Origin of the sequence: Zunongwangia sp., assembly GCF_048269745.1 — a bacterium.
Lineage (GTDB): Bacteria > Bacteroidota > Bacteroidia > Flavobacteriales > Flavobacteriaceae > Zunongwangia.
In genome coordinates this window covers 230687-288357 of record NZ_JBLXIB010000003.1, presented here as the reverse complement: position 1 = coordinate 288357, position 57671 = coordinate 230687, and the positions used below count along the sequence as shown (strand labels likewise).

General features: G+C 34.5%; 38 protein-coding genes (2 of these 38 running past the window's edge). 24 read left to right on the top strand and 14 right to left on the bottom strand.

Annotated elements, in window-relative coordinates:
- The 17 genes from ACN0WI_RS06030 to ACN0WI_RS05950 all read left to right on the top strand — a co-directional run.
- Positions 1–2828: the 3' portion of a hybrid sensor histidine kinase/response regulator transcription factor gene (locus ACN0WI_RS06030; RefSeq protein ID WP_417885749.1), read on the top strand. 1243 nt of this gene lie to the left of the window's left edge; only the last 2828 of its 4071 coding nucleotides appear in the window; its start codon lies off the left edge, out of view; it ends in the stop codon at positions 2826–2828.
- 1229 nt (positions 2829–4057) lie between these two features.
- On the top strand, positions 4058–7084 hold the full coding sequence (locus ACN0WI_RS06025; protein WP_417885748.1) for a SusC/RagA family TonB-linked outer membrane protein: 3027 nt from the start codon (positions 4058–4060) through the stop codon (positions 7082–7084).
- Between the two features lie 11 nt (positions 7085–7095).
- Complete coding sequence (locus ACN0WI_RS06020) at positions 7096–8562, top strand: RagB/SusD family nutrient uptake outer membrane protein (RefSeq protein ID WP_417885747.1); 1467 nt, start codon at positions 7096–7098, stop codon at positions 8560–8562.
- 417 nt (positions 8563–8979) lie between these two features.
- Positions 8980–11448 carry a glycosyl hydrolase family 95 catalytic domain-containing protein gene (locus ACN0WI_RS06015; protein ID WP_417885746.1) on the top strand — a complete coding sequence of 823 codons (2469 nt, stop codon included), beginning with the start codon at positions 8980–8982 and terminating at the stop codon, positions 11446–11448.
- Positions 11432–14047 (top strand): xylan 1,4-beta-xylosidase, encoded by a 2616-nt coding sequence (xyl3A, locus tag ACN0WI_RS06010; protein WP_417885745.1) that lies wholly within the window; start codon positions 11432–11434, stop codon positions 14045–14047. The genes ACN0WI_RS06015 and xyl3A overlap by 17 nt, the downstream gene beginning before the upstream one ends.
- 1 nt (position 14048) lies before the next feature.
- Positions 14049–16736, top strand: a complete 2688-nt coding sequence (locus tag ACN0WI_RS06005) for an alpha/beta hydrolase-fold protein (RefSeq protein ID WP_417885744.1) — start codon at positions 14049–14051, stop codon at positions 16734–16736.
- Positions 16737–16746: 10 nt separating this feature from the next.
- The gene (locus ACN0WI_RS06000; protein WP_417885743.1) at positions 16747–17859 is read left to right on the top strand and encodes an alpha/beta hydrolase-fold protein; all 1113 of its coding nucleotides are present in this window, start codon (positions 16747–16749) and stop codon (positions 17857–17859) included.
- Between the two features lie 5 nt (positions 17860–17864).
- Positions 17865–19031 carry an alpha/beta hydrolase-fold protein gene (locus ACN0WI_RS05995; protein ID WP_417885742.1) on the top strand — a complete coding sequence of 389 codons (1167 nt, stop codon included), beginning with the start codon at positions 17865–17867 and terminating at the stop codon, positions 19029–19031.
- A gap of 47 nt (positions 19032–19078) precedes the next feature.
- The gene (locus ACN0WI_RS05990) at positions 19079–20827 is read left to right on the top strand and encodes a glycoside hydrolase family 43 protein (protein WP_417885741.1); all 1749 of its coding nucleotides are present in this window, start codon (positions 19079–19081) and stop codon (positions 20825–20827) included.
- 21 nt (positions 20828–20848) lie between these two features.
- Positions 20849–22162, top strand: a complete 1314-nt coding sequence (locus ACN0WI_RS05985; protein WP_417885740.1) for a glycoside hydrolase family 43 protein — start codon at positions 20849–20851, stop codon at positions 22160–22162.
- An 11-nt stretch (positions 22163–22173) separates the two neighbouring features.
- Complete coding sequence (locus ACN0WI_RS05980; protein ID WP_417885738.1) at positions 22174–24108, top strand: glycoside hydrolase family 97 catalytic domain-containing protein; 1935 nt, start codon at positions 22174–22176, stop codon at positions 24106–24108.
- 7 nt (positions 24109–24115) lie between these two features.
- A complete protein-coding gene (locus ACN0WI_RS05975; RefSeq protein ID WP_417885737.1) occupies positions 24116–25477 on the top strand; it encodes a glycoside hydrolase family 43 protein in 1362 nt (453 codons plus the stop codon).
- A 15-nt stretch (positions 25478–25492) separates the two neighbouring features.
- Complete coding sequence (locus ACN0WI_RS05970; protein WP_417885736.1) at positions 25493–27427, top strand: glycoside hydrolase family 97 catalytic domain-containing protein; 1935 nt, start codon at positions 25493–25495, stop codon at positions 27425–27427.
- A 180-nt stretch (positions 27428–27607) separates the two neighbouring features.
- Positions 27608–30001, top strand: coding sequence for a beta-L-arabinofuranosidase domain-containing protein (locus tag ACN0WI_RS05965; protein ID WP_417885735.1), 2394 nt, complete (start codon positions 27608–27610; stop codon positions 29999–30001).
- A gap of 122 nt (positions 30002–30123) precedes the next feature.
- The gene (locus tag ACN0WI_RS05960; RefSeq protein WP_417885734.1) at positions 30124–31680 is read left to right on the top strand and encodes a glycoside hydrolase 43 family protein; all 1557 of its coding nucleotides are present in this window, start codon (positions 30124–30126) and stop codon (positions 31678–31680) included.
- A 21-nt stretch (positions 31681–31701) separates the two neighbouring features.
- Complete coding sequence (locus ACN0WI_RS05955; protein WP_417885733.1) at positions 31702–34260, top strand: glycoside hydrolase family 9 protein; 2559 nt, start codon at positions 31702–31704, stop codon at positions 34258–34260.
- Positions 34261–34271: 11 nt separating this feature from the next.
- Positions 34272–35606, top strand: coding sequence for a family 43 glycosylhydrolase (locus tag ACN0WI_RS05950; protein WP_417885732.1), 1335 nt, complete (start codon positions 34272–34274; stop codon positions 35604–35606).
- A 160-nt stretch (positions 35607–35766) separates the two neighbouring features.
- On the opposite strand, the gene ACN0WI_RS05945 is transcribed toward ACN0WI_RS05950, so the two are convergent.
- The 11 genes from ACN0WI_RS05945 to ACN0WI_RS05895 all read right to left on the bottom strand — a co-directional run bounded on the left by ACN0WI_RS05945 (position 35767) and on the right by ACN0WI_RS05895 (position 47164).
- Entirely contained in the window at positions 35767–35943 is a 177-nt protein-coding gene (locus ACN0WI_RS05945; protein ID WP_417885731.1) for a histone H1, read from the bottom strand.
- A 265-nt stretch (positions 35944–36208) separates the two neighbouring features.
- On the bottom strand, positions 36209–37033 hold the full coding sequence (locus ACN0WI_RS05940; RefSeq protein WP_417885730.1) for a hypothetical protein: 825 nt from the start codon (positions 37031–37033) through the stop codon (positions 36209–36211).
- A gap of 44 nt (positions 37034–37077) precedes the next feature.
- Complete coding sequence (locus ACN0WI_RS05935; RefSeq protein ID WP_417885729.1) at positions 37078–38286, bottom strand: multidrug effflux MFS transporter; 1209 nt, start codon at positions 38284–38286, stop codon at positions 37078–37080.
- A gap of 169 nt (positions 38287–38455) precedes the next feature.
- Positions 38456–41827, bottom strand: a complete 3372-nt coding sequence (secA, locus tag ACN0WI_RS05930; RefSeq protein ID WP_417885728.1) for a preprotein translocase subunit SecA — start codon at positions 41825–41827, stop codon at positions 38456–38458.
- A 93-nt stretch (positions 41828–41920) separates the two neighbouring features.
- Complete coding sequence (locus ACN0WI_RS05925; protein WP_008272287.1) at positions 41921–42142, bottom strand: DUF2795 domain-containing protein; 222 nt, start codon at positions 42140–42142, stop codon at positions 41921–41923.
- Positions 42143–42282: 140 nt separating this feature from the next.
- A complete protein-coding gene (locus ACN0WI_RS05920) occupies positions 42283–42855 on the bottom strand; it encodes a cob(I)yrinic acid a,c-diamide adenosyltransferase (protein ID WP_417885727.1) in 573 nt (190 codons plus the stop codon).
- A 312-nt stretch (positions 42856–43167) separates the two neighbouring features.
- Positions 43168–43875: an ABC transporter ATP-binding protein gene (locus ACN0WI_RS05915; RefSeq protein WP_417885726.1), complete on the bottom strand. Its 708-nt coding sequence runs from the start codon at positions 43873–43875 to the stop codon at positions 43168–43170.
- A 45-nt stretch (positions 43876–43920) separates the two neighbouring features.
- Positions 43921–44691, bottom strand: coding sequence for an O-methyltransferase (locus tag ACN0WI_RS05910; RefSeq protein ID WP_417885725.1), 771 nt, complete (start codon positions 44689–44691; stop codon positions 43921–43923).
- A gap of 84 nt (positions 44692–44775) precedes the next feature.
- Positions 44776–44928 carry an SsrA-binding protein gene (locus tag ACN0WI_RS05905; RefSeq protein ID WP_417885724.1) on the bottom strand — a complete coding sequence of 51 codons (153 nt, stop codon included), beginning with the start codon at positions 44926–44928 and terminating at the stop codon, positions 44776–44778.
- An 80-nt stretch (positions 44929–45008) separates the two neighbouring features.
- Entirely contained in the window at positions 45009–46748 is a 1740-nt protein-coding gene (locus tag ACN0WI_RS05900; RefSeq protein ID WP_417885723.1) for a M56 family metallopeptidase, read from the bottom strand.
- A gap of 50 nt (positions 46749–46798) precedes the next feature.
- A complete protein-coding gene (locus ACN0WI_RS05895) occupies positions 46799–47164 on the bottom strand; it encodes a BlaI/MecI/CopY family transcriptional regulator (protein ID WP_417885722.1) in 366 nt (121 codons plus the stop codon).
- A gap of 148 nt (positions 47165–47312) precedes the next feature.
- Here ACN0WI_RS05895 and ACN0WI_RS05890 point away from each other — a divergent pair, with 148 nt between their 5' ends.
- Positions 47313–48260: a calcium/sodium antiporter gene (locus ACN0WI_RS05890; RefSeq protein WP_417885721.1), complete on the top strand. Its 948-nt coding sequence runs from the start codon at positions 47313–47315 to the stop codon at positions 48258–48260.
- 158 nt (positions 48261–48418) lie between these two features.
- Here ACN0WI_RS05890 and ACN0WI_RS05885 read toward each other — a convergent pair whose 3' ends face one another.
- On the bottom strand, positions 48419–49429 hold the full coding sequence (locus tag ACN0WI_RS05885) for a glutamine synthetase beta-grasp domain-containing protein (RefSeq protein ID WP_417885720.1): 1011 nt from the start codon (positions 49427–49429) through the stop codon (positions 48419–48421).
- Positions 49430–49650: 221 nt separating this feature from the next.
- On the opposite strand from ACN0WI_RS05885, the gene ACN0WI_RS05880 reads away from it, so the two are divergent.
- The 6 genes from ACN0WI_RS05880 (at position 49651) to ACN0WI_RS05855 (ending at position 56798) form a co-directional block, all read left to right on the top strand.
- Positions 49651–51837, top strand: coding sequence for a glutamine synthetase III (locus ACN0WI_RS05880; RefSeq protein ID WP_417885719.1), 2187 nt, complete (start codon positions 49651–49653; stop codon positions 51835–51837).
- A gap of 105 nt (positions 51838–51942) precedes the next feature.
- Positions 51943–53124, top strand: coding sequence for an AIR synthase related protein (locus ACN0WI_RS05875; RefSeq protein WP_417885718.1), 1182 nt, complete (start codon positions 51943–51945; stop codon positions 53122–53124).
- Positions 53125–53321: 197 nt separating this feature from the next.
- Complete coding sequence (locus tag ACN0WI_RS05870; RefSeq protein ID WP_417885717.1) at positions 53322–53894, top strand: hypothetical protein; 573 nt, start codon at positions 53322–53324, stop codon at positions 53892–53894.
- Positions 53895–54029: 135 nt separating this feature from the next.
- Entirely contained in the window at positions 54030–55106 is a 1077-nt protein-coding gene (prfA, locus tag ACN0WI_RS05865) for a peptide chain release factor 1 (protein ID WP_417885716.1), read from the top strand.
- Between the two features lie 77 nt (positions 55107–55183).
- Positions 55184–56005: an orotidine-5'-phosphate decarboxylase gene (pyrF, locus tag ACN0WI_RS05860; RefSeq protein ID WP_417885715.1), complete on the top strand. Its 822-nt coding sequence runs from the start codon at positions 55184–55186 to the stop codon at positions 56003–56005.
- 4 nt (positions 56006–56009) lie between these two features.
- Positions 56010–56798 carry an ABC transporter substrate-binding protein gene (locus ACN0WI_RS05855; RefSeq protein WP_417885714.1) on the top strand — a complete coding sequence of 263 codons (789 nt, stop codon included), beginning with the start codon at positions 56010–56012 and terminating at the stop codon, positions 56796–56798.
- Here the strand turns inward: ACN0WI_RS05855 and ACN0WI_RS05850 are convergent.
- The gene (locus ACN0WI_RS05850) at positions 56759–56959 is read right to left on the bottom strand and encodes a Lacal_2735 family protein (protein WP_417885713.1); all 201 of its coding nucleotides are present in this window, start codon (positions 56957–56959) and stop codon (positions 56759–56761) included. The two genes, ACN0WI_RS05855 and ACN0WI_RS05850, sit on opposite strands and share 40 nt — an antisense overlap.
- A gap of 131 nt (positions 56960–57090) precedes the next feature.
- Positions 57091–57671 carry the 3' portion of a DUF4197 domain-containing protein gene (locus tag ACN0WI_RS05845; protein WP_417885712.1) on the bottom strand. Its footprint extends 124 nt past the window's final position, so 581 of the gene's 705 nt are visible here — the last part of the coding sequence; the start codon falls outside the window, past its right edge — the gene reads right to left on this strand; it ends in the stop codon at positions 57091–57093.

Genomic DNA, 57671 nt, shown 5'->3' with positions numbered 1-57671 from the left:
AAAATCAGGTTTGGGTGGGGACATACCTAAAAGGTCTCGCAAAATTAAATCGAGAAACCAAGAAACTTAAATTTATAAATGATTTAGAAAATGAGGAAGGCAAAAGGGTTGAGCGTATCTATAGCATCGTAGAAGATGAACAGAAAAACTTATGGATTGGTTCTTTAGGGTATGGCCTTTTTAAATATAATTTTGATAAAAAAACATTTGAAAACTATAACGTTTTAGCTAATAAGCAATCTGAAAGAATTCGAAATAGATGGATTAATTGCCTTTTATATTCTGATACTAAAAAGCTTTATATAGGAACGTATGATGGACTTACTACTTTTGACATCCAAAGAAATACCTTTAAAAGTGAAGAAGTTGGAGGTCATATTTTGCGAAATAAAATCATTTACAATCTTTTTGAAGATGAAAGTGATAATTTATGGATAGGAACCTCTGAAGGATTATATTTTAAGCCCAAAAACGATACGATTACAAAAGTTTACAATACTTCAGATGGTTTACCCAGTAATGTAATCTGTGCCATAGAACAAGATCTGGATAAGAATTTATGGATTAGCACGAATCACGGAATAGCTAAGCTAGAAAGAAATACCGGAGAGTTTAAAAACTACTATTTTAGAGACGGACTTCTAGGAAATGAGTTTAATAAAAATGCCTCATTTCTTGATAAAGAGGGAAAATTATACTTCGGAAATACCAACGGTATTACTTATTTTCAGCCTTCTGAAATAGAAGCATCAGGTAACGAACTTGACTTAAGGATTACCGGATTTTATATTCAGGATCAACCTATAAAAAAGGGAATGAGATCTGGTAAATATTCCGTTATAAATAAACCGATAATAGAAGCAGATACTATTGAGCTTAATTATAGGGATAATGATTTTAGTATTGAGTTTTCTTCTTTTACTTTTCGCCATCAGGAATGGATTACCTATGCTTACGCCTTAAATTCGGAAAGATGGATAAAGCTACGTCCCGGGATAAATACTGTTACTTTTAATAATTTAGAGCCGGGTAATTACACTTTTAGAGTAAAGGCAAAAGATATTGACGATTATTCGAGTGAAAAAGAATTAACGATAATTATTCATTCTCCATGGTATCTTTCCAACTTGGCAAAAATTGGTTATTTTTTACTTTTTATAGGGCTTACTTATGTAATTATTCAGATCATTAAAAATAGGCAGAGCACTAAGAAAAAGTTGTTGGAGCACAAGCATTCTGAGCAGATTAACGAAGCAAAACTGCAATTTTTAACCAATATATCACATGATTTAAAAACGCCAATTACTTTAATTATAAACCCTTTAAATAGATTGATTAAGACCGATGTAAGTGAAGATAGGCAAAAGCTATATAAAGTGATGGAACGAAACTCTGAAAGAATGCTCCATCTTTTAAATCAGCTTATTAATGCTCGTAAATTTGATCAAGGGCAAATTGTATTGAAATTCAGGAAAACCGAGATTATTAGTTTTATTAAAAATATCGTAGCCTTATTTGAAGATCAGATAGAAAGCAGACGTATTGATTTTGAAATTCTGCATAATGAAGAAGAAATATATGCTTATATCGATCCAAGACATTTCGACAAGGTCATTCAAAACCTGGTTTCTAATGCCATAAAATTTAGTCCGCACGGGGGAAACGTACAGTTGAAGATTTCTACAAATGATCAGTGGAATAGTTTTAAAATCTCGATTAAAGATAATGGCATAGGTATAAAAGAAAAGGATATAAAGAATATTTTTAACCGGTTTTATCGAATTTCAGGAGATAATCAAAGACAATTTGAAGGTACGGGAATAGGATTGCATCTAACAAAATCTATAGCAGAACTTCATCATGGTACGGTAAGTGCAAAAAATAATACAGACCAGCCGGGTTGCACTTTTGTAATTACAGCTCCCCTAGGGAAAGATCATTTAAATGCAGATGATATTGTTTCAGAATCGCAATTAATTACAGAAAACGCTTCACATACTGAACGTATTTCTTATATCGGAACTGAAGAAGATATAGAAGACTCAACTTCTAAAAAGGAAATACATACCCTGTTTATTGTTGATGATGATGCAGAGATTAGAAATTATATTGCTTCGGAATTAAAAAGCTCTTATAATATTAAAACATTCACCAGTGCGAAAACGGCTTTTCCTGAAGTAGCTAAAAATCCACCAGATTTAATAATTAGTGATGTCGTAATGCCCGAAATGGATGGTATTTCATTTACCAGAAAAATTAAGAAGAATATTTATATAAATCATATTCCAGTTATTATCTTAACCGGTAAAACAGATAAAGAAACCAATATTGAAGGCTTAGATATTGGTGTAGATGCATATATCAATAAGCCGTTTAATATTGAAATTCTAAGGAAAACAGTAAAAAACTTAATTAAAAACAGAGCTTTACTTAAAAATAGCTATACAGGGAATCAATTACAGGAAGATAAGATTAAGAAAATAGAATTGAAATCTGGAGACCAGGCACTCTTGGAAAAATTTATGAAGGTAGTAAATAAAAACATAAGCAATTCAGAGTTAAATGTAGAGATGCTAGCTGGGGAGCTGGGGATTAGCCGTGTTCATTTATACCGAAAATTAAAACAACTTACTAACCAATCTGCTGGGGAATTGATTACAAATATCAGGCTTAAGCAGGCGGCAAATTTAATTGTTTCGAGTACTACAAATATTTCTGAAGTTGCCTACGCTGTAGGTTTTACCAGCACATCAAAATTTTCTACAAAGTTTAAGGATTTGTACGGGATGACTCCAAGTAATTATCGTAAAAAACATTTACCGGTTTAGTTGAGGATAAAGAATCAATTTTCGATATTTTTAGGTAGATTTTTTTCAATTTTAAGAGGAAGATAAATAGAACTTCTGAAGATATTTTTAGTTTTGATAATTATTACAATCGTACTAATCTATAAAATGATAGGAATAACGGAAATATGCTTTTCATGTAAATGGGGTTATTATTTATAGAACCTAGCCTTAAATTTAATACTGTTTTTTATAAAAACTCTGAAACAGAGTTATCGTGGCAATTAAATTGCCTTTTTGACTTATTTGATTTTATAAAAGAATAAATGGTTTTGAAGTTTATTTTATTTATGTTTTTATAAAAAATAAAATTTGTGCTTATTTTTAGTTTACCTGTAACTGCTTTCTACTTTGTTACAATAAGTTTTATTGGTAAGCTAATAATTAATGGTGTGTTCCAAACTGATCTGTCATTCAGATTAATACAAACGGGACATTTATTATCGAAATCTCTGATTACTTTTAATTTCATCTTGTGTTTAATAAACAAAATGATTTGCTTTAATAATTTCGACTATTCTGAGGCTTTATATTAAAGCCTATTTATTCATTAAGTGTTTAAATCATCATATCGATTACTCAACTTATTTTTTTAATCTATGAATAAACTAAGTTTAAGTATACATTCTGATGGAACAGATGTATGTTGTCAATAAAATTATTCATTTTTATTTTAAATATCTGGGATATCTTCTCAATCAAGTATAAGTGTTGATTATTGTGGCTATAAATCCATATTCTTTTTTAAGATATTTTTTTTGGGATGGTTTTAGTTGTTTCTTTAAAATGACTATTTAATTTAGCCTTTAAGATCAAGGGAAGTTAAGTAAGAAAAACATTCAAATTTCTACAAATTTGAGTTAAATATACTGCCTTTTTTATAATTTAATGCTATTGATTTTTATTTCAATTCTAAATATAACAGGTTGGAGTTACTTCCCATAATTACTAAAATTATGGCTAGTAAAAGTATCACTTTAACTTTCAGTCAGATATAACGTATTAATTCTAGAATTGATTCGTAGCAAACTGCTTTTTTATCTAATTATTGTAAAAGGTGTTGATAAAATAAGAAATGTAAAAAAAATAGGTATTTATCTTGATAAAATCATTAATAAGAATTAAACTTGTAGTCCAGTTTACTATTATCAGATTTTTTTATAAAAAATCTCTATCGATTTCGTGAATTCAAATAATTTAAAATTTTTATTATGGGAAAATTTTTATTCAAATTTAATTTTCTGGTTCTATTACTTTTTTCTTGGGGTGTGTGTTCTGCACAACAGGAAGAAATAACTGTGTCAGGAATCGTAAAGGATAATACCGGTCCGTTACCTGGTGTAAATGTTATTGTTAAGGGGACATCAATTGGTGTTACTACCGATTTTGATGGTCGCTATGTGCTAGAAAACGTACCTAGTGAATCTATTTTGGTGTTTAGTTATCTCAGTTTTAAGACACAAGAGATAGCTTTGAATTCTAGAACAGAAATTAATGTTACTATGGAGCCTGATACGCAATCGTTAGATGACGTGATTGTCGTAGGTTATGGTACTCAAAGTCGTTCTGAAGTAACAGGTGCTATTTCATCAATTGATTCGGATGAGATCGCTAGTGTTCCTGTAGCAACTGCAGATCAGGCTTTACAGGGGAGAGCCCCAGGAGTAACCGTTGTAAATAGTGGCGCGCCAGGTAATTCTCCTTCAATTCTTATTAGAGGCTTGGGAACGCCTAATAATAATAACCCTTTATATGTTATTGATGGTATTATTTCTTCAGGTATGGGAGATTTAAATCCTAATGATATTGAAAATATTCAGGTTTTAAAGGATGCTGCTACAACAGCGGTATATGGTTCCAAAGGTTCTAATGGTGTGGTGTTGATTACTACCAAAAAAGGTAAAGGAACTCAAAAAGCAAAACTAAGCTTTGATGCATATTCGGGGGTTAATTTTGTAACTTCTCGTTACGACGTATTAAACACGCAACAATATATTCAATATTTGGGAGAAATAGGTGCTACACCTGCTAGAGTTTCAGATCCTCAATACGCAGATTTTATCAATAATGATACAGACTGGCAAGATGAAATTTTTAGAGCCGGACTTATGCAGAGCTATAATTTAGCGCTTTCTGGAGGGAACGAGAATAGTAACTATCGGTTTTCTGGAGGTTATCTAGATCAGGAAGGAGCTATTATTGAAACAGGATATGAAAGATTCAATTTTAGAGCTAACAGTAATTTTACTTTTGGTAATTTAACAATAGGAGAAACAATGGGTGTTTCTTTTGATGAACAGAACCCAGAACGAGATAGTGGAGGGCGATCCATTATAGAGCATGCTATTAAAATGGCTCCCTATTTATCTGTCTATAATCCAGAGAATGTAGGAGGTTTTCAAGGGCCTAATAGTTCTCTTGATGGACAGGATGCAGAAAATCCGGTAAGGGTTCAAACTATAGGAAGTGTCGCTAACAGATCTGTAAATATAATAGGAAGTCTTTTCGCAGAATATAAATTTTTTGATAAAATTACCTTTAAATCTCAGGTGGGGTTAGATTATAGTAACTTTAAGAATACGAGTTTCATTCCCTCATATAGTGATGATGATAAAAATGCCACAAATGTTAGTCCATATGCACAGATAACTAAAAATACAGGGATATATCAATCATTAACTTATACCAATAGTTTGACATATAAGGACACTTTTTTGGAAAATCATAATATTGAATTTCTTTTATTATCAGAGCAACAAACGATAAAAAATGAGTCTATTAATGCGAGTAGTAGAAATTATATTTCCGATAATTTAGACCAATTATCCACAAAAGAAGCTGGTCTTGGTTCAAGTTCTTCAGAATACGTACGCATCGGTTATTTAGGTCGATTAAATTATAATTATGATAAAAAATATTTGCTAGCATTCTCCTTAAGAAGGGATGGATCTTCTAGATTCGGAAAAAATAATAGATGGGGGTGGTTTAGTTCTGTATCTGGAGGATGGAACCTAGGAAAAGAAAGTTTTATGGAAGGCTCTATATTCAATAACTTAAAACTTCGAGGGAGCTGGGGGACTACTGGAAATGACAATATTGGGGATTATAGATATAGTTCTAATTTATTAGTCAATTTTATTTATCCGATAGGGGGTGAACCGGTTCAGGGAACTACTTCGAATGGTTTGGGTAATGCAGATTTGAAATGGGAAGAAACCGAGATGAGAAATATAGGTTTGGATGTTGGAATTAATAATAATCAATTTACACTTTCTTTAGAATATTATAATAATAAAAGTGATGATTTACTAATTGATCGCCCATTACCTTACTCTTTAGGTTATAATGATCCGGTCATTACTGATAATATTGGATCTATGAAAACTCATGGTGTAGAGGCCAATTTAGGGTATAGTGATTATGAAGGCGATTTTACATGGTCTGCTAATTTTAATATTGGAGCTAGTAAAAATGAAGTGATATCCGTTGGTGACTCTCCAATAGAAAAAGCAAATGTTGAAGGACAAAATGTCTCAAGAATATCAGTAGGAGAGCCACTATTTTATTTTTATGGATACAAAACCAACGGAATATATCAAACACAAGAGGAAGTAGATGAGGTATTAACAAATCCAGGTGATATCCAACCTGGAGATATACGTTATGTTGATCTAAATAAGGACGGTCAAATAAACCAAGATGATAAAATGAAAATAGGAAATCCTTATCCGGATTTTACATTTGGTTTTAATTTTAGCGCCAATTATAAAAACTTTGATTTGAATTTATTTGTAAATGGTTCTGTAGGTAATGATGTGTATAATACTAACATTTTTGATCTAGAAGGAATGAGAAGGCCTTTTAATGCTGGTACTAAGGTGTTAAACAGATGGACTGGACCAGGAACTTCCAATTCCATACCTAGAGCATTAGGAGCAAATACAAATACCTCTGCTTCCGATAGATATGTTGAAGACGGTTCGTACACTAGATTAAGAAATTTAGTAATAGGATATTCCTTTCCTTCAGAATTTTTTAATGATACGTTCTCAAAATTCAGAGTGTATTTAAGTGGACAAAATTTATTAACCTTAACAGATTATTCCGGACTTGATCCAGAAATTGGGCAAATTTCACTGAATAATGGGGCAGCAAGAGGTAATGAAGAGGTTGGTATAGACAGAGGAAATTATCCTCAACCAAAATCTGTTCAAATTGGCCTTCAAGTTGCATTTTAAAAATTAAAGTTATGACGAAAATATATAAAATTACAGCAATTTTTATTTCTGTTTTGTTTTGGATCTCTTGTGATACAGACCAATTAGAGCAGACTGATCAGACTAGACTCTCTCCGGAAACATTTTTTAAGAAAGAAGAACAGGTGGTGTCATCGGTGAATGCAGTATATGCCGGGTTGCAGACAATAGGTTCATATAGTAGAAATTATTACTATATGATGGATAATATGGGACATGATAATACTGCTAACATACAGCAAGAAGCTAATAAAGTTATATTCCTGAATTTTTCTTTTGATGCTGCTTCAGAATTGATTGAAGAATTCTGGGACAGCGAATTTAGAGGAGTCAATAAGGCTAATTTTGTAATAGGTAATGCTGATAAAATTAATGAAATTCCAAATTCCATTTTAAGTCAGGAAAAGAAAGATAAATATATAGGCGAAGCAAAATTTCTTCGTGCGTTATATTATTTCAATCTAGTAACAAGGTTTGGAGATGTGCCATTAATTACTACTGTTCCAGAAGATGGTCAAGGGCTTCCGAGAACTGATTCTGAAGAAGTCTATGCACAGATTATAACTGATTTAAAAGACGCTTCTCAGAGTTTATTACCTGTAGAAGAAAAAGAAAAAGGAAGAGCTACTAGTGGTGCAGCTTATGCGCTTCTAGGGAAGGTTTATTTGTATCAAGAGAATTATGCAGAGGCTATGAAGGCTTTTGATAATGTTTATGGAAAATATGCATTGACTGAAAATTATTTTGATAATTTTAAAGAAGAAACAGAACATAACTCTGAATCTATTTTTGCGGTGGAATATGACGAGTCTATGCAAAACGATGCTTTTTGGAATTCTACAGTAAATGCACAAGGAGGTAATGAATCTAGTTTGAGAGGTCAGTCTTATGGTTTGTTTGATTGGTTTAATGCATATCCATCAGATGAATTGAGAGCCGAATTTGAAGAAAATGATCCGCGTTTTGATGAAAGCTTCTATACTGTGGGAGATACTTATGCCGGTGGTCTTATTGAGGAAATCCCACTAGATAGACCTGCAGCCTGGAGAAAATATCAGAATTATTATCAAAGAAAAAATGAGAATACACAATCTGGTATCAATATGAATGTAATTCGATATGCTGATGTACTATTGATGATGGCAGAAGCTAGTAATGAGTTAGGAAATCAGAATAAAGCAATTGGATATATTAATGAGGTACGAGCTCGTGTTGATATGCCATTATTAGAAAATGGACTTAGTAAGGATGAAGTGTTTAAAGCTATAGTCCATGAGCGAAGAGTAGAATTGGCTGGAGAACAAGTTCGTTTTCCTGATTTGGTAAGATGGGGGCTTGCAGAACAAGAATTAGGCAAATATGGCTATCAGGAAGGTATACATAATCTTTTTCCTATTCCCGTAGTAGAATTAAATACAAATGAAAATATAAATAGTGGGGATCAAAACCCTGGATATTAATGAAAAATAGAACTTGATTTAATATTCGAGATATAAACCATAAATAGGCAGCTTCTTACAAGTTAAGGTTGAGAAGCTGCTTATTTCAATTTCTAAATAGATACTTCTATTGGAAATGACAAGTCAATTATTTAGTAGTAAGACAATTTACTGAACAGATTTTAGCAATGTAACCTATTTGAAAGTTTTTGTTACATATAAAGAAAGCTACCTACTATATATTCGAGTAAATTGCTTTATTAATTTTTAAAGAATGTTGCCATACATTTCTGCGTGTAATAGATTAAAAACTAAAAAATAAAATCAAATTATGGATTTTTAGTTTTTAGGATAAAGCCAATGTATAAAAAACGATTTTTTTAATACACCAATTTTAATTCAATACTATTATTGAAGAGTCTAGGCTTAATAAAAAAAATGAATAGATTTTATCACTTTTTAATTACTTTAATTGTCCTGGGAACAGGAAAAAGCTATTGCTTTCAAGACACTTTAATGACTTTAAGGTATAATGAACCTGCCGAAGTTTGGGAAGAAGCTTTGCCAATCGGAAATGGTCGTCTAGGAGCAATGATTTATGGCAGAATAGCAACTGAAACCATTCAATTAAATGAAGAGACTGTTTGGGCTGGTGAACCCGGAAATAATGTTGTTGCTCTAAGTGAAGATCATTTGCAGGAGATAAGGCAAGCTATTTTTAAAGAAGAATATCAAAAAGCCCAACAACTAGCAGATAAATATCTCTCACAAAAAGATAACAATAACGGAATGAGCTACCAGACGGTAGGTGATTTAATTCTGAATTTTCCTAATTCTGATCATTTTAGAGAATATCATCGAGAATTAGATATTAGTAAAGCTCTTAGTACAGTTACTTATAAAATAGGAGGTGTTGAATATAAACGCCGTATCATTTCTTCTTTTACAGATGATGTAATTATGGTAGAGCTTACTGCAAGTGAACCTGGAAGTATCTCTTTTGAAATGGGCTTAAAAAGTCCACAAAAAAAACATGCTATTACGATTAATAATGAAGCCGTGTGGCTTTCAGGTACTTCATCAGATCAAGAAAGTAAAAAAGGGAAAGTGAAATTTCTTGCAATTGCAAAGCCGAAAATCGAAGGAGGAAAGATTGTAGCTACAGATAGCAGTTTAAAAATAAGTAAAGCCAACCGTGTCGTAATTTACATTTCTATAGCCACCAATTTTAAAAATTATAAAGATCTTTCTGAAAATGAAGAAAATAAGGCTATTGGATTGTTGAAATCGGCTTATAAAAAAGGATTTGATAAGTCTTTAGAAACTCATATTGCAGAGTATCAGAAATATTTTAATAAGGTTCAATTGGATTTAGGAACTTCTGAAGCTATAAAGAAGCCCACCAATATTCGTTTGGAGGAATTCAATGAAACTAATGATCCCCAGCTTATAGCACTATACTTTCAATTTGGCCGCTATCTTTTAATTTCCAGTTCTATGCCGGGAACGCAACCTGCCAACCTTCAGGGAATTTGGAATAAAGAAATAAATGCACCTTGGGATAGTAAATACACTGTAAATATAAATACGGAAATGAATTACTGGCCTGCCGAGGTAACTAATCTTTCCGAAATGCATAAACCCCTTTTCGGTTTAATTAAAGATATTTCTGAAACAGGGAAAGAATCAGCACAAAAAACCTATCATGCTCGAGGTTGGAATATGCATCATAATACGGATATATGGAGAATTACCGGAGTGGTGGATGGCCCTTTTTTTGGTCTTTGGCCACATGGAGGTGGATGGCTTAGTCAGCATCTATGGCAGCATTATTTATTTACTGGCGACACGGAATTTTTAAAAGAAGTATACCCAATACTAAAAGGTGCTGCGCTATTTTACAAGGATATTCTTCAGCAGGAACCTAATAATAAATGGATGGTAGTAAATCCTTCTAATTCTCCTGAAAATGGACACCCTGGCGGTTCAAGTCTGGCAGCAGGTACTACTATGGGAAACCAGATTGTGAACGATGTTTTTTCAAATATAATAGAGGCCTCTTCAATTTTACAAAAAGACACTAGTCTTGCAGATACTCTAAAAAATATTATTCCTAAACTAGCACCAATGCAAATTGGTAGTTGGGGACAATTGCAGGAATGGATGAAAGATTGGGATCGCCAAGATGACAAACATCGGCACGTTTCTCATTTATACGGACTTTTTCCTTCTAATCTTATATCTCCTTATCGCACTCCAAAATTATTTGCTGCCGCTAAAAATTCTTTGTTGGCTCGTGGTGATGAATCTACCGGATGGTCAATGGGCTGGAAGGTGAATTTATGGGCGCGACTTTTAGACGGAGACCATGCGCTAGCACTTATCCATGATCAGTTAACGCCAAGTAGACAAGCGGGACACGGTGAAAAAGGAGGTACTTATCCTAACCTTTTTGATGCTCATCCGCCGTTTCAGATCGATGGAAATTTTGGTTGTACCGCAGGAATTGCTGAAATGCTGTTGCAAAGTCAGGATGGCGCGATTCATATTTTGCCTGCACTTCCTTCTACATGGAATAAGGGAGAAGTAAAAGGCTTAAAAACCAGAGGGGATTTTGAAGTAGATATCACTTGGGACAAGAATAAACCAATTACGATTAATATTGCCTCAGCAATTGGAGGAAACTGTAGATTGCGATCATATTATCCGCTTTCAGGCGATGGATTGCAAAAGGCTTCCGGTGTGAATCCAAATCCACTTTTTAAACTTCCTCATACTAAAGAGCCGGTAATCTCTTCAGAAGCAAATATAAAAGCACCTGAATTAAAACCTGTATATGAATACGATCTGGCAACAAAAGCAGGAAAAGAATATATCATAAAACTAGCGAATGATGAACAATATTAGCCTAAAAAACAGCCTTGTTTTTATAGTTTTTACGTTTTTTGGATTGCTGGGTATTGCACAGCAAAAGCCATATCAAAATCCTAATTTAAGCCCTGAAGAACGTGCTGAAGATTTAGTGAACAGGCTAACATTAGAAGAGAAAGCCTCTCTAATGTTTGATGTTTCTGAAGCAATTCCACGATTAGGAATTAAAAAATTTAACTGGTGGAGTGAAGCTTTACACGGTTTTGCGAATAATGATGATGTAACTGTCTTTCCGGAGCCGGTAGGTATGGCAGCATCTTTTGATGATGATTTGGTGTACAAGATTTTTGATGCTACTTCAGATGAAGTACGTGCTAAATATCATGAGGCATTACGCAATGGAGAAGAGAATAAGCGTTTTTTAAGTCTCTCTGTATGGACACCTAATATCAATATTTTTAGAGATCCGCGATGGGGACGTGGACAGGAAACTTATGGAGAAGATCCATATCTTACTTCTAGAATGGGAGTACAGGTAGTGAAAGGACTTCAGGGGCCTGAAGATGCGAAATACAAGAAATTACTGGCTTGTGCCAAACATTACGCAGTTCATTCTGGCCCAGAATGGAGCCGTCACGAACTCAATTTAAATAATATATCACAAAGAGATCTTTGGGAAACTTACCTTCCGGCTTTTAAAGTATTGGTGCAGGATGCCAATGTGCGACAGGTAATGTGTGCTTATCAGCGTTTGGATGATGAACCTTGTTGTGGTAGTGACCGGTTGCTTCAGCAGATCTTAAGAGAAAAATGGGGTTTTGAACACCTTGTGGTTTCAGATTGCGGTGCAATACAGGATTTTTATACCTCGCATAATGTATCATCAGATGCTGTGCATGCTGCAGCAAAAGCTGTTTTAGCTGGTACAGATGTAGAGTGCCAGTGGGATAATCATAATTATAAATTATTGCCAGAAGCCGTAGAGAAAGGTCTGGTAAAAGAAGAAGACATCGATAGGAGTGTAAAGAGAGTCTTGATTGGCCGTTTTGAACTTGGTGAAATGGATCCCGATGAGATTGTTCCTTATGCTCAGATTCCTGCATCGGTGATTAATAATGAAGAACATCGGCAGTTGGCTTTAAAAATGGCCCGGGAGTCAATGACATTACTTCAGAATAAGAGTAATGTTCTTCCACTTAGTAAAGGCAAGGATAAAATTGCGGTTATAGGGCCAAACGCAGATGATGAACCGATGCTTTGGGGAAATTATAACGGTACTCCAGTGAGAACAATAAGCATTCTTGATGGAATTGCTTCTAAAATTGGTGAAAATAGTATTGTATATGATAAAGCCTGTGATCTGGTTGAAGATAAGGTGACACAAAGTTATTTCTCTAAAATTTCCGCTGATGGCAAACCTGGATTTAAGGCGACCTATTGGAATACTCCAGATTATAGCGGAGAAGTAGTAGCTACCCAACAAATTGTAAATCCCATAAAGCTTACTACTGCGGGGCAGCACGAATTTGCTTCTGGAGTAAAACTTGAAGGCTTTTCTGGGAAATTTGAAACTGAATATGTTCCTGAAAAAGATCAGGAAATTACTTTTAACTTCGGAGCTACAGGCCATTTCGAACTTTTTGTAAATGGCGAATCACTACGTAGCTATAATAACTGGCGCACATTACCTTCTAAAATTCCATATAAGGTTGAAAAAGGCAAAAAGTATAAAATCGAAATTCATTATGCCCAGCTTAATAACTGGCAGGCGAATTTAGAATTTAATTTTGGAAAAGAAATTCCTGTAAACTATAAGAATCTTCTTAAAAAACTAGAGGGGATAGAAACCGTAATTTTTGTTGGTGGTCTTTCTACAAAATTGGAAGGAGAAGAAATGCCTGTTTCTTATCCCGGATTTAAAGGAGGTGACCGTACAGATATAGCCCTTCCTTCAGTACAAAGAAACTGCTTAAAGGCATTAAAAGATGCTGGCAAAAAGGTCATTTTCGTAAATAATTCAGGTTCAGCGATTGGTCTGGTACCAGAAACAACGTCCTGTGATGCTATTTTACAGGCATGGTACGGAGGAGAATCTGGTGGGCAGGCGGTAGCCGATGTATTATTTGGCGATTATAATCCTTCTGGGAAATTACCAATAACATTCTATAAAGACACTACCCAACTTCCGGACTTTGAAGATTATTCCATGGATGGCCGAACCTACAGGTTTATGAAAGAAAAACCGCTTTTCCCATTTGGACATGGCCTTAGTTATACCAGTTTCAAAATTGGTAAAGCTGAGCTAGAAAAAAATGAAATTAATGCTTCTGCATCGGTTAGTATTACCATTCCCGTTAGTAATGAAGGAGAAAAAGAAGGTGTAGAAATTGTGCAGGTATATGTTCATAAAAAAGGACTTGAAGAAGGACCTATTAAAACTTTAAAAGGATTTAAGAGGGTAAATCTTAAGCCAAATGAAACGAAAAATGTAACGATTAATCTGGCTTCAAATTCTTTTGAATTTTATGATAAGAAAGCAAGAGCCATGAAAGTAATGCCGGGCAACTATGAGATTTTCTATGGAAATTCTTCAGATCCTAACCAACTAAAAAAAACGGAATTAAAAATCCATTAATATGAAAACCAGAATACTTTTAATTTTTTCTATACTGTTTTTGGCATTCAGCGCCAGAGCACAGGATCCTAATTTTCATATTTACCTGGCTTTTGGCCAGTCTAATATGGAAGGACATGCAAAAATTGAACCTCAGGATACGGTAGCTATTAGTGAACGTTTCAAGGTTTTATCAGCAGTAGACTGCCCAGATCTAGATCGTGAAAAAGGGGAGTGGTATACCGCCAAACCACCGCTGTGCAGGTGTAATACTGGGTTGACTCCCACAGATTATTTTGGTAGGGAGATGGTAGAAAATCTGCCAGATAGTATTAAAGTTGGAGTGATAAATGTTGCTGTTGGCGGTTGTAAAATCGAGCTTTTTGATAAGGAAAATTACCAGTCATATGTAGATTCGGCGCCGGGCTGGCTAAAGAATATGGTTAAGGAATACGATGGAAATCCTTACAAGAGACTTGTTGAAATGGGAAAAATTGCTCAAAAGAGCGGTGTAATTAAGGGAATCCTACTCCATCAGGGTGAATCAAATACAGGGGATGAAGAATGGCCTTCGAAAGTGAAGGATGTGTATAACAATCTTATTAAAGATTTGAAGCTTAATCCTAAAAAAACTCCTTTACTGGCCGGTGAGATGGTTAGTAAGGAAGAGGGAGGTTCTTGTGCCAGCATGAATACTATCATTGCTAAGCTTCCAGAAGTTCTACCTAACGCTTATGTGGTTTCTTCTGAAGGCTGCACTGCCGTAAACGACCATCTACATTTTACGGCTGAGGGTTATCGAAAGTTAGGTAGACGTTATGCTGAAAAGATGCTTGATGCACAAGAATTTGAAAGGCTAGAAAGAGAAGCTCCTAAAGGTTTTGATCAGAAAAGAGAAAATATCGCTCATGGAAGCATTGACAGCATCAGTTATAAATCGAAAACGGTAGGAACAAATCGAGAAGCGCTGATTTATTTGCCACCAAATTATTCGAAAAATAAGAAATATCCTGTGCTTTATCTTTTACATGGGATCGGAGGCGATAAAAAGGAATGGCTACGTGGCGGAAATCCACAGGTTATTCTAGATAATTTATATGCTGACGGAAAAGCTGAACCTATGATAGTCGTGATGCCTAATGGAAGGGCTATGAAAGATGATCGTCCTGTAGGAAATATTTTTGATAGTACTAAAGTAGCAGCATTTGCCAATTTTGAAAAGGATCTTCTAAAAGATCTAATTCCTTATATAGAAAAGAATTTCCCTGTTAAGAAAAATCGCGAAAACCGTGCAATAGCTGGTCTTTCCATGGGTGGAGGACAAACTTTAAATTTTGGGCTCGGCAATCTGGATATTTTTGCATGGGTAGGAGCTTTTTCATCGGCACCAAATACTAAAACACCAAAGGAACTGGTTCCAGATCCCGAAAAAGCCCGAGAGAAATTAAATCTGTTATGGATTTCCTGTGGAGATGCCGATAACTTATTGCCATTCAGCGAGCGAACTCATGAGTATCTAGTGAAAAACGATGTCCCTCATATTTATTATATAGAACCTGGAGTACATGATTTTAAAGTTTGGAAAAACGGACTTTATATGTTTGCTAAAATGATATTTAAGCCGGTAGATAAATCAAAATTTAACGATTACAGTCTGTTAGGAAAACCCGCTTCAACCAATATAGGCAACGCTCAATATCCTCAGATTTTACCTAATGGCCGGGCAGTTTTCCAGTTTAATGCTCCTGAAGCAAGATACGTAAAAGTAGATTTGGGACGTAAGTATGATATGGATAAGAATAAAGACGGAATCTGGGAAGTTATTACAGATTCACTTAGTGAAGGCTTTCATTATTATTCAATTCTTATAGATGATGTTCCTGTGGCCGATCCCAATAGCGAAACTTTTTATGGAATGGGAAGAATGGCTAGCGGTATTGAAGTTCCTTTTAAGAACGATGATTATTATGCTCTAAAAGATGTTCCTCATGGAGATATAAGAAAGGAACAGTATTTCTCTCCGGTGTTAAATAACTGGAGAACATTTTATGTTTATACCCCACCGGGATATGAAGAAAATACGGATAAAGAATATCCTGCTCTTTATTTATATCATGGTGGTGGAGAGGATGAACGTGGATGGGCTCAACAGGGAAAAGCAAATCTTATCCTCGATAATCTAATTGCGGAAGGTAAAGCAAAACCTATGCTGATTATAATGCCAGATGGGAACATGCCAGTTGCTGCATTTGATGAGAACGGATTAAAAATGTTTGAAAATGAATTGCTTAAAGGGGTGATTCCTTATGTTCAAAACAAATATCGTGCTGCCAACGATTCAGCAAGCAGAGCACTTGCCGGTTTGTCAATGGGTGGTATACAGACACTTTACGCGGGTATTCCTAACACCGATCATTTTTCCTCTCTTGGGGTTTTCAGTTCGGGGTGGATTGGAAAAGATAATAAGATTGCAGAGGCACAATATGAATTTATGAAAGAGAATAAAGATAAAATTAATCAGAATCTCGATCACTTCTATATTTCTCAGGGAGGGAAAGAAGACATTGCTTATGATAATGGAAAAAGAATGATGTCAAAATTCGATGAAATGAATATAGATTTTACCTATAGCGAATATCCTGGCGGGCATGCCTGGCCAGTATGGAGACACGATTTATATACGTTTGCTCCTTTATTATTCAGCAACTAATAAACAAATTATGAAACATCAAATTTTAGTTTTTCTAATCACGCTGCTTTGTTATTCCGGGTTTTCTCAGAATCAGCAGCAGGAAATCAAAGAAGATTTTAAGCCTTCTTCCAAAAATCAGCCGGGGCAAGAATATCCTCAGGTAAATTCACAGGGTTATGCCCGTTTCAGAATTGTAGCTCCCGCAGCCGATAGTGTTCGGGTTAGCCTGGGATTAGGTGGACAAGGAGGTACCAAACTTGAAAAAAATGAAGAGGGAGTTTGGATGGGAACTACTGCGGGACCTATGGATGAAGGTTTCCATTATTATCACGTAGATGTAGATGGGGGGACTTTTAACGATCCGGGAGCAAAGAATTACTACGGCTCGGTTCGTTGGGAAAGTGGTATCGAAATTCCGGCACACGACCAGGAATTTTACGCTTTAAAAAACGTTCCTCACGGAAATGTTCAGCAAATTATTTTTCCTTCGCCAAGTACAAAAACTTCCCGTCGTGCTTTTGTATATACTCCTCCGGGATATTATGAAAATAAAGATAAGAACTACCCTGTTTTATACCTACAACATGGTTGGGGTGAAGATGAGACGGCGTGGAGTAATCAGGGGCATGCCAATCTTATAATGGACAATCTTATTGCTGAAGGGAAAACAGAACCTTTCCTAATCGTAATGACGTACGGAATGACCAATGAAATTAAATGGGGCGGCTTAAAAGACTTCGATATTAAACATTTTCAGACTGTTCTGGTTGATGAACTTATTCCTTATGTAGATGAAAATTTTAGAACCATAGCTGATGAAGAACATCGCGCAATGGCAGGTCTTTCAATGGGCGGTATGGAAACCAAAATGATTACTTTGAACGAACCTGATGTATTTTCTCGTTATGCCCTTTTAAGTGGGGGAACGTATACTCCTGAAGATTTACAAAATCATAAAGATGTAAAACTTGTTTTTATAAGCTGCGGAAGTAAAGAACGTCCTGAGGCAGTTAAAAAATCTGTAGAAGATCTTAAAGTTGCCGGTTTTAATGCGGTTAGCTATATTTCTGAAGGTACTGCGCATGAATTTCAAACCTGGCGACGCAGTCTGCATAAACTAGCTCCTTTATTATTCAATTAAAAGATATGAACCGAATTCAGCTTCTAATAATTGTTTTTATTATTGGTTTCTATTTGCCATTTTCAGCGCAAACCGATGATAAGGTAAAGGAAGATTTTCAGTCCTCATTGGTAAATCAGCAGGGAAAAGAATTTCCGAAGGTAAATTCTGAAGGTCGTGTAAGAGTTCGTATAGAAGCTCCACAGGCTAGTAATGTACAACTTGATATTGGCGGAGTGAAATATGACCTCAAAAAGAATGATGGAGGAATTTGGATAGGAGAATCGGCTCCCCAGGATGAAGGCTTTCATTATTACCAGCTAAATATAGACGGAGCATCGGTTCCAGATCCCGGTTCAAAATATTATTATGGTGCTGGACGATGGGGTAGTGGTATTGAAATTCCGGCTCAGGATCAGGAATTTTATGAGATGAAAGATGTTCCGCATGGCAGTATTACAGAGAATATTTATTTTTCTGAAATCACTCAGGATTGGCGCCGAAATTTTGTTTATCTGCCACCGGGATATTTCGAAAATTGTGAAGAGTACTACCCGGTACTTTATCTACAGCACGGGAGTTTTGAAGATGAAACTGGATGGGCTTCCCAGGGATATGCCAATCTGATTCTAGACAACCTTATAGCTTCAGGCAAAGCCAAAAAGATGATTGTGGTTATGGATAATGGCTATGCTTACAAACCGGAAGCAATGCAAAATGCTCAGGATGGACGTCCAAAATCTGCTTTTGAAGAAGTGCTTATTGAGGAGGTTATTCCCAATATTGATAAAAAATTCAGAACAAAAGCTAGTAGAGCATATCGCGCCATTGCCGGATTATCCATGGGTGCCAATCAGACTATGCGAATCATAATGAACAATTTAAACCTGTTTTCTTATTACGGTGGATTTAGCGGAACGTCCAATTATCCCGGGAATGAAAAAATTGATACCAAGACATTTCTGAATGGTGCTTTTGAAGATTCCGATAAGGTAAATGAAAAGCTGAAAGTACTCTGGCTTGGACTTGGAACTAAAGAGCCTGAAGTGTTTTTGAAAACCGTTGGTGATTTTAAGGAGATGGCCGAAAATAAAGGTATCAGCTATACTTTTTATGAGTCACCGAAAACGGCACATGAGTGGCTTACCTGGCGCAGATGCTTGTATCAGTATGCACAATTATTATTTGAATAAGAGAAAACTAAATAGAAAGTATATAATTAAAACAAGAACCCTAGAGAATGAAAAGACCAATTAAACCTACAATTTACAAGTATAGCCCAGTGTTTCTTTTAATGATTCTGCTGCTGTTCTCATTTTCAAATAATAAAAATGATAATGAACCCAAACCCAAAAGAGCAACTAACGAACCGGTTTTTCTTAGCGCCACATACAAAGGCGAGGATGAGGTTTATAAGAAATACCCACTAAAAGATGGAGAATTCTATAATCCGATACTTCAGGGAACCTATCCTGATCCTGCCATTACCCGAAAAGGAGATGATTATTATATGGTTTGTTCCTCTTTTGCGATGTTTCCAGGTGTGCCTATTTTCCATTCCAAAGACTTGGTAAATTGGACACAGATTGGACATGTGTTAGACAGAACTTCTCAGCTAGACGTGCACAATACAGGAATAAGTCAGGGAGTTTATGCTCCGGGAATTACTTACAATGAAAATAACGATACTTTTTACATGATTACTACTGCATTTGCTGGTGGTTTGGGGAATATTGTCGTAAAAACTAAGGATCCTATGAAAGGTTGGAGTGAACCTTATAAATTAAAGTTTGATGGGATCGATCCTTCTATATTCTTTGATGATAACGGAAAAGCCTATGTGGTGCATAACGATGCGCCAGAAGAAGCACTTTATCAGGGACACCGGGTGATTAAAATCTGGGAATACGATGTGGAGAAGGATCAGATAATTGAAGGAACCGATAAGGTCATCGTAAATGGTGGAGTAGATTTAGCGGATCAACCTATCTGGATCGAAGCACCGCATGTTTATAAAAAAGACGGACTGTATTATTTAATGTGTGCTGAAGGTGGTACAGGTGGTTGGCATAGCGAGGTGATTTTTGTAAGTGACAATCCAAAAGGTCCTTATGAGCCTGCACCAAGCAATCCTATTTTAACCCAGCGTTATTTTCCTAAAGACAGAGAAAATATGGTAGACTGGGCGGGGCATGCCGATTTGGTAAAAGGTCCTAATGATAAATATTATGGTGTTTTTCTAGCCATTCGTCCAAACGAGGCCGGGCAGGTAACAACAGGAAGGGAAACCTTTATTTTACCTGTTGACTGGTCTGGGAAATTCCCTGTTTTTGAAAACGGACTGGTGCCAATAGAGCCAAAACTCAAAATGCCAGAAGGAGTGGAAAACAATACTGGTAAAGATGGATTTTTCCCTAACGGAAACTTTACTTTTACAGATGATTTTCAGGCAGATACTTTGGATTACCGATGGATTGGACTTAGAGGCCCGAGAGAGGATTTTATGAAAAAGACTAAAAATGGACTCCAAATTAAGCCTTTTGAAACTGATATTAATGAACTAGCGCCAACTTCTACATTATTCTATCGCCAGATGCATAAGGATTTTACCTTTATGACTGAGATGAAATACAAGCCTAAATCTTCTGAAGATATGGCGGGAATCACCTGTTACCAGAATGAGCGTTTTAATTATGCTTTTGGAATTACCCGAAAAGATAAGGACTATTACTTGCTTTTGGAAAGAACTGAAAATGGGAAATCTAAAATCGTAGCGAGTAAGAAAATTGATTTGGAAAAACCTATTTCACTTAAAGTACAGGCTCATGGAGATCAATATGAATTTAGCTATGCGCTTGATGGAGAAAATTATGAAAATCTTGGTGGTAAAGTTTCAGGAGATATTCTCTCTACAAATGTAGCTGGAGGTTTTACTGGTGCAATGGTTGGTCTATATGCAACCTCGTCTAATGATGCAATCCCTAATTAATCATATTAAAAATTTAATATTTTGAGAAATTTAAATAAAGCTGTAGCTGTATTAACCATAATTATTGGTTTTACAGCTACAGCTCAAAAACCAATTATTCAAACCAAGTATACTGCAGATCCAGCACCAATGGTATATAATGATACTATATTCCTCTACACTTCACATGATGAGGATGATGCGGAAGGTTTTAAAATGCTGGACTGGCTGCTGTATACATCTACCGATATGGTAAACTGGACAGAGCATGGTGCGGTGGCTTCTCTAAAGGATTTTAGTTGGGCTCCTCAGGATAATGGTGCCTGGGCCGTGCAGTGTATTGAAAGAAACGGTAAATTTTATTTGTATTGCCCAATGCACGGAAGTGGTATCGGAGTTTTGGTTTCAGATAGTCCCTATGGACCATTTAAGGATCCACTGGGCAAACGCTTGATTGATACAGACCATATTTGGAATGATATAGATCCTTCTCCTTTTATCGATGACGATGGGCAGGCTTATCTATATTGGGGAAATCCTGATGTGTATTATGTGAAATTGAATGAAGATATGACCTCAGTTGAAGGAGAAGTTGTGAAAATTGATTCGAAACCTGATAACTATCAGGAAGGTCCTTGGGTATGGAAACATGATAATCATTATTATCTAGGCTATGCTTCTACCTGCTGTCCTGAAGGTTTAGGATATGCTATGAGCGACTCGCCTGAAGGTCCTTGGGAATATAAAGGAATGATCATGGACGCAACAGAGAAAACCAGAGGAAATCATCCGGGAATAATTGAATACAAAGGAAAGTCGTATGCTTTTGGTCATAGTTATGATATTTTAAAAAGTAAAACTTCGACTTTTTATGAAAGACGTTCCGTTGATGCAGACCAGCTTGTTTATAATGAGGATGGAACCATAAAAACTATCCCTTACTGGAATGATAAAGGTCCTGAACAAATTGAAAGCCTAAATCCATTCCATAGAACAGAAGCTGAAACCATTGCCTGGAGCGAAGGTGTAAAAACCAACAAAACTCAGGATAAGATATATGTAACCGCGATTGAAGATGGAGATTATATAATGGTTCAGGGTGCAGATTTTAAAAATGGAGCAACTAAATTCAAGGTTTTTGCTCAGCCAATTTCAGGAGGAACTATTGAGATTCGACTAGATGGAACAGAAGGGCAACTTATAGGTAGCTCTAATATTGAAAAAGAAGTAGGAAATGCCTACAAATTTTATACTTCTAAAGTAGAAAAAGTGCCGGGAGTCCACGATATCTACTTTGTTTTTAAAGGAGGTGATGGCGAGCTATTCAATCTAGATTACTGGGAATTTCAAAAATAAAAATCAAGATTATGAAAATATTCAGCCTGATATGCTGCATGCTTTTAACGGTTTCAATTATTGCTCAGGAAGAAGCATCTGTTAGCAGTCCAGACGGCAAGTTGGAAGTTTCGGTCAAGGTCGAAAACGGAAAACCCTTTTACAGTGTTACTTATAATGAAAAAGACATGTTAGAAAATTCTCCGCTAGGACTCGTGACTAATGAGGGGGATTTTACTTCAAAGATTAAATTGCTAGAGTTTTCAAAAGGTACTACTAGTTTAGAATATAACATAAAGAAGATTAAGCAATCACATGTTTCTTACAAGGCTAATACGCTTACAGTTTCTTTTGCTAATGCTGAAGAAAAGGAAATATCTGTTGTTTTTCAGGTAAGCGATAATGATATAGCCTTTAGGTATGAATTGCCTAAATGGGGAGATACTCGGGCTTGCGTGGTTGAAAAAGAGCTAACTGGATATAATTTTCCCGCAGCAAGTACTTCATTTTTGTCTCCTATGATGCAACCTATGGGAGGTTTTGCCAGAACTGCACCTAGCTACGAGAGTGGTTATTCCGCAGATGCGCAGCTTGAAAGCAATACTTCAGGAACGGGGTATGTTTTTCCAAGCCTTTTTAAAATTGGAGAAAACGGATGGGTTTTACTTTCAGAAACTGGAGTCGGTAGCTTTTATAATGCTTCGCATTTAAGCAGTTTTAAAGATGGAATTTATACTGTAGCATATCCAGATTCGGCACAAAATAATGGTTTTGGTAGTGTTGGTGCTCAAATTGGACTACCGGGACATACGCCTTGGAGAACTATTACGCTTGGGGAAAGTCTTAAGCCTATTGTGGAAACTACTATTCCTTTTGATGTGGTAGATCAGCTTTATGAGCCTTCTCAGGATTATAAATACGGAAAAGGAACCTGGAGTTGGATCGTTTGGCAAGATAACAGTATGAATTATGAAGATCAGGTTAAATATATTGATCTTGCTGCTGCAATGGATTTTGAGTATATTCTTATTGATGCCTGGTGGGATGAAAGAATAGGTTATGAGAAGATGGAAGAACTTATCGATTATGCAGAGTCTAAAGGAGTTTATGTTTTCCTCTGGTATAATTCCAACGGAGTTGCTAACGATGCATTTATGACTCCGCTTAATAAAATGAATACTTCTATAGCCCGAAAAAAAGAAATGAAATGGCTAAAAGAAGCTGGCGTTAAAGGATTGAAAGTAGACTTTTTTGGAGGTGACAAACAGGAAACTATGAAGCTTTATGAAAACATACTTTCTGATGCTAATGATTATGGATTAATGGTTATTTTTCACGGAGCAACACTCCCAAGAGGATGGGAAAAAATGTATCCTAATTTTGTAGGAAGTGAAGCTGTTCTAGCTTCAGAAATGCTCATTTTTTCTCAAGATACAAGAAATAAGGAGGCTTTTTATGCTTCCATGCATCCTTTTAGCCGAAATGCTGTTGCTAGTATGGAATTTGGCGGAATATTGTTGAATAAATATCTCAATAAAGGCAACAAGGAAGGTCAGGAACGGTTAACTACTGATGCTTTCCAACTGGCTACTGGAGTTTTATTTCAGAATCCTGTACAAATGTTTGCATTAACTCCAAATAATTTGGAAGATGTTCCTGAATTTGAACTTGATTTCCTAAGGGAGTTGCCAACTACCTGGGATGAGACGGTATTTATTGATGGGTATCCGGGAAAATTTTCGGTTCTGGCAAGGAGGCATGATCAAAATTGGTATGTGGCCGGAGTTAATGCTGAAAAAAGCGTGAAAAAACTAAAACTGGAACTTCCCATGCTTGCTGGAAAGACAGTGACCCTGTTTTCCGACGATAAGAAAAAAGAAACCTATTCCAAAGAAATTAAAATCCCTTCTAGCGGAAAGATTTCCGTAAATATTCAGCCAAATGGCGGATTTGTAATTAAAAATTAATCAATTTATGAGGTGGTCATTTAATGTATTGATGCTGTGTAGTGTTTTGGGAACTTCATTCCTGAATGCACAAAATCCCATTATTCAAACTTCTTATACGGCAGATCCTGCACCAATGGTGCACGATGATAAATTGTATTTGTATACCAGTCACGATGAGGATAATTCAACATGGTTTACTATGGACGACTGGCGATTGTACACGACTGATGATATGGTAAACTGGACCGATCACGGAGCAGTTTTGGAATACACAGATTTTGATTGGGCCCTCAAGAATGCCTGGGCACCGGCCGCCATAGAACGTGATGGTAAATTTTACATTTATGTACCTATAACAGACCGTAGCAATCAAAATGGGATTGGAGTGGCAGTGAGCGACAGTCCTTATGGACCATTTATTGATCCTTTAGGGAAGCCTTTGGTTTCCGAAAGTAATGCAGATATCGACCCAGCGGTTTTTATTGATGATGATGGTCAAGCCTATATGTTTTGGGGGAATCCTGAGTGTTATTTTGTAAAGCTCAATGAAGACATGATCTCTACAAAAGGGGATATTCAAAAAATTCCAAACACTATTGAAGCTTTTGGTAAAAGGAAAGGCGAAAAGAACGAGCGCCGACCTACTACCTATGAGGAAGGTCCTTGGGTTTATAAACGTAATGATATTTATTATCTGTTTTTTGCAGCTGGTCCGATACCTGAACATATTGGATATTCTACCAGTAAAAGTATAACTGGTCCCTGGAAGTATCAGGGTGAATTGATGCCTACGGAAGGCGGTAGTTTTACAAATCATCCCGGGATTGTAGATTATAAAGGCAAAACTTATTTCTTTTATCATAATGCTGGTTTGCCGGGTGGTAGCGGATTTACACGTTCAGTTTGTGTGCAGGAATTAAAATTTAATAGTGACGGTACCATAGAACAGATGAATATGACTAGTGGAATAAAGGAGTCTTTAAAAAAACTAAATCCGTATCGCAAAACAGAAGCTGAAACCATTGCCTGGTCTGAAGGTTTTAAAGCACAATCAAATGATGTGGTGGGGAACTTTGTAACCGCGATGAAAGACGGGGCTTATATTCAGGTAAAAGCAGTAGATTTTGGAAAAACCTCTCCAAAATCCGTTACCGCCAGAATTGGAAGTGTTCATAATAACAATGTTTCTATGGAAATTCGAACAGATTCCAAAGATGGTAAGCTTTTAGCCACTTTAGATGTTCCTTTAACCGGTGGGAATGATCGCTGGAAATTGGTTACTGCTGAAGTAGAAGAACTAACCGGCGTACATGATTTGTTTTTTGTAGTAAAGGGTAAAGCTCCAACACAGCTTATGTTTTTCGATTACTGGATGTTTTCAAAATAAGTATAATTCATCGTTATGAAAGAACTTTTCTATACACTGGTTTTTTTAATATTTTTTAACCGGATTGCGGCGCAGGAGATAGTGGTTTCTTCACCTAATGAACTTATTAAGGTAGAATTACATCAACCTGATGAGGCCGATGAAAACTGGTATTTTAAAGTTTTTTATAATGAATCTTCTTCGGAAGAAGCCTTAATTCCTAAAATTGAACTGGGGCTTGCAAGAAACGATGGAAATTTCTCTTCCAATCTTAAACTTCGGAAAAGCAGCGAGATAAAAAGTATTGCTGAAACCTATAATCTTGTTCATGGCAAGAGATCCTCAACAAGCAATGCTGCCAGAGAAGTCACATTTTATTTCCGCAATGATAGCGGTAAAAAAATGAATACCGTACTTAGAGTTTATAATGATGGAGTAGCTTTTCGTTATGAATTTCCTGATAAAGAAGGGAATTTCAGTATGGATAATGAGTTTACAGCCTATTCGATACCTGTAGAAGCAACGCGTTGGTTGGAGAAATGGAATCCTGCTAACGAGGGATTATATCAGCAAATGCAGGGAGATAGTTTACAGGGGGAATGGGGATATCCAGCGCTTTTTCATGATCGTGATACCATAGGCTGGTATCTTATCCATGAAGCTAATCTTAATCGCACTTACGCGGGTACAAAACTCAGTAATACAAAAGATATCAACACCTATAATCTGGTATTTCCAAATCCAGGTGATGGTCGCGGTACAGGAAAATCGAAACCAGATATCAGTACGCCATGGCAATCACCTTGGCGCATTATAATAATCGGTAATTTGGCTAGAGTGACTGAATCAACGCTGGTTACCGATGTGTCTGATCCTGTTAAACTGAAAGATACCGACTGGATTGAACCTGGTTTGGTTTCCTGGAATTACTGGTCTAGTAACCATGGGACTAAAGACTATCAAATCGTAAAAAAATTTTCTGATTTGGCCGAAAAAATGGGGTGGAAATATACGCTTTTGGATTGGGAATGGGATGCTATGGGGAATGGGGGAAATCTGGAGGATGCCACAGCTTATATCAATAAATTAGGAGTTAAACCACTTATCTGGTATAATTCGGGTGGCGATCATACTTGGGTTCCCGCTACACCGAAAGACCGAATGCTTACGCATGAAAATCGCGTACAAGAATTTACCAAACTTAATGAACTGGACATCGCCGGAATAAAAGTTGATTTTTTTGAAAGTGAAAAGCAAAATATGATCAATTACTATCTTGATATTGTAGAAGATGCCGCCGATTTTAATTTATTGGTTTATTTTCATGGTAGTCTGGTACCAAGGGGGTGGAGCAGAACGTATCCAAATTTGATGACTTATGAAGCTGTTCGTGGTGCGGAATGGTACAATAATGTTCCCACGTTTACTATGAATGCCCCACAGCATAATACTATTTTACCATTTACTAGGAATGTGGTAGGACCAATGGATTATACTCCGGTAACTTTTACCAATTCGCAATATCCGCATGTTACTTCTTATGGGCATGAGCTGGCTCTGGGGATATTGTTCGAGTCTGGATTACAGCATTTAGCAGATAGGCCAGAGGGGTATTATTCCCTTCCAGAAGAGGTGATTGTTATTTTGAAGAAACTACCTGCAGCTTGGGATGACACTAAATTTATCTATGGTTATCCGGGAAAAAATGCAGCGCTGGCAAGGCGTAAAGAACAAAGCTGGTATATGGCAGGCATTAGTTCAGAGCTTCGGGAAACCGAAAAGACGATTGCTTTGGAATTTTTAAAAACTGGAATTGAATATCAGCTAAAGCTGGTTCAGGATGGGGAGCATGACAAAGCATTTAAAATCAGTGATGGAAAAGTGACTTCGGAGGATATATTAAAAGTAAAACTTTTGAGAAGAGGAGGATTTATAGCCGTATTTGAACCAATAAAATCACTTACAAAATGATATTAAAAGGCTAATTATATTTTACGACCCTGGGTTTATTCGATAATAGAGTTAAATGCTCAGGGGGTTGCGCTTAGGTAGTTTTGGATTTAGGAATTTTAAATGAAGGATATTGAAAATTGTTTTGCTCTTTGATAATGATCTTAGGGAGGTGGATTGCGAATAATTAAAGATTTAAATATGATCGTCATAAAAAAAATAAAGGCAGTAATTCTTTTCGGTGTATTTGGTTTCAGTTTTTTAAAAGTGAGTGCACAGGAAAAACTATACACCAATGAATTTCCGCTGGAGAATGTCACTCTCCTCGATGGCAAATTCAAGAATGCCCGTGATCTTAATATGTCGGTTTTACTAGAATATGATGTAGACCGTTTGCTTGCGCCTTACCGAAAAGAAGCCGGTCTGGAACCAAGAAAACCCTCTTATCCCAATTGGGAAGGACTAGATGGTCATATTGGCGGTCATTATCTTTCAGCTCTTGCTATGAATTATGCAGCTACCGATAATCAGGAATTTTTAGCGCGAATGAATTATATGCTGAAAGAACTACGGGAATGCCAACTCGCTAATACAAAAAAACATCCGGAATGGGGTGTAGGCTATGTAGGTGGTTTTCCTAATAGTGCAGCATTATGGTCTTCCTTTAAAAAAGGAAATTTTGAGAAGTATAATTCTGCCTGGGCTCCTTTCTACAATTTACATAAAATGTATGCTGGTTTAAGAGATGCCTGGCTTTATGCGGATAGTGAGGAAGCTAAAGAAATGTTTCTTGATTTTTGTGACTGGGGTATAACACTTACTGAAGATCTTTCTCATGAGCAAATGCAATCTGTGCTGAACATGGAACATGGTGGTATGCCTGAAGTTTATGCCGATGCCTATCAAATAACCGGGGAGAAGAAATATCTGGAAGCCGCTAAAAGGTATTCTCATGAGCAGGTACTTAATCCTTTGTCTAAGGGCATCGATAACTTAGATAACAAACATGCGAATACACAAATACCAAAATTTGTAGGATTTGAGCGTATTGCTGAGATGGATGGAGATGAAAAATTTGCTAAAGCCGGAAGTTATTTTTGGGAAACGGTTACTAGAAACCGTAGCCTAGCATTTGGTGGCAACAGCAGAAAAGAACATTTTCCCAGTAAATCGGCCAGTATTGATTACATAAACGAAGACGATGGTCCCGAGTCTTGTAATTCATATAATATGCTGAAGTTAACCGAAGACCTCTTTCGAGTAAATCCTGAGGCGAAATATGCCGATTATTACGAAATAACATTATACAACCATATACTTTCAACCCAGCATCCGCAGCATGGAGGCTATGTTTATTTTACCCCAGCTCGGCCACGCCATTATCGAATCTATTCTGCGCCTGAAGAGGCGATGTGGTGTTGTGTGGGAACCGGAATGGAAAACCATGGAAAATACAATCAGTTTATCTACACCCATCAGGGAGATTCTTTATATGTAAATTTATTTATTCCTTCAGAATTGAACTGGGAAAAACAGGGCGTAAAAATAAGACAGGAAACCAATTTTCCTTCTGAAGAGGGTACAAAGCTTAAAATTACTGAAGGTGCCGCTGAATTTCCCTTATTTGTTCGCTATCCGGGATGGGTTAAAGAGGGAGAGATGAAAATCAAGATCAATTCTGAAGAAATTAAAATAATGGGTAAGCCTTCTTCTTACGTTAAAATAGATAGAAACTGGCAAAAAGGGGATATTGTTGAAGTGACTCTTCCTATGCATAATCGCATGGAAAAGCTCCCGAATGTTTCTCAATATGTTGCATTTTTTCATGGGCCGATATTATTAGGAGCTCCATCGGGAACTGAAGATCTAAAAGGGCTTATCGCAGATGATAGTCGTTTTGGACAATATCCTTCCGGAAGACGCTTACCCATTAATGAAGCGCCTATTCTACTTGCAGATCATATTGAAGAACTTCCTGAAAATCTGGAATCCGTAGAAAATGAGCCCCTTCATTTCAGAATTAATGCTAAAATGAAAAATCCCATCAATGCTGATTTACAGCCTTTTTATAAGATCCACGATTCCCGGTATATTATGTACTGGCTGGCACTGACTCCAGAAGAATACGGAAGCTATAGCGATTCTCTTGCAAATATCGAAGCTAAGAAACTGGCGCTGGAACAACGTACCATAGATTATGTAGCTACAGGTGAACAACAGCCGGAGAGTGATCATTTTATGGAGAAGAAGAACTCCAGAACCGGTAATAACAGGGATGAATTTTGGAGAAGCGCTCATGGAGATGGTCATTTCAGCTATAAAATGAAAACCAATAAGGAAACTGATCTTAGCCTGATGCTTAGATATTTTGGATTTGAATGGGGGGATAAGCGTTTTGATATTTATATTGATGATGAGAAACTTACTTCAGTAAATACTAAAGAACATACTAGAATAAGTCAGTTTCAGGAAATGAGCTATGAAATTCCTGATTCGATGCTTGAAGGTAAAAATAGTATAAGAGTAAAGTTTCAATCTAAAGAAGGAAGTGCAACCAGTGAAATCTATTTTGTGAGATTAATCAGGAATCAATAAAAATAGATAGAGATATAAAGGTTTTGAGGTATTAGTATTGCCCTTGTTGAGATAGAATTATAAAAGATTTTTAGAAAAATCCTCTCACAAAAACTTTTGTTTTAAAAGATAAAAAATAACCAATGATGATCGTAAGAAAATTTAGTATTCTAATTAGCTGTTTGCTTTTTTCTATTCAAGGTTTTACGCAGCAAAAATCGATTAACCCGATAATTCATGCTGACGTGCCGGATCTTTCCATGATTCGAGTGGGAGACAATTATTATATGAGCAGTACCACGATGCATATGAGCCCTGGAGTACCCATCATGAAATCTAAAGACCTCACGAATTGGAAAATTGTAAACTATGCTTATGATATCTTAGATGATACCGATGCGCTAAATATGGAAAACGGCAAAAATGCCTATGGTAAGGGGTCTTGGGCCAGTAGTTTAAGATATCATAAAGGCATTTACTACGTTTCGACTTTTTCTAGTACTACCGGAAAAACCTATATCTATACTACTAAGGATATTGAGAATGGAGCATGGGAAAAGCATTCCTTTAAACCAAGTTTTCATGACAATACGTTGTTTTTTGATGATGATGGTAAAATTTATATGATCTATGCTGCGGGTGAACTTAGAATTGTTCAATTAAAAAATGACCTTTCTGGTCCTGTTCCTGGTAGCGAAAAGATTTTGATTGAGAATGCGAGTGCACCTGCCGGAAATAATATTATGTTAAAGGCAGAAGGCTCTCAGCTATTCAAGATAAATGGTAAATATTATTTATTTAATATAACCTGGCCACAGGGAAGCATGCGAACTGTTGTTATTCATCGTGCGGACAATATCATGGGACCTTACGAAGGAGAACTGGCTTTACAGGATAAAGGTGTGGCACAAGGAGGTTTAATAGATACTCCTTCAGGTGACTGGTATGCATATTTATTCCGGGATAATGGAGCGGTAGGCAGAATTCCTTATCTCGTTCCGGTTAAATGGGAGAATGACTGGCCTATATTGGGTGAAGATGGCAAAGTTCCTATGGAGCTTGATCTTCCTGCTAACAAAAGTCTCATTCCAGATATTGTAAATTCTGATGATTTTAGTAGAAACAAAAACGATAAAAAATTGCCATTGGTTTGGCAATGGAACCATAATCCACAAAATGATTTATGGAGTTTTGATGAGCGTGAAGGTTATCTAAGGCTTACCACAGGGAGGATTGATACATCTTTTATAACCACCAGAAATACATTGACTCAACGTACCATTGGGCCTAAGAGTACAGGAGAAACTTCGTTAGATCTTTCTGGACTAAAAAATGGTGATATTGCTGGTTTTGGTGTGCTTCAGGATAAATATGGTTATGTAGCGGTTAAGTTAGAAAATGGTAAAAAAAGCATTCAAATGGTTAAGGGACGTGATGGAAAAGTGATAGAAGAAATTCCCTATAATGGAAACGATATATGCTTTAAAATTACCTGTGACTTTAAAAATCGAAAAGACATCGCACGCTTTTATTATTCTGAAAATGGCGAAAACTGGAAAGAAATTGGAGAACCTTTAAAAATGGAATATACCCTAGGACAATTTATGGGATATCGATACGCGCTGTTTAACTATGCTACCAAGATCGCCGGGGGTTATGCCGATTTTGATTATTTCAGTATCGATGATGAAATTAAATAATATTCAACTAAACCAACCATTATGAAAAATCAACGACCAATTTTTTACAAGTTTGCGAATATCGGGTTGTTGTTTGTTTTTAGTTTATTTTTTGAAATAAACTTTACAAACGCACAGGAGCTTAAAGTTAATGATCTGGGATATTTTGAAAAACAAGGTGTTAATATTCTTGTTTTTAGTAATGAGTATAATGGAATGTTTTTTGACGAAAAAACAGCAGGTATTGAATTAATTCAACATGGAGAACGTACAGCTACTGGTGGAGCAGTTCGCCTTCAGAATACTCCAGAACAGTGGGATTTGGTGCCAAAACTGGTAGATCGTAAGGTAGATAAGGAAAATAACAGTATCGAAATAAAATTGCTTTATGAGGAATTCAATTTTTATTCAAGAGTAAGGGTGAGTTCAAAGGGTAAAGGTGTTGAAATTAATGTTTTTCTAGACGAGCCTCTTCCTGAAAAACTGAAAGGAATGGCGGGTTTTAATTTGGAGTTTTTACCTGCTGCTTATTTTGAGAAAGCATATCTTGTTGATGGAACTCCATATGTTTTTCCACTCTATCCTTCAGGAAATACTAAAATTAAATCTGCCGATGAAAAAATTCGTCAGTTTGCAGATCATAATACATTTGACGATCGTGGAAGGAATGAATATATAGCACCAGAGCCTTTAGCCTCAGGGAATAAAATAGTTTTGGCTCCTGAAGATCCTAAAAACCTTATAAAAATTGAATCTAAAGAAACTAAAATTAGTTTATTTGACGGTCGGAATCTTGCACAGAATGGATGGTTTATAGTAAGAAGTGTATTTCCAAAAGATAAAACCGGAAATGTACTTTCTTGGTATATTGAGCCTAATGCACCGAAAAACTGGAAACGAGACCCCGTAATTGGTTTTTCCCAAGTAGGCTATCTTCCAGAGCAACAAAAAGTAGCGGTTATAGAATTGGATAAAAATGATGTTCCTTTAAAATCGGCTACTCTTTATAAGATTAATTCTAATGGTGAATATGTTAAGAAGTTTGAAGGAGAAGTAAAAGAATGGGGAAAATTTATGCGTTATAATTATGGGCAGTTTGATTTCTCTTCAGTAAAAGAGCCAGGATTGTACATGATTGAATATGAAAATGAAAGAACAAATGTATTCCCTATTAAACAAAATGTATATCATGACATTTGGCACTCTACGCTAGATGTTTGGTTTCCCGTAGCTATGGACCATATGGAGGTAAATGAAGCTTACAGAACCTGGCACGGAGTTCCATTCTTAGATGATGCATTACAAGCACCTTTAAATCAAGAGCATTTTGATGGATATAGTATGGGTGATACTACTGATACCAAGTATAAACCTTATGAACATATTCCAGGTTTAAGTGTTGGTGGATGGTTTGATGCTGGGGATTTTGATATTCAAACTGGTTCTCATTGTAATACCATTTTATCACTAGTATCCACTTGGGAGAAATTTGGCATCGATCGAGATGAGACTTATATAAATCAAAAAAACCGCTATGTAGATATTCACCGACCTGATGGTACACCAGATCTTTTACAACAAATAGAGCATGGAACGCTTAATTTAGTAGCTCAGGTGAGAAATATAGGACATCCCGTTCGAGGAATTATTGTTCCGAAGCTTCATCAGTACCATCATTTAGGAGATGCTTCCACTGAAACGGATAATCTTCTGTATGACCCAAATATGAAACCATTTGAAAAAAATGAAAAATATAGCGGAAGAATGGACGACCGTTGGGCGTTTACTGAAAGACGTGCATATCTGGATTATTATACTTCAGCAGCCCTAGCCGCAGCAAGCAGAAGCCTAAAAAAATATAATGATACATTAGCTGAGAGTTCTCTCCAATATGCTAAAAAGTTATGGGAAGAGCGTAAATATATGAAAGAAGTTGATACTTCGCGATTTACTTCTAGATGGAGTAGCAGTTTATTAAATTCGGCAGCACTTCAGTTGTATATTACCACTAAAGAGGAGCAGTATGCAAAAACCTTTAAAGACTCTATCTGGGGCAGTTTAGAAACCCCCGAAATGTTAGGAATGACCCTTGCACTAGAAGCAGTCCCTTATATGGATGCAGCTTATAAAAATAAGCTTCGAGATTATATTGTGAAGTTTAAGAATATGAATGAAAAATATGCTGAAGAGAATCCTTACGGTGTTCCAATTACCGGAAAAGGTTGGGGCGGAAATGGACAAATAGTAAACTGGGCGACCACAAACTATTTTGCGCATCAATACTTTCCTGATATTATAAGTGCTGAAAATATGTATAAAGGATTGAATTATATATTTGGATGCCACCCTTATTCCAACATTTCCTTTGTTTCGGGAGTAGGTACACGCTCCAAAAAAGTTACCTACGGAAATAATAGAGCAGATTTTAGCTTCATTGCTGGAGGAATTGTACCGGGATTGTTGCTTTTACAGCCAGATTTTCCCGAAAATAAAGAAAATTGGCCTTTTCTATGGGGAGAGAATGAGGTAACTGTGGGCGGAAGTGCTGATTATATTTTGTTGGGAGTTGCTGCTGGAAAACTTTCCAATTCAACTAATTAATATTGAAAAAAATGAGTCCTAAATTAAATTATACTTTTCTGTTTGGAATTTTATTTCTTATAACTGATAGTTTTGCACAAAATCCTCTGATTCATGATCAGTTTACTGCAGATCCAACTGCCCGAGTTTTTGAAGGAAAAATTTATGTTTTTCCTTCTCATGATATCGTTCCTCCCGAAGGAGAAGGCCGTAAAGATTGGTTTAATATGTCCGATTATCATGTTTTTTCCTCTTCTAACCTGACTAATTGGGAGGATCACGGGGTAATAGTGAGCCAAGATGAGGTAGATTGGGTAGCTTCAGATTCTTACAGCATGTGGGCTCCAGATTGTGTAGAGAAAAATAGCAAATATTATTTTTACTTCCCATCAATGCCTAAGAATAACGTAAATACCAAAGGGTTTGCAATAGGTGTCGCTGTGGCTCAAAAGCCTGAAGGCCCCTACAAAATTGAAGAGAAACCTATTGATGGAGTTAATGGTATCGATCCGAATGTTTTTATCGATAAAGATGGTACAGCCTATTTGTATTGGTCTGCTCGCAACTTCTATGTAGCAAAGTTGAAAGACAATATGAAAGAATTAGCTGAAGAACCTGTAGAGATTCTTAATTTGCCTACTGAAGGATTAAAAGAAGGCCCGTTTGTTTTTGAAAGAAACGGTACTTATTATTTAACTTATCCGCATGTAGCTAATAAAACAGAACGATTGGAGTATGCAACTGCTCCTTCACCTACTGGACCGTTTGAAGTTCAAGGAGTAATTATGGATGAATCTCCATCAGGATGTTGGACAAATCACCATTCTATCGTTAATTATAAGAGTCAGTGGTACCTTTTTTATCACCATAATGATTATTCTCCAGAATTTGATAAACTTAGATCAATTAGAGCAGATAGTTTATCTTTTGATACCACTGGTAAAATCAATAAAGTGAAACCTACTCTGCGAGGTGTTGGAGTAGTTAAGGCAACAGATAAAATTCAATTAGACCGATATAGCGCAAAAAGTGAAGATGCAAAAATTGCTTTCAATAATCAAGAATATTCGTTTGAAGGCTGGCATGTGGTGCTAAATCATACTGGCAGTTGGGTTAGGTTTAATTTCGTAGAAATGGAAAAAGATCTAGATACAATACAGTTAAGAATGGCTGCGGAAACTGATGGAATTTTAGAAATGAGGTTTGATGATAAAAATCGTACTTTACTTTCAAAAGTGCCTTTCTCAAAAACAGAAGGATTCAATACTTTAGAAATAAAGCTTAAAAAATATCAATCTGGAAAGCACAATATCTTGCTATTACTGAAAAGTGGCAAGGTGAAAATTGATTGGTTAAGCTTTAAATAAAGATTGGATATAAGAGGAGTCTCCAATTTCAACAAACAAAAGCTATTTTGAAAATAATTTGTGTTTTCTAATTATTAGAGGAGTTTTAGATAAAATTAAAAAATTATATACAAAAAAGCCCTGAATTTCAGGGCTTTTTTTGTTTTCGATAGATCGAAAATTATTTTTTAGATTCAGCAATAGAAACTTTACGGAATTCTTTTAAAAGTTTTTCTAAAGCTAAAGAAGATTTTCTTGCTCTTGTCCCCGCACTTTTATTTCCACTTTCTAATTGTGTGTTAGCATCAGATTGAAATGATTCAAAAGTGTTTTGGATGTTTTCGATTAATTCTTTCATAGTTAAAATTTGATTTTGAATTAGCGAAAATATAAGAATATTTTGAAACTACTTAATTTTAGGCTCATTTTTGAGCGTTATAATTATTTTAGTTAGGTTTTGTGTCAGATTAAATAATGAATACTGGTAAGAATAACTAATTTTATAAATTAAATATTAGTTATTCATTAAGTTCCTATTGAGATAACTTTTTTTAAACTTAAAAAAGTAAAATATCATAAAAAAGAATAATACAGTGGATTTAATTGTGAATCTGATTATAAAATTATCCAGCATTTATTGTTAAGCGTTTACTAGTTTTCTTTTTAAAATCAGTTCTCCATTGTTCACTATTGAAATGATACCGTTCTTGAAATGAAGCTGTTTCCCAATGCATCATCAATGCATAATTTTGCTCTAGTACTAAAGCTTTGTTGAGGTCACCAATTTCAGTAAGTTCTGTTATAATTTCATGAATTATTAAGTATTCATTATTTTCTTTTGTACCTCCAAAACTGAATTGTAATTTTTCACGATTTTTGATTAAGGGATGCTTTTTAAATTTTTCAATAGGATTTAAATTTTTCATCATTCTGATTGCATTTTGAGAAGGAAATTCGATAGCCCAATTTGATAGAATAGCGTTAATTAAGTTTTGTTGAAATTCTAACTCATTTCCAATTCTTTTTTGTTGTGTAGCTAGCTTAAACCAATTTTCACTCAGTTCTCCAAAACTATTGGTACTCTGCTTATAAAATTTAATAGCTTTTTCGGGATTATTTTGTTTTAATTGTTCATTTCCTTTATGTAAAAAATTTAAAACAAATTGCTCATCATTAATTTCATTTTCACCCCAATCAAAATTATTTACTCGATACCATTCTAGAAATTTATTTAAATTTGAAAATCTTGGAACAATAATTCCTTCATCATGAATCATTTCGAAAACTGTAGGTTCTTGATTTTCTTTACCAAATTCCCAATAAAGCCCAAAATAATCTCCATTTCCTAAGCTAGCTTCAGCAAATTTCAAAAAACCGTTTGGGGGGTACGTTCCAACTTCTATATTAAAATCTGTCGAGATTTGATTTATATTTTCAGGTAGTTTCATTTTCTATTTATAGTAGGTAATAAGTATTTAAATTCCTTCAAAACTTAATCAATAATCTTTTTTTTATGAATGAATTTTAAAAGTAACAGAAAGCTAATTCCAAATGCTACTACTATTAAAATCGCTAAAGGGAGTAAGCTATCCGCAGTAAATTGACTAATTATATAGGAAGTTAGTGCTCCCATAATCATTTTTAAACTTCCGATTAAAGCAGAAGCACGACCAGCTCTTTTTGTAAAGGGTTGTAAGGATAAGGCGGTTGTATTAGGATTTTGAAAGCCTAAAAGAAATAAAATTAGGAAGAGTAGCCCAACTGTTACATAAAAAGTAGCTCCAATTATTGCATTTACCAAAAATAAACTTGCTAGTAGTACTAAAAATATACTATTAAATATGGTTACTTGTAATGTAGTGAACTTTTTAAGAAAAAATCGGTTTACTTGGCTTCCTAAAATTAAACCTGCCGCATTTATCCCGAAAAGGATACCAAATTCACTTTTCGAGAGTTCAAAAATATTCATAAACAATTTTGGTGCTGCAGAGATGTAAGCAAACATACCTCCAATTGCAAAACTACCCGATAAGGCAAAGTTTAAAAATCTAGAATCTTTAAAAATCCCTACATATTTTTGGAAAACATCTTTGGGTTGTAATTTTACTAAATTATTTGGAGCCATGCTTTCCGGCAAAAATGAAGAAACACTAATAAGCATAAGAATTGCAAAACTTCCCATAAACAAGAAAATACTTTCCCAACCATAATGTTCAATTATAAAACCTCCAATTGTTGGGGCTATAATTGGTGCACCTCCCATTATTAGCATTAAAATAGAAATAGCACTAGCTACTTCTTCAACAGGAAAAATATCTCGCACAATTGCTTTAGAAGCAACCATACCTGCAGAAGCTCCCATGGCTAAGAAGAAACGAGCTATAACTAAAAAAATAAGGCTATTAGCCATGAAGCAAGCAGCGGCAGCTATAATATAAAGTATTAAACCAATTTGTAAGGGACGTTTTCTTCCGAATTTATCCATAATAGGGCCATAGGCTAATTGCCCTAATGAAATACCAACAAAATAACTGGTAAGCGTAATCCCAACCCTTCCAACCGGAATGCTAAAATCTTTGGCTATATCTTTAAATCCAGGGAGATAAGAGTCTATTGAAAAAGGGCCTAAAGCAATTAAAGTACCTAATACAATGAGTATTAATAACTCTTTCTTTTTATCTCGAGTTGTTGTTTGATTCATTTTGCAAATTTCGGAAAGTATACCTTCCTTATGAAGAAAGCTAATACGTTTTAACTAAAGATTAATAGTGGAATAATTAGCCTAGTTTTATTGTAATTTTATAAATAAAAATAGGATCGAAATTATTTAATTTCGATCCTATTTTTAGTAAAATTCTATATAATTGAATTTAGTTTTTTTCTACTAAAACCCAATCTCCACTTTCTAATAGCGGTATAGCTTGTTTAAATTTTAAAGTTTTGTTTTCACCTTTAGTAACATGCTTTATAGTAACTCTATCGTTTCTACCAATTTTTGGTTGTTCTCGAACAATAGTTTCTGTAATTGGAGGCCTATTTGCACCTGCATTACTTGCTGATTGACCAGCAGCTCTACTTTGAGCAGCACGTTCGTCTAGATTCTGTATTTCTTCTTTAGTAGTTTCTACTTTTTCTTGGCGTTGTTTTCTAGCTTCACTAATGTTAGAAACATTTCCTTCAGGAATTTCTCCTTTAGATAAGAAAGAAATAACATCTCTGTTTACATCTTCAATCATACTTTTGAAAAGTTCAAAAGCTTCAAATTTATAAATAAGTAACGGATCTTTTTGTTCGTGAACGGCTAACTGAACACTTTGTTTTAGCTCATCCATTTTGCGAAGGTGAGTTTTCCAAGCATCATCGATAATAGCTAGTGTAATATTTTTCTCGAAATCTTTAACGAGTTGTTCTCCTTGTGTCTCGTAAGCTTTTTCAAGATTTGTTACTACTTGAAGTGTTTTTTGTCCATCTGAAAATGGTACTGAAATACGTTCAAAGTTATTATTCTCATCTTCATAAACTTGCTTAATTACCGGGAATGCTCTATCAGCGCTATACTTCATTTTAGCCTGATAATTTTCGTAAGCGGCTTTATAAACTTCAGCAGTAATTTTTTGAGCATTCATTTTTCCAAAATCTTCTTCGGTAATTGGAGAACTCATTGAAAAATAACGAATTAATTCAAATTCGAAATTTTTAAAATCTGAAGCTTGTTTATTGGTTTCAGAAATTAATTCTGAAATATCGAAAATCATGTTTGCTAAATCCACTCGTAAGCGTTCTCCATATAAAGCATGGTATCTACGTTTGTAGATTACCTCACGTTGCGCATTCATTACATCATCATACTCTAATAGACGTTTACGAATTCCGAAGTTGTTTTCCTCCACTTTTTTCTGAGCTCTTTCAATAGATTTTGAAATCATTCCATGCTGAATAACCTCTCCTTCTTCAAGCCCCATGCGGTCCATTAATTTTGCAATTCTTTCCGAACCAAATAAACGCATTAAGTTATCTTCTAAAGAAACATAAAATTGAGAGCTACCCGGATCTCCTTGACGTCCGGCACGACCTCTTAACTGGCGATCGACACGACGTGAATCGTGACGCTCTGTACCAATAATTGCTAAACCACCGGCATCTTTTACTTCTTTAGAAAGTTTAATATCCGTACCACGACCTGCCATGTTTGTAGCAATAGTTACAATACCGGATTTACCAGCTTCTGCAACAATATCAGCTTCTTTTTTATGCAATTTCGCATTTAATACATTATGTGGTACATTTCTAAGCTTAAGCATTCTACTTAGTAATTCAGAAATTTCTACAGAAGTAGTACCAATTAAAACAGGTCTTCCTGCTTTAGAAAGATCGGTAACATGGTCTATAACTGCATTATATTTTTCACGCTTGGTTTTGTAAACCAAATCTTCTTTATCGTTTCTTGCAATTGGGCGATTTGTAGGAATTTCAACAACGTCTAATTTATATATTTCCCAGAACTCTCCAGCTTCTGTAACCGCAGTACCCGTCATACCAGATAGTTTACGATACATTCTAAAGTAATTCTGAAGGGTTACTGTTGCAAAAGTTTGTGTAGCATCTTCAATTTTTACATTTTCTTTTGCTTCAATCGCTTGGTGTAATCCGTCACTATAACGACGTCCATCCATTATACGACCGGTTTGCTCATCTACAATTTTAACTTTATTGTCGATTACTACATATTCGGTATCTTTTTCGAATAGTGTGTAAGCTTTAAGTAATTGTCGAAGCGTATGGATACGTTCGCTCTTTACGCTGTAATCTCTAAAAAGTTCTTCTTTCTTTTCAGCTTCTTCTTCTTTAGATAATCCTTCTTTTTCGATTTTGGCGATTTCCATACCAATTTCTGGCATCACGAAAAAGTCAGGGTCATCTTTACCAGATAGATATTCAATCCCTTTATCGGTTAAATCGATCTGGTTATTTTTTTCTTCAATAGTAAAATACAATTCGGCATCAACTTTCGGCATTTCACGGTTGTTGTCCTGCATGTAGTGATTTTCTGTCTTCTGAAGTAATTGTTTAATTCCTTCTTGACTTAAATACTTAATTAAAGCTTTATTCTTTGGAAGTGCACGAAAAGCACGTAATAATTGAAGACCACCTTCTTTCTCATTTCCTTCAGCTATTAATTTTTTAGCTGCTTGTAAAAATTCAGTGGCTTTTTTTCTTTGAACTTCAAAAATATTCGCAACAGCTGGTTTTAGCTGATCGAATTCATGAACATCTCCTTTAGGAATTGGACCTGAAATAATTAACGGTGTACGAGCATCATCTACTAATACTGAATCCACTTCATCCACAATGGCATAATTGTGTGGACGTTGTACTAAATCACTAGGAGAGTGTGACATATTATCTCGCAAATAATCGAAACCAAATTCGTTATTTGTTCCATAAGTAATATCTGCATTATAAGCTTTTCTTCGTGCTGCAGAGTTTGGACGGTGATAATCAATACAATCTATAGTAAGACCGTGAAATTGGAATAAAGGAGCCATCCAAGCGCTATCACGTTTTGCCAAATAATCGTTAACGGTTACCAAATGTACTCCGTTTCCGGTAAGTGCATTAAGATACATTGGTAAAGTGGCTACTAATGTTTTCCCTTCACCAGTTTGCATTTCGGCAATTTTTCCTTGATGCATGGCAATACCACCAATAAGCTGTACATCGTAATGTACCATATCCCAAGTAACTGGTTTACCAGCTGCATCCCAAGAGTTTTGCCAGATCGCTTTATCGCCCTCAAGCGTTACATAATCTTTTTCAGCAGAAATCTCCCGATCGTAAGCGCTAGCTGTAACTTCTAAAGTAGTGTTATTTGCAAAACGCTTAGCAGTCTCTTTTACAGTTGCAAAAGCTGCCGGTAAAATTTCGTTTAATACATCTTCAGAAATTTCGTATGCTTTATCTTTTAAACCGTCAATTTCAGCATAGATATCTTCTTTACGAGTAATATCGTTAGATTGTTCTGCTTCGTTTTCTAAATCTTCAATTTGTTGATTTATATCTTTTAAAGCTTCCGCAATTTGAGATTTAAATTCAGCTGTTTTAGCGCGAAGCTCATCGAGAGTTAGTGATTCAAATTCTGCCTCTAGCGCTTTAATTTTATCTACAATGGGTTGTATTTCTTTAACGTCTTTCTTGGATTTGTCTCCAACAAATACTTTCAATACAGATTCTAAAAAACTCATAGTTTTTCTGTTTATAAGGGAATTTCAAAGGTACACAAAAAAAAAGCCTCATTAAATTAATGAGACTTTTTCGTATCGTACGATATTTTGTTTTTAATATTCATCTTCGTTCCAGAGATAATCCTCATCAGTAGGATAATCTGGCCAAATTTCTTCTATCGAATCGTAGGAGTCACCTTCGTCTTCTATGGCCTGCAAGTTTTCTACAACTTCAAGAGGTGCTCCAGTCCTGATAGCGTAATCAATTAACTCGTCTTTGGTGGCCGGCCATGGAGCATCGCTTAAATATGATGCTAATTCTAAAGTCCAGTACATTTAGTTAATCGTTTTTAATTTCTGCAAAAATAATTTTTTTACAGAAATATCAAAGAAAAAAGTCTAATTTTTATCAGTATTATAAAGAACATTTAATAAGTAAGCCTGTTTTTACAGAAATTACTACTGTTTTGGAAACTTTAAGATCGTTTGGGAATCCATTTAATTTCTTCAGTTCCCAATTGTTTAGACAACATTCGTGCCAGTACAAATAAATAATCGGATAAGCGATTTAAATATTTTAAAATAGCTATATCGAAATGTGATTCTTTATAAAGGGCAGTAGCTAAACGCTCAGCTCTCCTACAAACACAACGTGCTATGTGACAGAATGACACGCTTTGATGACCTCCCGGAAGTATAAAATGTGTCATTTCAGAAAGATCGGCATTCATACGATCTATTTCTTGCTCTAATGCTGTTACATCATTTTCTGAAATAGTCGGAATATTTAATCGAGATTTGCCGTTTTTCAATTTAGCTTTTTCGGGATCGGTTGCTAATTCTGCTCCAATAGTAAACAGCTTATGCTGAATTTCTAATAAATGAGCTTTGGTAATTTTATCTACTTTTTGATCTCGAACCAAACCAATTTGTGCGTTTAGTTCGTCCACCGTTCCGTAGGTTTCTATCCGGACATGGTTTTTCGGTACGCGGGTTCCTCCAAGTAGGGAAGTAGTCCCTTCATCTCCGGTTTTTGTATAAATTTTCATGTGTTTTAATTTTTCCGGTAGGTAAACATACTAGAAAAATAATAAGTGTTGGTAGAAATTAATCGAGATTGTCGGATTTTTCTTCTTTTTTTCGATTTTGATATCTTTTTCTGAAATTTAGCTGCTCACTTTTACGCTTTTTGCGTTGTTTGGAACCAATAATCATAATTAAAAGTCCAACCGCTATAATAGTAAGATAAATATATGTTTCGCTATCTAAATGTAACACCTTGTTATATATACAATTGATAGTGCAAAGATACTAGTTAATTTGTAAGCACAAAAAAGGACTTTAGCCTTTACTTATAAAAATTAATATGATTTTATAGGATTTTCGTTTACGGTATCACTTTCGATAAGACCATCTCGAAGCCTGATTATTCTGTGGGCATGTTCTGCAATATCCTCTTCGTGAGTTACAAGAATAACTGTATTTCCGGCAGAGTGTATTTCGTCAAATAAATTCATGATTTCTACCGATGTTTTAGAATCTAAGTTTCCGGTAGGTTCATCAGCCAAAATAATGGAAGGCTTATTTACTAAAGCTCTACCTACGGCAACCCTTTGGCGTTGCCCTCCGGAAAGTTGATTGGGTTTATGATCTGTACGATCTCCTAAACCAACATTTTCTAAAACTTCTTTGGCTCGCTCACTACGATCTTTTTTAGAGTATCCTGCATAAATCATAGGTAATGCAACATTATCTAAAGCAGTAACACGTGGAAGTAAATTAAACGTTTGGAAAACGAATCCTATTTCTTTATTACGCACTTCAGCAAGTTCGCTATCAGACATTTTACTAACATCTTTTCCGTTAAGAATATAACTTCCTGCGGTAGGGGTATCTAAACAACCTAATAAATTCATTAAAGTAGATTTACCGGAACCTGAAGGGCCCATAAATGCTACGTATTCTCCTCGTAAAATTTCAAGATCAATTCCTTTTAATACCTTAACTGTTTCTTGACCTAATGGAAAATTCCTAATGATATTTTTAATATCGATAACTTTCTTGCTCATACAAAAATGCTTTGTGCCTTATAAGACGCTAAGTTTTATAGTTTGTTACAACCGTATTGTAAAATGCTGCTTTGCTTGTTGTTTTCTAAAAAAAACAAGTCCTACATAAAATGTATCTATGGTTACTTGTACGTCCAGATCTTGTTTTATACTTTCCCAAGTTTCTTCCATTTCAGGAGATAAATGAATATCGTCAAAAACAAAAATACTATCGTTATGTGCGGTTTTTTTTAGCTGATTAAAATACTGAAGTGTGGCTTCTTTCTGATGGTTGCCATCAAAATAAATAAGATCAAAACTTTCTGTTTTCGCCAAATTTGGTAAACAATTTTTGAAATTGCCTATTCGAGAATCGATATTTTTTAAGTCGAATTCTTTAAAATACTGTCTAGCAACACCGGCTGTTTCTGGGCAACCCTCTATAGTAACTATTTTTTTAGGATTGGCTAATGCCATAGCTACGGTAGCTATTCCTACAGAAGTCCCCAATTCTAAAGAATTATTAATTTCTAAGTAGTTTGTTAGCCGGAATAAGAATCTAGCTTTTTTTCTAGTAATACCGGCAATTTTAGAAATTTCCGAAATTTTTCGGGTGTTGCTTTTGAAAATACGACTGCCTGCACCAAAATCGGTTACTTCAATAGTATTTTTATTGGCTAAAAGTTTAGAACGATAGCTTTTAAGCTTTTTATAAGCTGGATATTTTTTTCTATCATAAAAACAACAAGTTACTAATTGGTACACAAAAGGGGAGTGCAGCCCATGCTGATTTTGAGATTTCCACAAAAATCGAAAATATGCTAATGCTTGATGCAAGAGATGTAATTTAAAAGTAAAGCGGCAAAGTTAAATTATAGCAGAATTTTAATAGGTATATAACCCATTTTTTTGAAGAGATATTTAATCTAAAGATTGCTTTGTTACCCAGGTACGCCAACCTATAATAGCCATTTGAAGTTTAGATGCTTTGGCTAAATCTAATTGGCGCTTGCTATAACTAGGTAATAGTGTTTTATTTATTTTAGCTAGTGTTTTAAAAAACTTCTTTTTCATTTTTTAAAGCATTTATTATACTAATAGCAAAGTTAAGCTAATAATCTGAAAAAGAATTTTTTAAATAAAACATGAGTTTTTTATTTAGCTTTTGGTTTATCGCTTGTCATGGTAAATGAATGCTCCGCTTTATTATAAATCATATAGAAGTCATCAATTTGGTCGCTATCCGAAGCGCTATAGCTACTTTTCCAGCCTTTGTTTTCTTCTTTTTTGGCTTTCAATTTGATCGATTTTATTTTCTGATTATTATTTCTTTTTAGGCGCTTTATTTCAATTAAAATTCCGAAATCAGCCTTCAGTTTTTTTATATTACTATGTAAAGCAGCATCGGTTGTAGAAGCGGTAATGGTAAATACTATAACTTGCGGTTCTTGTTTGGTATAAATTTGTACTACTCCATTTGTTCCTTTTTTGCCGTATTTACGAGTTGCATTTTCGCCCTTAAGAACATTAATTTTATTTATTGATTTTGGTTCTATGGAACTCATTTCTTTTTTAGAAATAATTTTTCCATTTAGCACAAATAATGGAATTTCATTTTGAGAAGAAAATCTTACTTTTTTTTTGCTTTTATAAATAACTACATTTTTGGTGTTAGTTCCTTTTTTATTTACGTAATCTTTGGTTTTAATGTCTATAATAGCATCGTATTCTGCTGCATTTCTCTTTATTAATTCCTCTTTAGATTTGTAAATGTTTAAAGAAAAAATATCTTCCTTATCTATTTGGGCAATGTCGAAATTATCAGGTTTTAGTTCATCGTTTATATAATACAGAATTTTTCTGCATTGAGTAACCGTCTGTTTAGTTTCTGTTTTTGTAGTCTCTGATTTCTTTTTTTCTTCTGAAATAAGTGTGGGCGTATTTGACTTTTTCAGCTGAATAATAGTAATATTTGAAATAGAATCTTGCTGCTGATTTTGTTCTTTAGCTACCGATGCTTTTGAAGCGTATACAGTTTCTGTTTTTCTATTGAAGCTATATATAAATGTACATAGAATGGGAAGAATTAAAAGTAACTTCCATTGTTTAACAGGTTGCGATTGTTTGTTTAGCATAAGAATTCGTTTTTTGATAAATGATTGATAAAAATGATTTGATAATTGTAATGAAAAACCAGTGCTTATTTTAAGTAAGGTTTTTTGATATGCTTTAGTATCCATAACTTTTTCAGCCGCTTCTCGATCGGCTAAAAACTCTAAATTTTTATTGATTTCCTTTTTATATAACCAGCTGAATGGATTAAACCAAGTAAAGATGCAACAAAAATGAGCAAACAAAATATCGATAGAATGCCATTGTTTAGCATGAGCTTCTTCGTGTTTTGTAATAAAATTTAGCTCGGTTGAATTGTGTTTTTTTGGATTAATGAAAATTCCTTTAAAAAATGAAAACGGATTTATATTTAATTCAGTTTCTATATAATATAAAGAGTTTTTAGTATAGCTAGTACCGGTAATATATATCTTCTGAAGTTTATTAAGTTGAACTATAAATTTTATAAGAAGGAATACCACTCCTAGTAAGTATATTCCGAAAACTAAATAGGGCAGGTTGTCTATTATTGAATATGATTGATTATCACTTGCAGAGGCTATGCTACTATATGTTTCATAATTTATTTCAGCAGGGTTAGTAAGTAACGTGATTTTTTGTGTAAAATAAATGAATGGTAGTACGATAGCTGCCAATAATCCAAAAAGTAAGAAAAAGCGATTATGGATAATCGACTGGTTTTTTAATACTAACCGATAATATGCAAAAAAGATAGTAATTAATCCGGCTGATTTCAGAAGGTGAAACATAAAATCTTCCATAAGCGATGTTTTAAATTAACTGGCCGTTTTCTGTAGATGATGAGGTTAGGTTATTGTTCTTCTTTATTTTCAATAATGTCTAAAATTTCACGCAATTCTTTAGCGCTTATTTTTTCTTCTTTAGCGAAAAAAGAAACGACGCTTTTGTAACTACTATCAAAAAAACGTTTGGTAGCTAATTTCATAAACTGTTTCCGATATTCTTCTTTACTAATTATGGGGTAATATTGATGAGTTTTACCATAAGCTTTATGCGCTACGTATTTTTTTTCTTCCAACTTTCTAACAATAGTAGACACTGTATTGTAATGTAATTTTTTATCGGTTACATGAGGCAAAATTTCTTTGACAAAAGCATTCTCTAAATCCCAGAGAATACGCATAATTTCTTCTTCTTTATTCGTTAACTTTTCCATAGAATTATATAATTCAAGTACATATTAAAAGCAATATAACTAAAATTATCGTTATATAACTATTTTTTAAGGATGTTTATTTTTTGTTAGGATATTTTAGATTGGTTTTTGCTTTAAAAGATTCCTGTATATTCGTAAAAAAAAGTATATGAATATTGTTTTTATCTTAATAGGACTTACCTTATTGGTTGTAGGTGGAGAGTTTTTAGTTCGATCTTCGGTAGGTTTATCTTTTAAATTGAATTTATCGAAAATGGTTATTGGTTTAACCGTAGTTTCTTTTGCTACTTCAGCTCCCGAGCTTTTGGTTAGTTTGCAAGCTGCTTTAGATGGATTTTCAGATATTTCTTTAGGGAATATAATGGGATCTAATATTGCAAATATTGGTTTGGTTTTAGGAACTACAGCTGTTATTTCTAACCTAGAAATAGATTCCGATTTTTATAAATTCAATTGGCCAGTAATGATGATTTTTTCATTAGCGCTGTATTTCTTTTTAATGAATGGAGAAGATATTGATCGTCTGGAAGGAGCTGCCCTGTTTATAGGATTAATTTTATATCTAATATTTTTAGTAATTCGGAGCCGAAAGGAGAAAAATGTAGTAACTGAAGAAGTTGATGAAAATCTAAAAAAAGTTTCTTGGTTTAAAATTATAATTTGGCTTATAATTGGAGGAGCCGCTTTGTATTGGGGTTCACAATTGCTTGTAGATGGATCTGTTGCATTAGCACGTACTCTAGGTGTAAGCGAACGTGTAATTTCAGTAACTATGATAGCTATTGGAACAAGTGTGCCTGAGTTAGCAGCATCTGTAATAGCAGCACTTAAAAAAGAAAGAGCACTTTCCTTAGGGAATTTAATTGGTTCTAATATTTTTAATATCGCCTCAGTTCTGGGCTTAACAGCTTTAATTAAGCCCATAGTTATGCAATCTCAGGAGGTATTAAGTAAAGATATTTATTGGATGTTAGGTTTTTCTTTCATACTAATACCATTAGCTTTTCTCCCTAAAAAATTGATAATGGGTAGAATTAAAGGAATTTTTATTTTAGGTGCTTACGCTGTGTTTCTATACTTCACTATTTTTAAATAGTTAGGATTGTACTATTATAATGTAGATTAGAATAATTAATATTTTTAAAAAATTTATTTAAAACTGAAACATAAATAGTATTTAATTTAAAAAAGGCATTTCGATATCGAAATGCCTTTTTCTTCAACTTAAAAATTATGTTAACCTAGCCTAATTAATTATTCTGCCCCTTTTACTGTTTTAACAATACGGCTTGCAATTTTATAAGGATCTCCATTAGAAGAAGGTCTTCTATCTTCTAACCATCCTTTCCAACCGCGTTCTACAGTTGCAATTGGGATTCGGATTGAAGCACCACGGTCTGATATTCCATAACTAAAATCGTGTATAGAAGCTGTTTCATGTTTACCGGTTAATCGCATATGGTTATCAGCTCCATAAACCTCGATATGTTCTTTTACTACTGGACGGAATGCCTCACAAATTTTTTCGTAAGTTTCACGATTTCCAGCATTTCTAAGTGTAGAGTTAGAGAAGTTAGCATGCATACCACTTCCATTCCAATCTAAATCACCTAGAGGTTTTGGATGTAAATCGATAGCTATTCCATATTGTTCACCGATTCTTTCTAGTAAATAGCGTGCCACCCAGATTTGGTCTCCAGCAGCGGCAGCTCCTTTAGCAAATATCTGGTATTCCCATTGTCCTGCAGCTACCTCACCATTAATACCTTCTACATTAAGTCCTGCTTCTAAACAAGCGTCTAAATGCTCTTCTACAATAGCTCTTCCATATGCATTATTAGCTCCTACAGAACAATAATATGGACCTTGTGGTCTTGGATATCCGTTTGCAGGGAAACCTAATGGTTTACCAGTTTCAGTATCTATAAGGAAATATTCTTGTTCAAACCCAAACCAGAAATCATCATCTTCATCATCAATTGTAGCTCTCCCATTTGTTTCGTGTGGAGTACTATCTGAATTTAAAACTTCACACATTACAATATATGCATTTTTACGCTGTGGATCTGGGCATACAAATACAGGTTTCAACAAACAATCTGAAGAATTGCCTTCTGCCTGCCCTGTAGAAGAACCGTCGAAAGACCAAACTTCGCAATCTTCTACTTTGCCAGAAAAGTCACTAACAATTTTTGTTTTTCCACGTAATTTTTGAGTTGGCTTACTTCCATCTAGCCAAATATACTCCAGTTTTGATTTGTTCATAAGTTTAAAAAGTATTTTAGAATTGTAAGACTTACGTTAACAAAAGTATAAATTTATATAAAAAATGTATATTTTAAAGGGGTTAATTTTTTAAAATTTAAATATTTAAAGAGAAACACCCCTATTTTTTTAGGGGTTTATATAAAAAGTATTATTTTGAGGTGTTGCGCTGATAAATTCTTAAGTTTGTTAGTCTAATATTATTAACCAAATAAAATAGAATGTCAACACTTAGATTTAAGGCGATAGAAGAAACATTTAATCGAAAGCCTGTTAATGTTGAAGAGTTAGGAAGACGCTCTTCAATTTTTGGAAGTAACGTTTTTAACGAATCGGTAATGAAGCAATATCTTACCAAAGAGGCTTATAAAAACGTAATGGATGCTGTTAAAACTGGTAATAAAATTAACCGAACTATTGCCGACCATATCTCAGCAGGAATGAAAGAATGGGCTATTAACAAAGGAGTAACCCACTATACTCACTGGTTTCAACCTTTAACAGGTTCTACAGCTGAAAAACATGATGCTTTTTTTGAAACTATTGGAGAAGGTCTTGCCATTGAAAAATTTGGTGGAACTTCTTTAGTACAACAAGAACCAGATGCATCTAGTTTTCCAAATGGTGGAATTCGTAATACATTTGAAGCTAGGGGATATACTGCTTGGGATCCTACTTCTCCAGCTTTTATATGGGAAACTACACTTTGTATTCCAACAGTTTTTGTTTCTTATACCGGAGAGGCATTAGATTTTAAAACACCTTTACTAAGAGCTTTACAAACAGTAGATAATGCAGCAACAGATGTAGCTAAATATTTTGACAAAAATGTAGCAAAAGTAAATGCTACCTTAGGTTGGGAGCAAGAATATTTTTTAATAGACTCAGCTTTAGCAGCTACTAGGCCGGATATAAAATTAGCTGGTAGAACTTTACTAGGACATTCTCCTGCTAAAGGTCAGCAATTAGACGATCATTATTTCGGTTCTATTCCTTCTAGAGTTTTAGCTTACATGCGCGATTTGGAAATTGAGTGTATGAAATTAGGAATTCCGGTTAAAACACGTCATAACGAAGTAGCTCCTAATCAATTTGAATTAGCTCCTATATTTGAAGAAGCAAATTTAGCGGTAGATCATAATTCATTAATTATGGATGTGATGCATAAAATCGCTGAAAAGCATCACTTTGTAGTACTTATGCATGAAAAACCATTTGCCGGAATAAACGGTAGTGGAAAACATAACAACTGGTCTTTAAGCACTGATACTGGAGTTAATCTACTTTCTCCTGGTAAAACTCCAATGAAGAATTTACAGTTTTTGACTTTCTTTATTAATGCCATAAAAGCAGTTTGCGATAATGAAGAGTTATTGCGAGCATCTATAGCAAGTGCTTCTAACGATCATAGATTAGGAGCAAACGAAGCACCACCAGCAATAATTTCTGTATTTATAGGATCTCAATTAACAGAGGTGCTTAATGAATTAGAAAAAGTAACTGATGGTAAGTTATCTCCAAAAGAAAAAACAGATTTAAAACTAAATGTAGTTGGTAAAATTCCTGAAATTCTTTTAGATAATACCGATCGTAATAGAACTTCTCCATTTGCATTTACAGGTAATAAATTTGAATTTAGAGCTGTAGGATCTTTGGCTAATTGTGCAAATCCTATGACGGTTCTAAACACAATAGTTGCTAAGCAACTTAAATCTTTTAAAGCGGAAGTAGATAAGCTTATAAAAGATGAGAAAATGAAGAAAGATGATGCAATTTTTAATGTACTTAGAGATTACATCAAACAAAGTAAAAAAATCAGATTCGAAGGTGATGGTTATGGTGAAGCTTGGGAAAAAGAAGCAGAGAAAAGAGGCTTAAGTAATAACAGAACTACTCCTGAAGCTTTAAAAGCTCAGCTTTCTGATAAAGCAGTTACGCTTTACCAAGAACTTGGGGTAATGAACAAAGTTGAGTTAGAAGCTCGCCATGAAATTGAATTGGAAGAGTATGCGATGAGAATTCAAATTGAAGGTCGTGTTTTAGGTGATATTGCACGTAATCATGTAATACCAACTGCCATTCGTTACCAAAATATTTTAATTAAAAATGTTAACGGTTTAAAGAATATTTATGGTGAAGATTTTAAAAAATATAGTGCAGAGCAATTAACGCTTATAGAAAGTGTATCTAGACATATTGCTGTTATAAACAGTAAAGTAGGCGATATGATTAATGCTAGAAAAGTTGCTAATAAAATGGAAGATGCTGAAGAGCGTGCTTTTGAATATTGCGATAAAGTGAAACCTTATTTTGAAGAAATTAGATATCACTGTGATAAATTAGAATTATTAGTTGATAATGAACTTTGGCCTTTAACAAAGTACAGAGAATTATTATTTACACGATAAGAAAATTCATATTTGTACAAAAGCCCTGTAAGTTACAGGGCTTTTTTTTTAAAGATACCTTGTTAAAAAATTAAAACTATTATCTTTGACCTTTAAATCCATTACATGAGTCAGGACGTAAGTAAGCGCTATAGCCAAAGAGGAGTTTCAGCAGGTAAAGAAGAAGTACATAAAGCTATTAAAAATGTAGATAAGGGGCTTTTTCCAAAGGCCTTTTGTAAAATTGTACCCGATCATTTAACGGGAGATGAGGACTATTGCATTATAATGCATGCTGATGGAGCTGGCACAAAATCTTCTTTAGCTTATATGTATTGGAAAGAAACTGGAGATGTTTCTATCTGGAAAGGGATTGCTCAGGATGCATTGATAATGAATATAGACGATTTACTTTGCGTTGGAGCTACCGATAAAATTCTTCTTTCCTCCACAATAGGGAGAAATAAAAATTTAATTTCTGGTGATGTAATTTCAGGAATTATTAATGGTACTGAAGAGTTAATTAGTGAACTTAAAGAACACGGTGTGGAAATTCATTCTACAGGAGGAGAAACTGCAGATGTGGGAGATTTAGTTCGAACTATAATTGTAGATTCTACAGTGACCGCTAGAATGAAACGAAGTGACGTAATCGACAATAAGAATATTGAGCCTGGTGATGTAATTGTAGGCTTAGCTTCTTTTGGACAAGCTGCCTACGAGAAAGAATATAACGGAGGGATGGGAAGTAATGGATTAACATCGGCCCGCCATGACGTGTTTTCTAAATTATTAGCTGAAAAATATCCTGAAAGTTTTGATAATTCTATTCCTGCTGACTTAATATATTCAGGAAGTAAAAATTTAACTGATTCGGTTGAAGATTCTCCATTAGATGCAGGAAAATTAGTGCTATCTCCAACAAGAACTTATGCACCGGTAATTAAAAAGATTTTATCAAAATTCAGTAATAAAGAAATTCACGGAATGGTGCACTGTAGTGGCGGTGCTCAAACTAAGATTCTTCATTTTATAGATCAACTTCATATCATAAAAGATAATTTATTTGAAGTACCTCCATTATTTAAACTGATCCAAAAAGAAAGTAAGACTGATTGGAAAGAAATGTACCAAGTTTTCAATATGGGACATCGAATGGAAATTTATGTGAATCCAAGATATGCCGAAGAGATTATCGAGATTTCTAAATCATTTAATATTGATGCAAAAATAGTTGGTAAAGTAGCAAAGAGCGATAAAAAGCAATTAACCATCAAAAGTGAATTTGGAGAATTTCAATATCATTAAACAATTTTAAATACAACTAATCTATTTTTAATTTATAAAGGCTCTTGAAAAGACGACTGTTTTTTCTTAAGTATTTTTCGCAGAAGACAACTGCAGATACAATTGTTATAGCTATTTTTTTTTGGATAATAGTTAATTTTTTAGCAATGCATTGGTTCGGAGATAAGGTGTCTCGTTACCCTCTTTATTTTGCAAATTTGTTTTTTGCAATATTTAGTTTTGTAAGGCCTCGCTTTGATAAATGCTTTGCTTTAGGTTTATTGTCATTAAATATCTGTGATATATTCTTTATAAATTATGAATCAGAATTAAATTATAATTGTGTAGTATTATTTAGAACCTTGGGGTTTATATTAATTAGTTATGGGTTTTTACCTAAACTAAGAAATATTAAATTTAATTTTGTTCATTCAATAGTACTTTTAGTTGTTTTAGGTGTAAGTTGTTATTTAATAATAGAGTTAAACAAAATGTTGCCCTCTTTTTCTATAGCATATTTGAAAAATGTTTTATTTTATTTTTACGCTATAGTAATAAATATAGTAATAGCAATAGCATTTTATAATAATAGTATTGAAGGGTCTAGAAAAAGCTTTTATTTTTTGAATGCAATACTTTGGATGCTTTTTTCAGATTTATCCTATTTTGTAGCATACGATCTTGGGTTTGAAAAATTTTATTATATAGACCGATTTTTTAATATATTCGGACTTGGTTTTTTATGTTTGTATGCAATAACGCCTTTTGCAAAAATACCTAACTCATTATAAAACAATTACTTTTAAGGTGATTATCCTTTAGGTGTTTACTATAGCATGTAGTAATTAGTATTTCCATTTTAGGTAAATAGAAAATATTCGCGTAATTTATTGTAAATTTGTGTACTCAAATTCTTGAAATTTTATATGTTAGAGAAGCTAAATATTGTAAAGCAACGTTTTGATGAGGTTAATGATTTAATCATTCAACCTGATATTATTGCCGATCAAAAACGTTATGTCGAATTAAATAAGGAATATAAAGATTTAAAAGCGCTTATGGATGAGCGCGAAAATTATATAGAGCTTACTGATAATATTGCAGAAGCTGAAGAAATCATTTCTGACGGTAGCGATCCAGAAATGACAGATATGGCAAAACTTCAACTTGAAGAGGCTAAATCTCAATTACCGGCATTAGAAGAGAAAATAAGAATGATGTTGGTTCCTAAAGATCCGGAAGATGCTAAAAATGTAGTATTAGAAATTCGTGCTGGAACAGGTGGAGATGAGGCTAGTATTTTTGCAGGAGATCTTTATAGAATGTATACAAAATATGTAGAAAGCAAAGGCTGGAAGCATAATATTGTAGATTTCAGTGAAGGTACTAGTGGTGGTTTTAAAGAAATTATTTTTGATGTTACCGGAGAGGATGTTTATGGAACAATGAAGTTTGAAGCAGGTGTTCATCGCGTGCAACGGGTGCCACAAACAGAAACTCAAGGGCGTGTTCATACTTCAGCGGCAACTGTTATGGTGTTGCCTGAAGCAGAAGAGTTTGATGTTCAGATAGATCCTAAAGATGTTAGAATTGATTATTTCTGCTCTTCAGGACCTGGTGGGCAATCGGTAAATACTACTTATTCTGCAGTACGTTTGACGCATGAACCTACAGGTTTAGTTGCGCAATGTCAGGATCAAAAATCGCAGCATAAAAACAAAGAGAAAGCGTTTAGAGTATTGCGTTCACGTTTATACGATATGGAGTTAGCAAAGAAGATGGAAGCTGATGCTGCAAAGAGAAACTCTATGGTGTCAAGTGGTGATCGTAGTGCGAAAATTAGAACTTACAATTATCCACAAGGTCGGGTTACCGATCACCGAATAAACCTTACTTTATACGATTTGAGTAATATTGTAAATGGGGATATTCAAAAAATTATTGATGAATTACAACTTGTAGAAAATACAGAGAAACTGAAAGAAGATTCAGGGATTTTTTAAAATAATAAAGTAAATGATTATAACCCAACCCAAAAGTTGGGTTATGTTTTATATAAACGCTTCACAATTCGTAAAAAATGAAAACACAGGAGTTAGTCGAACAAATTAGAAAAAAATCTTCATTCCTTTGCATCGGTTTAGATGTAGATCTAGAAAAGATTCCGACTTATTTACTGTCAGAAGAAGATCCTATTTTCAGTTTCAATAAAGCAATAATCGATGCAACACATCAATATTGTGTGGCTTATAAACCAAATACTGCATTTTACGAAGCCTGTGGTTTAAAAGGATGGGAAGCTTTGCAAAAAACAATAGAGTATCTGCACGATAAATATCCTGAAATTTATACTATTGCGGATGCAAAACGTGGAGATATAGGGAATACTTCTAAAATGTATGCGAAGACCTTTCTAAAGGATATGGGATTCGATTCGGTTACTGTGGCTCCATATATGGGAAAAGATTCTGTAGAACCTTTTCTTGAATTTGATGATAAACATACTATTTTATTAGCGCTAACCTCTAATGAAGGTGCTTTCGATTTTCAGGTACTAAAATCTGATGATACAGAAATTTATAAAAAGGTATTGGAGACTTCAAAAACATGGGAGAACTCAGAAAATTTAATGTATGTTGTGGGAGCAACTAAGGCAGAATATTTAGCAGGAGTTAGAGAGATTATTCCGGAAAACTTTTTATTAGTTCCAGGGGTAGGGGCTCAAGGCGGAAAACTAGAAGATGTTTGTAAATTCGGTATGACTAAAAATGTTGGTTTGTTAGTAAATAGTTCTCGTAAAATTATTTATGCTTCTACTAATACTAATTTTGCTGAAGTAGCTGCAGCTAAAGCCGAGATTTTACAGAAACAAATGGCTGAAGAATTACAAAAATTTCAATAGTTTTATGATTATTTTCGATCATTTAGGCCGAAAATTAATTCTAAATTCGGAACCTAAACGAATCGTTTCTTTAGTGCCTAGTCAAACAGAACTAATTTCTGATTTATGTTTAGAAGATAGTTTAGTAGGAGTTACTAAATTTTGTGTACATCCTAGTCATATTAGGCAAAAATCTTTGATAGTAGGTGGAACTAAACAAATTCATTTATATAAAATAAAACAATTAAAGCCAGATATTATTCTTTGTAATAAAGAAGAGAATACTTTGGAAATGGTAGCTTCTTTAGCTGCTATAGCTCCTGTTCATGTATCAGATATCAATACACTTCCAGATGCATTACAGTTAATAAAAGATTATGGTCTTATATTTAACATTGAAGATAAAGCTTTAAAAATATCCAGTAGAATAGCAAGTGAGTTTGAACGGCTAAAGGATAAAATTAAGTATAATTTGCCTATTTCATGCTTGTATTTAATTTGGAAAGACCCGTATATGTGCGTTGGGCAAAATACATTTATTAATGAAATACTTCAAGTATTAAAATTTACTAATGTTGTTACTAAGCAACGATACCCAATACTAAGTTTAGAAGAAATTTTATCAAAAAATCCTAGTGTGATTTTTTTATCATCTGAGCCTTATCCATTTAAAGAATACCATAAAGCAATATTTCAGAAGAATGGGATAAAGGTGGTGCTTGTAAATGGTGAATATTTTAGTTGGTATGGAAGTCGCCTTTTAAAAGCAGTAAGCTATTTTGAGTCTGTACTCCAATTTTCAACTTCAGAATAGTGCATTCTCCGTAACTCTTTAAGAATCTTTTTAGCTCTTTGATTCATACGATCACTCTTTTCTTTATCGATAAGCGCGAGTTTATATGCTTTATGCATTAAATAGGTGTATTTCTGGCACATACACTCTTCTTTAGATTTTTTCTTGAAAATTTTAAACATCACATGGTTTTTTATTTTTTAATCCAACAACAAATATACAGTGAGATGTTTATACCTTTTATTAACTTTCAGTTAATGTTGATTTAAAATTTAGATCTTATAGTAGTAATATGTTAAAATAATAGATTTTATTAATCTTGAAGTTTGAAAACTCGTTGTAGTAAGCTAGTTGTTCTAGCAGACAAATCTGTTCTAATTTCTTTTTCTTCTACAGCAATCATCGTGTAAACCCCATCGAGAGCCTGGGTGGTAACATAATCAGATAAATCTGGATTTACCTTTCTGGTAAGAGGTATGCTATTGTATTTTTGAATAAGATTATTCCAAATTTTATCAGCACCAACTTCGCTAAGTGAATTTGTAATTACAGGATTGAATTTATTGTAAAGTTGATTTTTAGTATTTTGGATTAGATATTTAGTAGCTGCATCATTTTGTCCTAATAAAATAGTTTTAGCGTCGTTAAAAGTGATTCCTTTAACTGCATTAATAAAAATAGGAGTTGCTTCTTTCACTGCATCTTCCGCCGCACGATTTAAAACCCTAAGACCTTCATCAGCTAAATTACCTAATCCTACATCTCGTAATGTTTTATCTACTCTTTGTAGTTCAGGAGGTAGTGTGATTTTTACTAATTCATTTTTAAAAAAACCATCTTTTTGTGTAAGCTTAGTTACTTGTTTGTCGATTCCTAATTCAAGTGCTTGCCGAA

What these genes read in the sequence shown, in the direction of transcription:
- ACN0WI_RS06025 (WP_417885748.1), top strand. Translation starts at nt 4,058, where the DNA reads ATGGGAAAATTTTTATTCAAATTTAATTTTCTGGTTCTATTACTTTTT.
- ACN0WI_RS06020 (WP_417885747.1), top strand. Translation starts at nt 7,096, where the DNA reads ATGACGAAAATATATAAAATTACAGCAATTTTTATTTCTGTTTTGTTT.
- ACN0WI_RS06015 (WP_417885746.1), top strand. Translation starts at nt 8,980, where the DNA reads ATGAATAGATTTTATCACTTTTTAATTACTTTAATTGTCCTGGGAACA.
- xyl3A (WP_417885745.1), top strand. Translation starts at nt 11,432, where the DNA reads ATGATGAACAATATTAGCCTAAAAAACAGCCTTGTTTTTATAGTTTTT.
- ACN0WI_RS06005 (WP_417885744.1), top strand. Translation starts at nt 14,049, where the DNA reads ATGAAAACCAGAATACTTTTAATTTTTTCTATACTGTTTTTGGCATTC.
- ACN0WI_RS06000 (WP_417885743.1), top strand. Translation starts at nt 16,747, where the DNA reads ATGAAACATCAAATTTTAGTTTTTCTAATCACGCTGCTTTGTTATTCC.
- ACN0WI_RS05995 (WP_417885742.1), top strand. Translation starts at nt 17,865, where the DNA reads ATGAACCGAATTCAGCTTCTAATAATTGTTTTTATTATTGGTTTCTAT.
- ACN0WI_RS05990 (WP_417885741.1), top strand. Translation starts at nt 19,079, where the DNA reads ATGAAAAGACCAATTAAACCTACAATTTACAAGTATAGCCCAGTGTTT.
- ACN0WI_RS05980 (WP_417885738.1), top strand. Translation starts at nt 22,174, where the DNA reads ATGAAAATATTCAGCCTGATATGCTGCATGCTTTTAACGGTTTCAATT.
- ACN0WI_RS05975 (WP_417885737.1), top strand. Translation starts at nt 24,116, where the DNA reads ATGAGGTGGTCATTTAATGTATTGATGCTGTGTAGTGTTTTGGGAACT.
- ACN0WI_RS05970 (WP_417885736.1), top strand. Translation starts at nt 25,493, where the DNA reads ATGAAAGAACTTTTCTATACACTGGTTTTTTTAATATTTTTTAACCGG.
- ACN0WI_RS05965 (WP_417885735.1), top strand. Translation starts at nt 27,608, where the DNA reads ATGATCGTCATAAAAAAAATAAAGGCAGTAATTCTTTTCGGTGTATTT.
- ACN0WI_RS05960 (WP_417885734.1), top strand. Translation starts at nt 30,124, where the DNA reads ATGATGATCGTAAGAAAATTTAGTATTCTAATTAGCTGTTTGCTTTTT.
- ACN0WI_RS05955 (WP_417885733.1), top strand. Translation starts at nt 31,702, where the DNA reads ATGAAAAATCAACGACCAATTTTTTACAAGTTTGCGAATATCGGGTTG.
- ACN0WI_RS05950 (WP_417885732.1), top strand. Translation starts at nt 34,272, where the DNA reads ATGAGTCCTAAATTAAATTATACTTTTCTGTTTGGAATTTTATTTCTT.
- ACN0WI_RS05945 (WP_417885731.1), bottom strand. Translation starts at nt 35,943, where the DNA reads ATGAAAGAATTAATCGAAAACATCCAAAACACTTTTGAATCATTTCAA.
- ACN0WI_RS05940 (WP_417885730.1), bottom strand. Translation starts at nt 37,033, where the DNA reads ATGAAACTACCTGAAAATATAAATCAAATCTCGACAGATTTTAATATA.
- ACN0WI_RS05935 (WP_417885729.1), bottom strand. Translation starts at nt 38,286, where the DNA reads ATGAATCAAACAACAACTCGAGATAAAAAGAAAGAGTTATTAATACTC.
- secA (WP_417885728.1), bottom strand. Translation starts at nt 41,827, where the DNA reads ATGAGTTTTTTAGAATCTGTATTGAAAGTATTTGTTGGAGACAAATCC.
- ACN0WI_RS05925 (WP_008272287.1), bottom strand. Translation starts at nt 42,142, where the DNA reads ATGTACTGGACTTTAGAATTAGCATCATATTTAAGCGATGCTCCATGG.
- ACN0WI_RS05920 (WP_417885727.1), bottom strand. Translation starts at nt 42,855, where the DNA reads ATGAAAATTTATACAAAAACCGGAGATGAAGGGACTACTTCCCTACTT.
- ACN0WI_RS05915 (WP_417885726.1), bottom strand. Translation starts at nt 43,875, where the DNA reads ATGAGCAAGAAAGTTATCGATATTAAAAATATCATTAGGAATTTTCCA.
- ACN0WI_RS05905 (WP_417885724.1), bottom strand. Translation starts at nt 44,928, where the DNA reads ATGAAAAAGAAGTTTTTTAAAACACTAGCTAAAATAAATAAAACACTA.
- ACN0WI_RS05900 (WP_417885723.1), bottom strand. Translation starts at nt 46,748, where the DNA reads ATGGAAGATTTTATGTTTCACCTTCTGAAATCAGCCGGATTAATTACT.
- ACN0WI_RS05895 (WP_417885722.1), bottom strand. Translation starts at nt 47,164, where the DNA reads ATGGAAAAGTTAACGAATAAAGAAGAAGAAATTATGCGTATTCTCTGG.
- ACN0WI_RS05890 (WP_417885721.1), top strand. Translation starts at nt 47,313, where the DNA reads ATGAATATTGTTTTTATCTTAATAGGACTTACCTTATTGGTTGTAGGT.
- ACN0WI_RS05885 (WP_417885720.1), bottom strand. Translation starts at nt 49,429, where the DNA reads ATGAACAAATCAAAACTGGAGTATATTTGGCTAGATGGAAGTAAGCCA.
- ACN0WI_RS05880 (WP_417885719.1), top strand. Translation starts at nt 49,651, where the DNA reads ATGTCAACACTTAGATTTAAGGCGATAGAAGAAACATTTAATCGAAAG.
- ACN0WI_RS05875 (WP_417885718.1), top strand. Translation starts at nt 51,943, where the DNA reads ATGAGTCAGGACGTAAGTAAGCGCTATAGCCAAAGAGGAGTTTCAGCA.
- prfA (WP_417885716.1), top strand. Translation starts at nt 54,030, where the DNA reads ATGTTAGAGAAGCTAAATATTGTAAAGCAACGTTTTGATGAGGTTAAT.
- pyrF (WP_417885715.1), top strand. Translation starts at nt 55,184, where the DNA reads ATGAAAACACAGGAGTTAGTCGAACAAATTAGAAAAAAATCTTCATTC.
- ACN0WI_RS05855 (WP_417885714.1), top strand. Translation starts at nt 56,010, where the DNA reads ATGATTATTTTCGATCATTTAGGCCGAAAATTAATTCTAAATTCGGAA.
- ACN0WI_RS05850 (WP_417885713.1), bottom strand. Translation starts at nt 56,959, where the DNA reads ATGTTTAAAATTTTCAAGAAAAAATCTAAAGAAGAGTGTATGTGCCAG.